Below are 56,752 nucleotides of genomic sequence, written 5' to 3'. Positions count from 1 at the left end.
AGGGGAACGTAGCAGCGCTTGCCCTCAGTGGGAAGAAGTTGCGCGGGAATCAGTCCCAACTTTCTCCACACCGAGGACAAAGCTGTTTTCGGGCATGCCTTTTGAGGCCCCTCGGGGCCTTGTGTCCCGCTTCTGCCGGTCGTCCGGATTCGGGCCGGTCAGGTCTGCGTACGGTGGTGGTACGTGTTGCGGGTGTGCTCCGTGTGGCCCTTCATGACCTCGACGGCCCGCCGCTCGTCACGCCCCGCGATCGCGGCGATCAGCTCCCGGTGCTCGATCCAGGACTGCTTGCCGCGCTGCCTGGCGACCGGGGTGTAGTACCAGCGCACCCGGCGGTCCACCTGCGCGGCCAGCTCGGCGAGGACCACATTGCCCGCCAGCTCCATGACCTTGGCGTGGAAGGCCGCGTTGGTGGCGACCGTCAGATCCACGTCGTCGTCCGCGACGGACTGTTCACCCCGGTCGCAGAGCGCCTCCAGGGCGGCGATCCCGGCCGAGCCGGAGTTGGCGGCGGCCAGCCGGGCCGCCTCCGCCTCCAGGAGCGTGCGGACCGAGAGGAGCTGGTCCGCCTCCTCCTCGGTCGGCTCGTGGACGAAGGCGCCCTGGGCCGGACGCAGATCGACCCAGCCCTCCGTGTTCAGCCGCTGGAGCGCCTCGCGCACCGGCTGCCGGGAGACTCCGAGATGGCCCGCTAGCTCACTCTCGACGAGATGCTGGCCGGGCCGGAGTGCCCTGGTCGTGATCAGTTCGAGCAGGGCTTCGTACACACGCTCGCGCAGCGGGCCGGGCCGCTCGAGCTTGGGTACGGCTCCCTGTGCCAATTTCGCGGACAACATCGCGGGTCCCCCTCATGGCCGGCGGTGTCAAGACGGTAATGACGTGACTTCAAGACATTGGCTATCGTCTACAGTCTACCGAGAACGGCCGGGGTTATGGGCACCGGATGACCTGACCCGCGTAGGAGAGGTTGCCCCCGAAGCCGAAGAGCAGTACAGGGGCACCGGATTCGATCTCGCCACGGGCCACCAGTTTGGACAGGGCCATGGGGATCGACGCGGCGGACGTATTGCCCGATTCCACGACATCGCGGGCGATCACCGCGTTGACGGCGCCGATCTTCTGGGCGACCGGCTCGATGATCCGCAGATTGGCCTGGTGGAGCACGACCGCGGCCAGCTCCTCGGGGGTGACCCCCGCCCGTTCGCAGACCTTGCGCGCGATCGGGGGCAACTGGGTGGTGGCCCAGCGGTAGACCGACTGCCCCTCCTGGGCGAACCGGGGCGGGGTGCCCTCGATCCGTACGGCATGGCCCATCTCCGGCACCGAGCCCCAGAGCACCGGGCCGATCTCCGGCTCCTCGGCGGAACCGGTCGCCACGACCACCGCCGCGCCCGCGCCGTCCCCCACCAGCACACAGGTGGAACGATCCGTCCAGTCCGCGACGGCGGCCATCTTGTCGGCGCCGATGACCAGCACCCGGGACGCGGAGCCCGCCCGTACGGCGTGGTCGGCCGTGGCGAGGGCATGGGTGAATCCCGCGCACACCACATTGAGGTCCATCACCGCGGGCGAGCCCATGGAGAGCCGGGCGGCGACCCGGGCCGCGGTGTTCGGCGAGCGGTCGATCGCGGTGGACGTGGCGACCAGGACGAGATCGACGTCCGCCGGGACGAGGCCGGCCGCGGCGAGCGCCTTGGCTCCCGCGTGCGCGGCCAGCTCGTCCACCGGCTCGTCGGGACCCGCCACATGGCGGGTCCTGATTCCGACCCGGCTGCTGATCCACTCGTCACTGGTGTCGACCATCGCCGCCAGGTCGTGATTGGTGAGCACCTTGGCGGGCTGATAGTGCCCGAGCGCGGCGATACGAGTGCCGGTCATGCCCGGGACCCCCTCTGTTGTCGACGTCAGGAGTGCTCCAGTCTCCTCAGCGACTCACCGGTAAGGGGGCAGGTGAACCAACAGGAATCGTCGGCGCCGCTTGGAGACTCCCGATCATCCGGTGAAGAGCTGCTTGGCCTTGAGAACCAGCTCGTACACACCGTACGCGAGAGGGAGGCCCACCCAAAGCCAGGCGAAGACGATCAAACCGCTCCGCCGGGGCGCCCCGGCCGGCCCGCTCTCAGGCGTGGTGCTGCTGTTGGACGGTGGGACGGTCATCTGCTGCCTCCTTCGGGACGGGGACATGGTGGCGGGGGTGGACGGGCCTGACGAGTTCATTGGCGACGAAGCCGATGACCAGCAGGCCGATCATGATGGTGAAGGAGAGTCCGTACAGTCCGGAACCGCTCCTGCCGGCCTCCTCCTGGCTGTCCGCGACCCGGTTGACGATGAGCGGGCCGAGCACGCCGGCGGTGGACCAGGCGGTGAGCAGCCGGCCGTGGATCGCGCCGACCTGATAGGTGCCGAAGAGGTCCTTGAGATAGGCGGGGATGGTGGCGAAACCGCCTCCGTAGAAGGAGAGGATCACCAGCGCGCAGATCACGAACAGCGGCTTGGAGGAGTCGCCGAACCGCGCGATCAGCAGATACATCACGGCGCCGACGCCGAGATAGACACGGTAGACGTTCTTGCGGCCGATCAGGTCCGAGGCCGACGACCAGCCGATGCGCCCGGCCATGTTGGCGGCGGAGAGCAGGGCCACGAATCCGGCCGCGGCGGAGACGGAGACCGGGGTGTCCGTCTCCGTGAAGAAGTCGGTGATCATCGGGGCGGCCTTCTCCAGGATCCCGATGCCCGCGGTGACGTTCATGCACAGCACAACCCACAGACACCAGAACTGCGGGGTGCGCACGGCGGAGCGCGCCGACACCTGCGCGGTGGATATCAGCGTGTCGGCGGGGCGCGCCGGGGCAGGCGCCTTCCCCGGCCGGCTGTCCGGCCGGGGCACCCGGACCAGCAGCACACCGAGCGTCATGAACACCGCGTACACCAGGCCGTGCACCAGGAAGGCGAGCGCGATGCCGCCGGAGTCCGTGCCGAAGGACTCCAGCATCTGGGCGGACCAGGGCGAGGCGATGAGCGCGCCGCCGCCGAAGCCCATGATCGCGATGCCCGTGGCCATGCCGGGCCGGTCGGGGAACCACTTGATCAGGGTGGAGACCGGTGAGATGTAGCCGATGCCGAGACCGATGCCGCCGACGAAGCCGTAGCCGAAAACAATCAGCCAGTACTGCTCGGTGGCCGCGCCGAGCGCGGCGAGCAGGAAACCGGAGGAGAAGCAGCAGAGCGCGACGGTCATGGCCCAGCGGGGCCCGTTGCGCTCCACGAGGGTGCCGCCGAAGGCGGCCGAGAGGCCGAGCATCACGATGCCGAGCTGGAAGGGCAGTGCGCTCGCGGTGCCGGAGAGACCGAGCGCGGATTCGAGCGGGGGCTTGAACACGCTCCAGGCATAGGCCTGGCCGATCGACAGGTGCACCGACAGCGCGGCGGGGGGCACCAGCCAGCGGCTCCAGCCGACCGGTGCGAGTGGTGGGGTCATTTCCCGAACTCTAGAAACCGAATGCCCAGGTTGGGAAGGTCCGAGGGAGATCTGCAACCGAGTTTGCCGACTGCATACCGAACAGGAGCCTTGTCGCCCAGAACTCCATACTGTAGACAATATATCGCCCATCGGAGTACGAGCAACAGAGTGTGACCCTTCCCTCGGTCCCCCTCAAACCGAACGGAGAGCCCCACATGAAAGTCGCAGTTGTCGGCGCCGGAGCGATCGGCGCCTATGTCGGAGCCGCCCTCGACCGAGCGGGCGCCGACGTTCATCTCATCGCCCGCGGGCCGCATCTGGCGGCCATGAGAGAGCACGGAGTCCGCGTGCTCAGCCCCCGCGGCGATTTCACCGCGCGGGTGCACGCCACCGACCGGCCCGAGGACATCGGCCCGGTCGACTATGTGTTCCTCGGCCTGAAGGCGAATTCCTACGCGGCGTGCGGGCCGCTGGTGTCGCCTCTGTTCAAGGAGAGCACCGCGGTGATCGCCGCCCAGAACGGCATCCCCTGGTGGTATTTCCACGGCCACGGCGGCCCGTACGACGGCCGGCGCGTGGAGAGCGTGGATCCGCTCGGCTCGGTCAGTTCCGTACTGCCGCCCGAGCGCGCGATCGGCTGCGTGGTCTACGCCGCGACGGAACTGGAGGGACCGGGCGTCGTCCGGCATCTCGAAGGAACCCGGTTCTCCATCGGCGAGCCGGACCGCTCCGTCTCAGGAAGGTGTCTGGAATTCAGCGAGGCGATGCGGACGGGCGGTCTCAAATGCCCCGTCGAGTCCGAGTTGCGCCATGACATCTGGATCAAGCTGCTCGGCAATATCTCCTTCAATCCGATCAGCGCCCTCACCCGGGCGACCATGCGGGAGATGTGTCTGCACGGCAGTACCCGCCAGGTGATCGAACACATGATGGCCGAGACTCTGGCGGTCGCGGGGGCACTCGGCTGCCGCCCGGACATCTCGATCGAGAAGCGGCTGGCCGGCGCCGAACGCGTCGGGGACCACCGCACATCCACCCTCCAGGACCTGGAGAAGGGCAAGCCACTGGAGCTGGACGTGCTGCTCTCGGCCGTGGTGGAGCTCGCGGACATCACCGGCGTGCCGGTGCCGACGCTCCGCACGGTCGAGGCGATCTCGGACCTGCTCGCCCGCGGCGCGGCGGCCTGACCGCCGCCCGCATTACCTGATCCCCGTTCGCGATAGGCGGGTACGCGTCAATTCCCCTACCGGGGGGTTCCCACGCGTACCCGCCTACTGAATACTGTATGCAATGGGCGCGGCCAGTTGGCCCTCACTCATGAGGAGAGCGCGGCGTGAAGAAACGAGACCGAACACCGAAGACGTATGCCCGTATCACCTATCCGATGGTCCGGGACGAAAAGGGCGGCCCGCTCCGCAGGGCGAGCTGGGACGAGGCGCTGGACCGGGCCGCGGCGGGCCTGGGCGCCGCGCGCGGAGCGTTCGGGATGTTCTCGTGCGCACGCGCGACCAACGAAATGAACTATGTGGCGCAGAAGTTCGCGCGTGTGGTCATGGGCACCAACAACGTGGACTCCTGCAACAGGACTTGCCACGCGCCCAGTGTGGCCGGTCTCTCTGCGGTCTTCGGGTCCGGCGGCGGCACCTCCTCGTACGGCGAGGTCGACCACACCGATCTGATCGTGATGTGGGGCTCCAACGCCCGCTTCGCACACCCCATCTTCTTCCAGCATGTGCTGCGAGGTATCCGGAACGGCGCGCGTATGTATGCCGTCGACCCCCGCCGTACTTCCACCGCCGAATGGGCCGAGAGCTGGCTCGGTCTCAATGTCGGTACGGACATCCCCCTGGCGCACGCGGTCGGCCGCGAGATCATTCACGCGGGACTGCACAACACGTCCTTCATCGAGCGGGCCACCACCGGCTTCGAGGAGTACGCCGCCGAGGTCGAGCCCTGGACCCTCTCGGTGGCCGAGAAGGTGACGGGCGTACCGGCCCAGGCCATCCGCGATCTGGCCCATGCCTACGCCCGCGCCGAACGGGCCCAGCTCTGCTGGACGCTGGGCATCACCGAGCACCACAACGGCACCGACAACGTCCGGGCGCTGATCAATCTCGCGCTCCTCACCGGGCACGTCGGACGGTACGGCTCCGGTGTGCAGCCGCTGCGCGGCCAGAACAATGTGCAGGGCGGCGGCGACATGGGCGCCATCCCCAACCGGCTGCCCGGGTTCCAGGACATCCTGGAGCCGGACACACGGCGCAAGTTCGAGACCGCCTGGGACACCGTCATCCAGCCCCGGTACGGGATGACGCTGACGGAGATGTTCGAGGCGATGGAGACCGGCGAGCTCAAGGCCGTCTACTGCATCGGCGAGAACCCCGCGCAGTCCGAGGCGGACAGCGAGCAGGCGGTGGAGCGCATGCGGCGGCTCGACTGTCTGGTGGTCCAGGACATCTTCCTCACCAGGACCGCCGAACTCGCCGATGTGGTACTGCCCGCCACGGCCGCCTGGGCCGAGACGGAGGGCACCACCACCAACAGCGAACGCCGGGTGCAGCGCGTACGCAAGGCCGTCGAGCCGCCCGGCGAGGCGCGCGAGGACATCGACATCATCTGCGATCTGGCGGGACGGCTCGGCCACCCCTGGAAGTACGCGGACGCGGAGTCGGTCTGGACCGAGTTGCGGTCGGTATCCCCCGACCACTACGGGATGACCTACGAGCGGCTGGAGGAGCACCAGGGCATCCAGTGGCCCTGCCCCGACACGGAGCGGCTCGAACCCACCTATCTGCACGGCCGGCTGTGGGAGGCGGATCCCGCCAGGCGCGGCAGGCTCGCGCCCTTCGGCCTCGTCAAGCACGACCCCCCGGTCGATCTGACGGATGATCTGTTCCCGATCAGGCTCACCACGGGCCGGCGGCTCGACTCGTACAACACCGGTGTGCAGAGCGGGAGTTTCGCCTCCCCGATGCGGCGCGGCGAGTATGTGGAGCTGTGCCCGGAGGACGCCGCGCGGTACGGGGTGACGGTCGGCGAGGAGGTGCGGATCAGCTCGCGGCGCGGCACCGTCCAGGCGCCGGTCTGGATCGATCCGGGGCTGCGGCCCGGCCTGGCCTTCATGACCATGCACTTCCCGGACGAGGTGGACACCAACCAGCTCACCATCGAGGCCAACTGCCCGATCGCCGGTACCGCCGAGTTCAAGGCGTCGGCCATCCGTATCGAGAAGCTGTCCGTGACGACCGCGTCCGTATCGGCGTGAGGAGCTGATCATCAGTGGATCTGCACTTCGGTGACAGCAAGCCGACCGACGAGGAACGGGCGGCGGTCGACGCGCTGCTCGGGCCCCCGACGTCGGCCTGGGAAGGCGCGGACGACCGTACGGACACGGATCTGCGCTGGGCACGGGGCGGCCGTGAGGCGCGCGAGCGCCGGGACCTGCTGTTGCCGGGGCTGCACGCGGTCAACGACCGGATCGGCTGGATCAGCGAGGGCGCGCTGGACTACCTCTGCCGGCGGCTCACCGTGCCGCCGGCCGAGGCGTACGGCGTCGCCACGTTCTACGCGATGTTCGCGGTCAAGCCGCGCCCCGCGAAGGTGCTGCACGTCTGCACCGACGTGGCCTGCGCGGCCCATGGCTCCACGGCGCTGTGCGCCGCGCTGGAGGAGCGCCTCGGCGCGGCCGGCTCCGCCGCGGGCGGGGTCGTCTGGCAGCCGAGCCCCTGTCTCGGCCTCTGTGAACGGGCCCCGGCCGCACTGGTCATCCAGGCCGGCGCCCCGTCCGAGGCCACCACGACCATCCTGAACGCCGGCTCCGCGCGGGACGGCGCGGAGCCGGCACCCCCCTCCGCCGGTGCCCGGCCCGCCTGGCCGGCCGGGGCCGACCCGGCCGGGCCGGGATACCGCGCCGGCTCCACCGCGACGGTGGACGGGCGCCGGCCCGACGGCGCGGACCCGGCACCGCGGGAGCCGGCGGACCGGCGGTACGCCACGGCCGTCATCGCGCCCGCGACCGCCGAGGCGCTCGTCCTCGCGGCGGCCGAGCCCGGGGCGGCGCCCGCCGAACCGGCCGCCGCCATGGCCGTACCGCAGGCCGGACAGCCCGGACTGACCCTGCTCGGACGGGTCGGGGTGGTCGATCCGTACAGCCTCGACGACTACCGCGCGCACGGCGGCTACACGGCGCTGCGGCGGGCCTTCGCACTCGGGCCCGCCGGGGTCATCCGGGAGGTGACGGACGCGGGGCTGGTGGGCCGGGGCGGCGCCGCCTTCCCCACCGGGCGCAAGTGGCAGGCCACCGCCTCCCAGCCCGCCCACCCGCACTATCTGGTCTGCAACGCCGACGAGTCCGAGCCCGGCACCTTCAAGGACCGGGTGGTCATGGAGGGCGATCCGTACTCCCTGATCGAGGCGATGACCGTCGCCGGGTACGCCGTCGGCGCGCGGCGCGGCTTCCTCTATCTGCGCGGCGAGTACCCGCGCGCCCTGCGTCTGCTCCAGCACGCGATCGACCAGGCGCGCGCCCGCGGACTGCTCGGGGACGACGTCCTCGGCCAGGGGTACGCGTTCGACATCGAGATCCGGCGCGGCGCCGGCGCGTACATCTGCGGTGAGGAGACCGCGCTGTTCAACTCGATCGAGGGCTACCGGGGCGAGCCGCGCTCCAAGCCCCCGTTCCCGGTGGAGAAGGGCCTGTTCGGCAAGCCCACCGCCGAGAACAACGTCGAGACCCTGATCAATGTGCTGCCCATCCTGACCGGGGGCGCGCAGGCCTACGCGGCGATCGGTACCGGCCAGTCAACCGGCCCCAAGCTCTTCTGTGTCTCGGGCAATGTGGAGCGGCCCGGCATCTACGAGCTGCCGTTCGGCGCCACGCTCGGCGAACTGCTCGACCTGGCGGGCCCCTCGCCCACCATGCGGGCGATCCTGCTGGGCGGCGCCGCGGGCGGATTCGTACGCCCCGACGAGCTGGACATCCCGCTCACCTTCGAGGGCACCCGGGCCGCCGGGACCACCCTGGGATCCGGGGTGGTGCTGGTGCTGGACGACACGGTCGAACTGCCCCGGATCCTGCTCCGTATCGCCGAGTTCTTCCGTGACGAGTCCTGCGGCCAGTGCGTCCCCTGCCGGGTCGGCACGGTCCGCCAGGAGGAGGCGCTGCACCGGATCGTGGACCGCACCGGCGCCGCCGCGGCCGACGACATCGCGCTGCTGCGCGAGGTCGGACAGGCCATGAAGGACGCCTCCATCTGCGGTCTGGGACAGACCGCGTGGAGTGCCATCGAGTCCGCCATCGACCGTCTGGGGGCCTACAAGTGACCGCGATTCCGCTTCAGCTTCCGCGCCGTCTCATCGAGTTCACTCTCGACGGCCAGGAGACCCGGGTGCCGGAAGGCTCCACGATCCTCGACGCCTGCCGGGCGGCGGGCAAGGACATCCCGACGCTCTGCGAGGGCGACACCCTGGCCCCGAAGAACGCCTGCCGGGTGTGTGTCGTCGAGGTCGAGGGCGCGCGCGTGCTCGCCCCGGCGTGCTCACGCAAGGCCGAGGCCGGGATGACGGTCAGCACGGACAGCGCGCGGGCCCGGCACAGCCGCAAGGTCGTCCTGGAACTCCTCGCCTCCTCGACGGACCTCTCGACCACCCCGAGGGCCGCCGAATGGATCAAGGAGTACGACGCCAAGCCGGCCCGCTTCGGTCCGGACGCGGCCCGGCTCAACGAGGAACCGAAGATCGACAACGATCTCTACGTCCGTGACTACGACAAGTGCATCCAGTGCTATAAGTGTGTGGACGCGTGCGGCGAACAGTGGCAGAACTCCTTCGCGATCTCGGTGGCGGGCCGCGGCTTCGACGCCCGTATCTCCACCGAGCACGACACTCCGCTCACCGATTCCGCGTGTGTCTACTGCGGCAACTGCATCGAGGTGTGTCCGACCGGGGCGCTCAGCTTCAAGTCGGAGTTCGACATGCGGGAAGCCGGTACCTGGGACGAGTCGGCACAGACGGAGACCACCACGATCTGCGCGTACTGCGGCGTCGGCTGCAACCTGACACTGCATGTGCAGGAGAATGAGATCGTGAAGGTCACCTCTCCGCACGACAACCCCGTGACACACGGGAATCTCTGTATCAAGGGCCGCTTCGGCTTCCAGCACGTACAGCAGCGCTGAACGCCTGACGAGTAGGACGGATCACCATGGGACGGGTCACCGAGCGCCGTCGCACCATCCGTATCCGGGACGGAGCCGTCTCGGCACGCCCCGACACCCTGGTGGCCGAAGAGCCACTGGAAATCCGGCTGAACGGCAAGCCACTGGCCATCACGATGCGCACCCCGGGCGACGACTTCGCGCTCGCGGCGGGCTTCCTGGTGAGCGAGGGTGTGCTCGCGAGGGGCGCGGACGTGCGCTCCATCGTGTACTGCGCCGGAGCCAAGGACGACGGTTCCAACACCTACAACGTGGTCGATGTCCAACTCGCCCCCGGTGTGCCGGTCCCGGACATCACACTGGAGCGCAACGTCTACACGACCTCGTCGTGCGGACTGTGCGGCAAGGCGAGCCTGGACGCGGTACGGACCACGGCCCGGTTCCCGATCGAGGACGCTCCCCGGCTCCAGGTGGAGCCCGCCCTCCTCAGCGGTCTGCCCGACCGGCTGCGGGCGGCACAGCAGGTCTTCGACCGGACCGGGGGTCTGCACGCGGCGGCCCTGTTCTCCGAGACCGGCGAGATGCTGGACATCCGGGAGGACGTGGGCCGGCACAACGCGGTCGACAAGCTGGTCGGCCGGGCACTGCGGCAGGATCTGCTGCCGCTGTCCCGGGCGATCCTGCTGGTGTCCGGCCGTGCCTCCTTCGAGCTGGCGCAGAAAGCCGTGATGGCGGGTATTCCGGTGCTGGCGGCGGTCTCCGCGCCGTCGTCCCTCGCCGTCGATCTCGCGGCCGAGACCGGGCTGACCCTGGTCGGCTTTCTGCGCGGCTCGTCCATGAACGTGTACGCGGGCGATGAGCGAATCGCCTTGCACACCGGGGTGTGACTCTCCCCGCTGCACGGGACAAGGACCTGGCCGGCGGGGAGCGCCCCCTGCGCCGGCCGGGTCCGTTCCGGCAGTAGTTTTTTGAGGGCTCGGTTCGCCTCCGGGGCGCCTCATGTCGATGCCGACAGTCGACCGTGCTCGGTCCGCTCGTACCTCACGAACCTCCGCGCGCTCTCCTTTTCGGCACCGACGCGCCCCTTCGGCTCACTCGCCGGCGGCCGACAGCAGCCAGAACGTCAACGCACCCCGGGCGGCCGAGGTGACCCGGCACCCGAACGGGGCCCACCGGCGGGAGGCCACCACGGCCGGCGTAAGCCCACCCACCCGCAGTGGGCGACGGGCGGGAGGGGGTCGGGGTCGTAGGAGGTGCGTGTCCGGACACTAAAGCGTGATTTGTGCCGCACACGGGCCCGCACCCGACAACCGGCCCGCACGCGGCGTAAATCATGCCGTCCGGACATGTACCTCCGGAGGCCCCGGCACCCGGCACCACCCACCCACCGCACCTCCCGCCGGGAGGCGACCCGCACCGCACCCGCACCCACCACGGCCCCCCGCCGGGAGGCGCACCGCACCACCCACCCACCGCACCCCCCGCCGGACGGCGCACCGCGTCAGCGGCGTTCCCTCCCGGCCACCGAGACGGTCCGCGGCGCGACACCGGTCGGCGCGGAAGCCTCCACGCCCGCGCCCGCAGGCAGGGCCGCCGAGACCGTGCCACCGGGGGCGGCCACACCCACCGGGCCGTCGTACCGCGCGGCGCGGCGCTTCGCGATGACCGCGCACACCATGAGCTGCATCTGGTGGAAGAGCATCAGGGGCAGCACGGCGAGGCTCGCCCCGGGCCCGAACAGCACGCTCGCCATGGGCAGTCCCGCGGCCAGGCTCTTCTTCGAGCCCGCGAACTGGATCGCGATACGGTCCGCCCTCGCGAAGCCGAGCCGCTTGGCGCCGTACCAGCTCAGCGTCAGCATCGCCGCGAGGAGCACCGCCTCGACGGCCAGCAGCGCCGCCAGCGCGGCCGGCGTCACCCGGTGCCAGACACCGGCGACCATGCCCTGGCCGAACGCGGTGTAGACGACCAGCAGGATGGACCCGCGGTCGACGAGCCCCAGCAGCTTCCTGTGCCGGGTCAGGAGAGCGCCGACCCAGCGGCGCAGTGCCTGGCCCGCCAGGAAGGGCAGCAGGAGCTGCACCACGATCCCCGTCAGCGAGCCCGCGGAGAACCCGGCCGCGCCGCCGCCGATGAGCAGTGCCGCCAGCAGCGGTGTGAGGACGAGGCCCGCGAGGCTGGAGAACGATCCGGCGCAGATCGCCGCGGGCACATTGCCGCGCGCCAGGGAGGTGAAGGCGATGGACGACTGGATCGTCGACGGGACCAGACAGAGGAAGAGCAGCCCGTGGTAGAGCTGCGGGGTCAGAACGGCCGGGACGAGTCCCCCCATGGCCAGTCCCAGCAGCGGGAAGACCACGAAGGTGCAGGCGAGGACGGTCGCGTGGAGCCGCCAGTGCCGTAGCCCGTCGACCACCTCACGGGTGGAGAGCCGCGCCCCGTACAGGAAGAAGAGCAGTGCCACCGCGCCGGTCGACGCACCGTCCGCGACCTCGGCGGCCGGGCCGGAGGCCGGCAGCAGGGCCGCGAGCACGACGGTCGCGAGGAGCGACAGGACGAACGGATCGGCGGGCAGCCAGGACGGTATGCGCGGGCGTGGGAACGGCGGGTGCGGGCGCGGGGTACGGCGGCGGTTCATGTGCTCCACTACAGGCGGTCGGTACGCGTCGTGCCTCCCCATGATCCGCCAGGCGCCCATGATCGGGAATCCCGTATACCACTCTGACTGTGATCGGTTTTCGCGATAACCCCATAACCTGGCCGTATGTACGACCCCGGGCAGCTCCGTACCTTTCTCGCCGTCGCCCAGACCCTCAGCTTCACCCGGGCGGCCCGTCGGCTGGGGCTGCGCCAGTCGACGGTGAGCCAGCACATCCGGCGTCTTGAGGACGCCACGGGACGGCCGCTGTTCACCCGCGACACCCACCGGGTGGAGCTGACGGAGGACGGCGAGGCCATGCTCGGTTTCGCCGGGACGATCCTCAGCGCCCATGAGCGCGCGGCGGCCTTCTTCACCGGGACCCGGCTGCGCGGCCGGCTGCGCTTCGGGGTCTCGGAGGACTTCGTCCTGACCCGGCTCCCGGAGATCCTGGAGTCCTTCCGGCGCGACCATCCCGAGGTGGATCTGGAGCTGACGGTCGGGCTGTCCGGCACCCTGCACGCCCAGCTCGCGGCCGGCCGGCTCGATCTCGTACTGGCCAAACGGCGCCCCGGCGACCCCCATGGCGAACCGGTCTGGCAGTCCACCCTCGACTGGATCGGGGCGCCCCGGCTGCGGCTCGACCCGGACCGCCCGCTCCCGCTGATCCTCTTCCCGCCGCCGGGCATCACCCGCGCCCGTGCGCTGGAGGTGCTGGAGGCACACGGCAGGAGCTGGCGCGTCGCGTGTACGAGCGCCAGTCTGAGCGGGCTGATCGCGGCGGCCCGCGCGGGGCTCGGCGTCATGGCCCACACCCGCGGGCTGGTCCCGCCGGGCCTGGCCCCCGTACCGGCCGGGGCGGATCTGCCCGAGCTGGGCGAGGTGCACTTCGTCCTGCTGCACGGAAGGGGCCGCGGGCACGCGGCGGCCCTGGCGGCGGCGGACGCCCTGGCCGCGGCGATCCTGGCGGCCGGTGACCGGCTGCACCGCCTGTCCTCGGCTGACGGCTGACGGCTGACGGCTGACGGCTGACGGGCAGCGTACGGCGCGTCCGGCCACGCATGGCACACGCGTCCCCTACCGCACAGAGGTACAGACCAAGGCCCCTGGCGGTAGAGCGCACGTGTCAGTGGCGTACGGATTCGGTGGAGAATCCCGGCCCGCGCGTATCCACTCCGAGGCCGGATGACAGCCCCCGTCCGGTCGATCCGGGCGGGATCCGGGCGCTGACCTGGAGCGATACGGTCCCGCTGCGGTTCCGCACGGGCTCTCCCCGCCCGTTTCGCGGTGGGGTACCGTCACCGGCGCTGCGCGAAGCGCCACAAGGAGCAAGTCATTGCGCGAGTTCACCGTCCCCCCTCTGCCGGCCGCCCCCCACGTCGGTGGGCTCGCGGACGCCGTCTTCGAGCACGCGCTCGACGATCCCGGTCATGTCGCGCTCGGCCGCAAGGACGCGGAGGGCCGCTGGCGGGACATGACCTCCGCCGCGTTCCGTGACGAGGTGCTCGGTCTGGCCAAAGGGCTGCTCGCGCACGGGGTGCGGTTCGGGGACCGGGTCGCGATCATGTCCCGTACCCGCTACGAGTGGACGCTCTTCGACTTCGCGCTCTGGGCCGTCGGCGCCCAGTCCGTCCCCGTCTATCCCACCTCCTCCGCCGAGCAGGTCCACTGGATGCTCCATGACGCCGAGGTCTCGGCCTGTCTGGTGGAGCACGAGGACCACGCCATGACCGTCGGTTCGGTGATCGACCGGCTGCCCCGGCTGAAACGGCTCTGGCAGCTCGACGCCGACGCGGTGGCGGAGCTGTGCGCGGCCGGCGCCGGTATCGACGACGAGATGGTGCACCGGCAGCGCAGGGCGGTGACCCCCGACACCGTGGCCACGGTGATCTACACCTCCGGCACCACCGGCCGTCCCAAGGGCTGTGTGATCACCCACGCCAACTTCATGTGCGAGGCCGACACCGTCCTGACCCGCTGGGAGCCGGTCTTCCACACCAGATCGGGCGACGAGGCGTCGACACTGCTCTTCCTGCCGCTCTCGCACGTCTTCGGGCGGATGATCGAGATCGCGGCGATCCGCGGCGGGGTGAAGCTGGGCCATCAGCCCGCGCTCCAGGCGAGCGCGCTGCTGCCCGATCTGGCCGCGTTCCGGCCGTCCTTCATCCTGGCCGTGCCCTATGTCTTCGAGAAGGTCTACCACGCGGCGCGGCGCACGGCGCAGACCGAGGGCAGGACGGGCCCCTTCGACAAGGCCGTGGAGGTCGCGGTCCGTTACGCGGAGGCGCTGGAACAGCGGGCCTTCGGCACCGGCCCCGGGCCCTCCGCCGCCCTGCGCGTCCAGCACCAGTTCTTCGACAGGGCCGTCTACGGCAAGGTGCGCGCGGCGATGGGCGGCCGTGTACGGCACGCCATGTCCGGCGGTTCCGCGATGGACCGGCGGCTCGGGCTCTTCTTCGCGGGCGCGGGCATCACCGTCTACGAGGGGTACGGCCTCACGGAGTCCAGCGCGGCGGCCACGGCCAATCCGCCCGAGCGCACCCGTTACGGCACGGTGGGGCAGCCGGTCCCGGGCACCTCCGTCCGTATCGCGCGGGACGGCGAGGTGTGGCTGCGCGGCGGCCAGATCTTCTCCGGCTATCTCAACGACCGGGAGGCCACCGACGCCGCACTGCGGGACGGCTGGCTGGCCACCGGTGATCTGGGCTCGCTCGACGAGGACGGCTATCTCACCATCACCGGGCGGAAGAAGGAGATCCTGGTGACCTCGGGCGGCAAGAGCGTGTCGCCGGGGGCTCTGGAGGAGCGGGTACGGGCGCATCCCCTGGTGGCCCAGTGCCTCGTGGTCGGCAACGACCGTCCGTATGTCGCCGCGCTGGTCACCGTGGACCGGGAGGCCGTGGACCACTGGCTGTCCCTCCGGGGCAAAGCGCCGCTGACCCCCTCCGCGCTGGTCCGGGACCCCGAGCTGGAGACGGAGGTCAGACGCGCGGTGGTGGCCGCGAACACGGCGGTGTCCCAGGCCGAGTCGATCCGTACGTTCCGGATCCTGGCGCATCCGTTCAGCGAGGAGCACGGGCTGCTCACGCCCTCGCTGAAGCTCAAACGCAAGGCGATCGAGGCCGCGTACGCCGCCGAGGTGGACGCGCTCTACCGCTGACACCGGGAATCCGCCCGACCCCGTGATCGTTGCAACGGGGAGAAGCAACCGACCACCACGTTAGGATCGACCGCTCGTGAGCAAGGTCCCCACCCTCACCCTCAACAACGGCATCGAGATGCCCCAGCTCGGCTTCGGGGTCTGGCAGGTACCGGACGCCGAGGCGGTGAAGGCTGTCGCCGTCGCCCTGGAGTCCGGCTACCGGAGCATCGACACGGCCGCCGCCTACGGCAACGAAGAGGGCACGGGCCAGGCCATCGCCGCCTCCGGGATCGCCCGGGAGGAACTCTTCGTCACCACCAAGCTGAGGAACGGCGACCAGGGGTACGACTCGACCCTGCGCGCCTTCGACGCCTCGCTGGAGAAGCTCGGCCTGGACTACGTCGACCTCTATCTCATCCACTGGCCGCGGCCGGGGGCCGACGCCTATGTCGACACGTACAGGGCGTTCGAGAAGATCCACGCGGACGGGCGCGCCCGGTCCATCGGTGTCTCGAACTTCCTTCCCGCACACCTGGAGCGGCTGATCGGCGAGACCTCCGTGGTCCCCGCCGTCAATCAGATCGAGCTGCACCCCCAGCTCCCCCAGGCCGAGTCCCGCGCCTTCCACACCGAGCACTCCATCACCACCGAGGCCTGGTCGCCGCTGGGCCAGGGCAAGGGGCTGCTGGAGGTCCCGACGGTGGTGGCGGTCGCGCGCAAGCACGACAGGACCCCGGCGCAGGTGGTGCTGCGCTGGCACCTCCAGCTCGGGCATGTGGTCATCCCCAAGTCCGTGACCCCGTCCCGGATCCAGGAGAACATCGACGTCTTCGGCTTCGAGCTGGACGCGGACGACCTCGCGGCGTTCGCCGCGCTGGACGAGGGCAGGCGTCTGGGCCCGGACCCGGCCACGTTCAACGCCTGACGGTCTGACGCGGGTCACGTCCCGCGTACGGAGACACCTCCACGGCGCCGCCCGCCCGCTCGGGCCGGCGGCGCCCCCCGCTGTACGGCGTCACCCTCGCTGCACGGCGTCACCCTCGCTGCGCACCGGCGGCGGCGGCGCCCGGGGCGCCCGCGCGGTACTCCTGGGGGCTGACGCCGCGTACCCGCTTGAAGGCGGCGCTCAGCGCGAACGAGCCGCTGTAGCCGACCTTCCTGGCCACCGACTCGACCGTCGCGTCCGTCCCTCGCAGCAGATCGGCGGCGAGGGCGAGCCGCCAGCCGGTGAGATACGCCATCGGGGGCTCCCCGACGAGTTCGGTGAACCGGCGCGCGAGTCCGGCCCGGGAGACACCCACCGCGGCGGCGAGAGTGGCGACGGTCCAGGGGCGGGCCGGTTCGTTCTGGAGCAGGCGCAGGGCGTTGCCGACCGCCGGGTCGGCCATGGCGCGGTACCAGCCGGGAGCCTCCGCGTCGGGGCGCGAGAACCACGCCCGGAGCACGGCTATCAGCATCAGGTCCAGCACCCGGTCGAGCACCACTCCCTGGCCGGGTTCGTCGCGGGAGATCTCGTCGTCGAGGACCGGCATCAGGGGACCGTTCCACGCGTCGGTGGAGAGGTGGAGCAGCGAGGGCAGGGCGTCGAGCAGCCGTCTGCTGACCTCGCCGTCCATCTGGTACGTACCGATCAGCACGGTGGTGCCGCCGTCGGGGGCGTTCCCCCAGGTCCGCACGCCGAGGTGCATCGACTGGGCGAGCGGCTCGCCCTCCAGCGTGTGGCAGACGCCCCCGGGACCGATCAGGGCGCGGGGCGCGGTCCCCGGGCTGTCCGCGGTGATGTACGGCTCGGGGCCGCGGGCGACCGCGACATCCCCCGGGCGCAGCAGCACCGGCTCCCCGCCGCCGTCGGGGACGATCCACGCCTCGCCGCGGGTGACGCACATCAGACAGAGCGGGGCGTGGTCCTCGATCCGGACGGACCACGGCGGCTCCATCACCATGCGCAGCAGAAAAGCCCCCCGGGCCCGCGGTCCGTCGAGGAGTCCGGCGAGTACGTCCATGGTCACCAGCGTAAATGCACCGGAGGGGCGGTCTGTCGCCGCACCGATCAGTTCGCGCCGTGTGCCGGGGCAATCTCCTCGACGCGCCGTGCGAGGGCGAAGTCCTTCGCGGTGACCGCGCCGCCCGCGTCATGGGTGTGCACGGCGAGCACGACGCTGTGGTAACCCAGGGTCAGATCGGAGTGATGGTTCAACTCCTCCTGGATCCCCGCGATATGGACGACCAGGGCGGCCGCCGCGAAATGGCTGTCGAGGCGGAAGGTGCGGGTGAGCCGGCGGTCCGTCAGGGACCAGCCGGGGAGATCGCGCAGCCGTGCCTCGGTCTCCTGCTGTGAGAGCGGTCGGGTGGCCATGGGCGGGGGCTCCTTACGGGACGGGCGGCGACGCGCCGACGATACGTCGTGTGCCGCGCCTGCCCCGGTCGCCGTGCCGTACCGCGCGGGGCCGCGCTGCGACCCCCCGCCGCGGCCGCCGATTGTCAGACCCATGGACAAGACTTGATGGTCCGACAGATCCATGGGGAGGAAGCCGGTATGACCACCACCACGTCCAGCGCGTCCGGCGCGGCGAGCGAGTGCACCGCGGCCCAGGCCTATCTGCGGCTCATGGCGGCCGTCCGGGCGGTCCTGGACGATCCCTCGCGGGCCTCGCCGGCGGCCGCCCCGCTGCTGGCGGCTCCCCTCGCCGAGGCGGACGAGGCGCTGAGCGCGGCCGGCCTGGCGGGGAACGAACGGGACTTCCTGCATCTCGTCGCCGCCCAGGCCCTGGGCCCGGCCCCCGACGCCCGCGAGCCAGAGGCCCGATGAGCGGCCCCGGCGGCCCGGGGCCGCGGGAGGCGGGACCGCTCGGGGGCCCGGGGGCGCGTTGGGGCGGGCGCCGTGTGGTCGTGGCGCCCGCCCCCGTGTTCGCCCGGTCCGCTCGGCCGACGCGGGTCAGTCGCGGGTCAGCCGCGGGTCAGTCGCAGGGTGACCAGTTCGAACGGGCGGAGCGACAGCCGTACGGCGCCGTCCGTCAGCTCGGGCCGCTCCCCGTGCTCCGGCCTTCCGGCGTCCGGCAACGGGCGTTCCAGCAGATCGGTCACGTCGAGCCCGGTGGCCTCGAAGCCCAGCCCGACGCGCGCCCTGGCCCGGCCGCCGGTCGACTCGTAGAGCCGTACGACCAGATCGCCGCTCCCGTCGTCCGCCAGCTTCACCGCGCTCACGACGACGGCGTCGTTGTCGACGGTCACCAGCGGTGCCACCTCGGTGTCCCCGGCGACCCTGCGCTCCGGCAGATTGATCCGGTAGCCCTCGCGGACCGCGTCGCCGATGGACGCGCCGGGGGCCAGGGCGTGCCGGAAGCGGTGCACGCCCTGGTCGGTCTCCGGGTCGGGGAAGCGCGGCGCGCGCAGCAACGAGACGCGCACCGTGGTGGTCGTACCGGCGTCCGACGCGCGGACCGTACGGGTCACGTCGTGTCCGTACGTCGAGTCGTTCACGAGCGCGACGCCCCAGCCCGGCTCCTCCAGATGGACGAAGCGGTGGTTGCAGGCCTCGAACTTGGCCGCCTCCCAGCTCGTGTTGGTGTGGGTGGCCCGGTAGACATGGCCGAACTGGGTCTCCGAGGCGTACCGCTCGGCGTGCACATCCAGCGGGAACGCGGCCTTCAGGAACTTCTCGGTCTCGTGCCAGTCGACCTCGGTCTCGATGTCCAGCCGCTTGACCCCCGGCGCGAGGGTCAGAAGCTGGGTGACCTTCGAGGTGCCGAAGGTGCGCACGAGACGCACGGTGGCGGCCCCGGTGCCCTCGACCGGCGTGAGTTCGTCGAGGTCGGTGAGATCGGTGACGGTGTTCCGGTAGAACGCGTCCACGTCCCAGGCGTCCCACTGGTTCGGGAAGTCGGGGTGTATCTGGAGGAGGTTGGCCGCCTCACCGGGGGCGACGGCCTCCCGCTCCGCGCTGATGTCGTACACCGACACCACCAGTCCGCGGCTGTCCAGCTCGACCTCCAGCAGGCCGTTGCTGAGGACATGGCCGCCGCCCTCGCGCGGCAGCACCTCGGCGCCGCCGCCACCGGTAGCCGGTCCCGCCGCGCCCGCCGCGACTCCGCCGCGCGCGTGCGGCGCGGAGTTGAAGAGCAGGGCCGTGGGGCTCCCGGGGTCACCCGCCAGGGCGCGCTGCGCCGAGTCGATGATCCCGTTCAGCTCCTCGGCGACGTGCGCGTAGGTGCGCGCGGCCTCGCGGTGCACCCAGGCGATGGACGAGCCGGGCAGGATGTCGTGGAACTGGTGCAGCAGCACCGTCTTCCAGATCCGGTCGAGCCGCTCGTACGGGTACGCGGCACCGGTCCTGACCGCCGCCGTGGCGGCCCACAGCTCGGCCTCGCGCAGCAGGTGCTCGCTGCGCCGGTTGCCCTGCTTGGTCCTGGCCTGGCTGGTGAGGGTGGCGCGGTGGAGCTCCAGATACAGCTCACCGACCCAGACCGGCGGACTGGGGTGCTCCGCCTCGGCCTTGGCGAAGAAGGCGCCGGGGGTCTCCCACTCGACCGTCGCGGAGCCTTCGAGGCTGCGCAGACGGGTGGCCTTGGCGATCATCTCGCGGGTGGTGCCGCCGCCTCCGTCGCCCCAGCCGGTCGGCGCGAGGGAGTGCCTGGCGACCCCCTTCTCCTTGAAGTTCCGGGCGGCATGGGCGATCTGCTCGCCCGTCATCGAGCAGTTGTAGGTGTCGACGGGCGGGAAGTGGGTGAAGATCCGGGTCCCGTCGATGCCCTCCCAGTGGAAGGTGTGGTGCGGGAATTTGTTGATCTTGCTCCAGGAGATCTTCTGGGTCAGCAGCCACTTGGACCCGGCGGCCTTGATGATCTGCGGCAGTCCCGCGGCGAAGCCGAAGGTGTCGGGCAGCCACGCCTCGTCGTTCTCGATGCCGAACTCGTCGAGGAAGAAGCGCTTTCCATGGACGAACTGCCTGGCCATCGCCTCGGAGCCGGGCATATTGGTGTCGGACTCCACCCACATGCCGCCGGCCGGTACGAACCGGCCCTCCGCCACGGCCTTCTTGACCTTGGCGTAGACCTCGGGGCGGTGCTCCTTGATCCAGGCGAACTGCTGCGCCTGCGACATCGCGAAGACGAACTCGGGCTCGTCCTCCAGCAGGGCGGTCATATTGGCCGTCGTGCGGGCGACCTTGCGGACCGTCTCGCGCAGCGGCCAGAGCCAGGCCGAGTCGATGTGCGCGTGGCCGACCGCGCTGATGCGGTGCGCCGTCGACGGCGCGGGGGTGGCCAGCACCCCGGCGAGCCGCTCGCGGGCGGCGGCCGCGGTGCCGTTGACGTCCTGGAGATCGACCGCGTCGAGCGCGCGGCTCATGGCGCGCAGGATCTCCCAGCGGCGGGCGCCGTCCACGGGCAGCTCGGTCATCAGCTCCCCGAGCACCTCCAGGTCCTGGACGAGCTGCCACACGGTCTCGTCGAAGACGGCGAGATCCATCCGGGCGAGGGTGTACTGCGGTTCGGTGCCCGCGGTCTCCTTGTCGCCGAGCGTGGTCGGCAGGAAGGGGTGGTAGTCGAGGATCACGGGGTTGGACGCGGCCTCGATGTGCAGCAGCACCTCCTCGCCGCCCGCCACGGGCGCACCGATCCGCACCCACTGGTTGCGGGGGTTGAGGCCCTTCACCGGGGAGCCGTCGGGCCGGTAGACGAGGCCCTCGCACTGGAATCCCGGCATGTTCTCGTCGAACCCGAGGTCGAGCAGCGCCTCCACGGTGCGGCCGGCCCAGTGCTCGGGGACGGTTCCGGAGACCCGGAACCAGCTCGTGCCCCAGGGGGCGCCCCAGCGGTCGCCGACCGCGATCGGTTCGGTGAGGCCCGCGAGGCCCTCCTCGACGGGTACGGGTTCCCCCGGCGCGGTCCAGACGGCGATGTCGAGCGGTACGGATTCGGGGTATACGGCGGGCCGGATGCGCTCGTCGAGGACCCGCTTGAGGCGGCCTTCGACCAGGCTGCGGTCGTCGTGCATGTGAGAACGCTCCTGATGTGCGTGAGAGTGCGGTGGGTGCGGGGCCGGCGGTGACGGGGGACGGGGACAGGGTCGTGGGCTACGGGCTACGGGCTACGGGCTGCGCGAGGGTGTCCCGGGGTCATGCCACCTGGTCCGGGTGGACGACCTCGGTGATACCTCGCACCGCCAGATGCTCCTTGTCCTCGGCCCGGCCCGCAAGAACCACGGTGGGACGGACCCCGTCCGCGGTGAGCCGGGCGAAGGCCTCGAAGAACGCTCCGCCGGGGCCGCAGGCGGCACGGGCGGGCGCGCTCCAGCCGTCCCCGGTGCCCTCCCCCGTACCGTCCTGTCCCGTACCGTCCTGTCCCGTACCGTCCTGTCCCGTACCGTCCCCGGCCACGACCAGCGCGGTGGTGCGGACCGCGGGCGCGTACGGCCTGCCGCGCCACTCCTCGACGATCCGCGCGAGGGCCTGTCCGGCCGGCTTGACCCGCCGGTCGTTGGTGAGCAGACCGAGGCCGTACTCCAGCTCGGGGAAGTCGGCGAGCGAGCGCGACACGTCGTGCGAGCACCACCAGGTGATGCCCCAGACATCGGCGCAGTCCAGCGCGTTGGCCACGGTCGCCTCGGTGAACGCGGCGGCGTGCTCGGCCGGGATCACCGGCGCGGGGGCGCCGACCTCCTGGAGCCAGACCGGCCGGTGGGGTTCGAGCGCCCAGGCCTTGGACAGTTCGATCAGATACGCGGCGTGGTGCTCGGTGGCGGTGCCGGTACGGCCGTACCGCTGGGCGGTGCCGTTGAACACCCAGGAGTGCACGGCGGTGACGGCGCCGATCCTGGCGGCGTGCGCCGGGGTGAAGGCGTGCCCGTCCTGGTACCAGGCGGCGTCGTACTCGGCGTGCAGATGGAGCTTGCCGGGCGCCCCCTCCTCGCAGGCGTCCAGCAGCCGGCGGAGCCAGCCGGCCGCCTGTTCCGGGGTGAGGGGGTCGGGATCGGGGTGCGGCGGCCCGGAGAACTGGTTGATCTCGTTGCCGATCGTCATCCCGATGAAGTTGGGGCGGTCGGCGAGCGCGGCGGCGAGCGTGCGCAGGTACTCGGCCTGTCCGGCGACGACATCGTTGTCGGTGAAGATGTTCCTGCGGTGCCAGGTCCGCGTCCAGGCGGGCAGGAAGTCGAAGCTCGACAGATGGCCCTGGAGTCCGTCGACATTGACGTCCAGTCCTCGTTCGGCCGCCGCGTCGACAAGCTGGACGAGCTGCTCGACGGCGCGGGGCCTGATCAGCGTGCGGTTGGGCTGGAAGAGCGGCCAGAGCGGAAAGACCCGGATGTGGTCGAGGCCGAGTGCGGCGACGGAGTCCAGATCCGCGCGCACGGCGTCGGGATCGAAGTCCAGCCAGTGGTGGAACCAGCCCTGGCTGGGTGTGTAGTTGACGCCGAAGCGCGGCGCGGAAGTGCTCATACTGGCAACGTTGTCCTGGTTCTGTGGTGCGGATGTCCGCCGGTCCCCCGGCCGGGGCCGTGGCGGTGTCGGCCGTCGCGGTGTCGGCCGTCGCGGTGTCGGCCGTCGCGGTCGTCAGCCCTTGACGGCGCCCTCGCCGACGCCCCGGAAGAAGTAGCGCTGGAGACAGGCGAAGAGCGTGATGAGCGGGAGGACGGCGATGACCGTGCCCGCCGCGACCAGCCGCTCGTCGTTCGCGAACGTGCCGTGCAGATAGTTCAGTCCGATGGTCAGGGTGAAGTTCTCCGGGTCGCTGAGCACGATCAGCGGCCAGAGGAAGTCGTCCCAGGCGCCCATGAAGGCGAAGATCGCCACCACGGCGAGCGTGCCCTTGACCGAGGGAAGCGCGATCCGGAGGAACCGCTGCCAGACATTGGCTCCGTCGACATAGGCCGCCTCCTCCACCTCCTGCGGGAGATTGAGAAAGGCGTTGCGCATCAGCAGCACGTTGAGCGCGCCGATGGATCCGGGCAGCACGACCCCGAGCAGGGTGTTGTTGAGACCGAGTTCCCGCATGGTGGTGAACTGGGCGATGATGATGCCCTCGACGGGGACCAGCATGGCGAGGATGAACGCCAGGGTCGCCGCCCGGCGTCCGCGGTAGCGCATCCGGGCCAGCGCGTAGCCGGCCAGCGCGGCACCGACGCAGTTGGTGACCACATTGGCCGAGGCGACCTTGAGCGAGTTGAACGCGTACTCCCAGACGGGGATGGTGTGGGCGACCCGGCTGTAGTTGTCCAGCGTCGGATCGCTCGGGAAGAACGTCGGCGGGGAGCTGAAGATGTTCTCGTGCGGGCCCTTGAGCGAGGTGGACAACTGCCACAGGAACGGCCCGACCATCAGGGCCAGTACGGCGAGCAGCAGGACATAGCGCAGCACGAGCTGCCAGGGCGCGATACGCCGCCCGTCGGCGTCGGTGAAGCGGCCGGGGGGCCTGTTCGGCCGCGCGGCCGCGGCCGGGCGGGTGCCGGTGGCCGTGCGGGTGTCCGTGTCCGTCGTCGTGCTCGTGTTCGTGGTCGTGTTCGTGGTCGTGGTCGTGGTCGTGGTCGTGTTCGTCGGGAAGCTCACGCGTCCTCCTTGCGGTCGGCGCGCAGCACCAGCAGCATCAGGGCCACCGTGACGGCGAAGACCACCACGGAGATGGCGGAGGCGTAGCCGACCCGGCCGGTCAGTCCGGTTCCGACGCGCTGGACGAGCATCACCAGGGTGGTGTCCTCGCCCGCGGGGCCGCCGCTGGGTCCCGCCATCAGATAGACCTCGGAGAACACCTTGAAGGCCGCGACCGAGGAGAGCGCCCCGACGAGGACCATGGTGGAACGGACGGCGGGGACGGTCACGGTGACGAAGCGGCGTACGGCTCCCGCCCCGTCCACGGCGGCGGCCTCGTGCAGCTCGCGCGGTACGTTGGCCAGCGCGGCCAGATAGATGATCATGTAGTAGCCGAGGCCCTTCCAGACCGTGACGGCCATCGCGCTGAACAGCAGCAGCCACTGATCGCTGAGAAAGCCGATCGTGCCGATTCCCACGGCCTCCAGTACGGAGTTGACCAGCCCCCGGTCGTCCAGCATCCACACCCAGATCAGCCCGACCACGACGATCGAGGCGACGACGGGGGTGTAGAAGGCGGAGCGGAAGAAGGTGATGCCGGGGATGTGCCGCTGGACGAGCAGGGCCAGCAGCAGCGGCAGGACGACCAGGGCGGGCACGACGCCGACGACGTACAGCGTGCTGTTGCGCAGACCGATCCAGAACATCTCGTCGTGGACCAGCTCACGGAAGTTGGCGAGTCCCACATAACGGCCGGGGATCAGGGTCCGCCGGTCGGTGAAGGAGTTCACCAGGGTGCTGAGGAACGGATAGAGGCTGAACGCGCCGACGATCAGCAGCCCCGGCGCGGCGAACAGCCACGGAATGAAGGGGAGTTGACGGCGGACGGCGCGGCCCGGCCCGCGGTGGGGCCCACGGCCGGAGCCGGGGCTCCGGGGTGCGGGCCCCGCCGCGGCGGAGTCCGGGGCATACGCCCCGGGGGCGGTGGTGCTCTTCATGGTGCTCGACTCAGCTCTGCTTGAGCAGCTTGTCGCAGGCCTCGACGGCGCGGTCCAGCGCCTCCTGGGGGCTCTGCTTTCCTTGCAGCGCCTTCGCCACCTGGTTGCGCAGTTCGGTCTTCATCTGCTCGCTGAACAGGACCGGCGTGTAGTTGACCGCGTTCTTGAGGGACTTGGCGGCGGCGACCCGGACCCGGGTCTCGTCGGTGCCGTCCTCCTCGGTGAAGTACGGGTCGTCCAGGGATCCCTTGGTGCTGGGGAAGATGGCGACCTGCTTGGCGAACGACATCTGGCGGGTCGCGTCGGTCACGAAGTGGGCGAACGCCACGGCGGCCGGCTTCTCCTTGGTCCGGGAGTTGACCATCACGCCCATGACATACATGTTGACCTTGCCGGTGCTGGTGACCTGGTCGGTGATGCCGATGTTCTTGTAGAGCGTCGGGGCCTGCTTCTTGAAGTTCTCCAGGTCCAGCGCGCTGCCGGGGTTCATGGCCACGGACTCGGTGAGGAACTTGGCGCCCGAGGTCTCGGGGGTCGCGGTGAGCGCCTGCGGGTCGAGCGCCTTGGCGTCGAACAGCTCCTTGTAGCGGGTGAGCAGCTCCACCCCCTTGGCGTCGTTGAACGCGAAGGCGGTGCCCGCCTTGTTCATGAGCTGGACGCCGTAGCGGCCGAAGTCCTCGATGGTGGGCACCTGGGCGAGGGTGGCGATCTTGCCGCCGCTCTGCTTCGCCAGCTTCAGTCCGTCCTCGAAGACCTGGTCGTAGGTGGTCGGCGGCTTCGCGGGGTCGAGCCCGGCCTCCTCGAAGAGGCGCTTGTTGTAGAACATCGGGCCGGTGTTGAGATACCAGGGGAAGCCGTACGTCCCCTCCATGCCCGGTATCTGGTGGCTCTGCCAGGCGCCCGGCAGATACTCGCCGCGGTAACCGGCCGCGGTCCTGTCCTGGTCGAGGTCGAGCGCGAGCCCGGCCTTCGCCAGCGGGGCCACCAGGTCGGGGGAGATGTTGACGACATCGGGCAGGGTGCCGCCGGCGGCGTCCGCGCTGAGCTTGTCCGCGTAGCCCTCGGCCGGCCGGTCGACCCACCGCACCTTCGTGTCGGGGTACTTCTTCTCGAAGTCCCTGATGACCCCGTTGAAGTAGTCCTTGAAGTTCGCCTGGAGGTTCCAGGTCTGGAAGCTGATCTGGCCCTTGACGGCGCCCGAGGCGTCGGAGGACTCCTCGGCGTCGGTTCCTCCGCCGCAGGCGCTGAGCGGCAGGACGGTGGCGAGAACAGCGGCGACGGCGACTGCTCTGCGGGAGATGCGCACGGGTGACGGCTCCTTTGCTCGGGTGGGGGCGTGCGGACGGCGAGCCGGAGCCACGGGCCGTCGGCCGCCTATTTCCCCGCAGACCTTGGTGGGTGTCCGGGGCGAAGTCAACAGTTTCTTCCGCCGAAATCCCGCCGGTCCGGCATCATCGCAGCTCAGAGCGGTTCGACCGGTTTCCTTGTGTGACGGACTAATGCGCTTTAGGATGCTCGGACTCAAGCGCATTAGTCCAGGGTCCACATGGCTCGTCCGGTACGGCCGGAAGGTTCGGGAAAGAGAGGCACACGGGTGGCAGCGAACCGGCCGCCGGGCGGTGACCCGCCGGCGGGCAGACGTACTCCGGCACGCCGGCCGACCATGAAGGACATCGCCCAGCGCGCCGGGGTCTCGGAGAGCGCCGTCTCCTTCGCGCTGAACGGCCGCCCGGGGGTCTCCGAGGTGACACGTGCCCGGGTGCGCCGGGTCGCCGAACAGCTCGGCTGGCGGCCCAGCACCGCGGCACGGGCGCTCTCCGGCGAGGGCTCCGCCACGGTCGGACTGGTGCTCGCCAGGCCCGCGGCGACCCTCGGCGTGGACTCGTTCTTCCTCCAGCTCATCTCCGGCATCCAGGAGATCCTGTCAGAACGCCAACTCGGCCTGCTCCTCCAGGTGGTGGAGGACATGGACGCCGAGTGCGCGGTCTACCGGCGCTGGTGGGCGGAGCACCGGGTGGACGGGGTGCTGGTGGTGGACCCGAGGACCGACGATCCCCGGCCCGCCCTCCTGGACGAGCTGGGCCTGCCCGGTGTCGTCATCGGCGCGCTGCCCGACAGCGACGCGGGTCCGCATCCGGGCCTCTCGCAGGTACGGGCCGACGACGCGGGCGCGATGGCCTCCGTCGTCGACCGGCTGTACGCGCTGGGCCACCGGCGGATCGTCCATATCGCGGGGCTCCCCTTCCTCGCGCACACGGAGCGGCGCATCCGCTCGCTGCGGATCGAGGCCGACCGGCGCGGTCTGGCCGAGGCGCGCTCCGTGACGACGGACTACTCCGACACCCAGGGCGCCGCGGTGACCCGCCGGGTCCTGGAGGAGGACGGGGCGCCGACGGCCCTCATCTACGACAACGACGTGATGGCCGCGGCCGGCGCGGCGGTCGCGGCGGAGCTCGGCCTCTCCGTGCCCGGTGAGGTCTCGGTCGTCTCGTGGGAGGACTCGGCGCTGTGCCGGCTGGTGCGCCCCTGGCTGACGGCGCTCTCCCGCGACACGGTCGCGTTCGGCCGGATCGCGGCGCGGGAACTGGCCGCGCTGCTCGACGGCGGCGAGCCACGCACCGTACAGGTGCCGCTGCCGGCCCTGATCGAGCGGGAGAGCATCGCTCCGGCTCTGGCCGAAAATCATTCATGTCACGACCATTGACACCCCAAGAGATCAAGTGATCTATTCACTTCATGAGTCGCAGTGAACTGTCACTGTCCGAGCATCTCGCGGACAGTATCGTCGAGATCATCCGCACCGAACGGCTGGTTCCCGGGGACGCCTTGGCGTCCTCCCGGGACCTCGCCCGCCGGTTCGACGTCACCACGCCCACGGTCCGCGAGGCCCTGCGCAGGCTCGAGGCCACCGGCGTGGTGGAGTTCCGGCACGGCTCGGGCACCTATGTCGGCCCCGGCAGTGAGCGCCGGCTGCTCGCCAACCCGCATCTCCCGCGCGGCAGCCGCGAGTCGGTGCTCGAACTCGTCGAGGCACGGCTGGTCCTGGAACCCGCCGTGGCCGCCGCCGCGGCCCGTACCCGGGTGCCGGAGGCCGTGGCTCGGCTGGAGGCGGCGTCCGCCAACGCGCTGCGTCCGCCGCGGGAGTCACCGCGGCAGTCGGCCCACTTCCATGTGGCGCTGGCCGCCGCCAGCGGCAACGCGCTGCTGCGCGAGGCCGTCGAGGCGCTGCTCCAGGTCAGGGCGCGCGAGCAGGTCGAGATCCGGCACCGCTACAACGACCGCGCGCGGGACCACGCGGAGCATGTGGAGATCTTCGAGGCGGTACGGGACGGAGACGCCGAGGCGGCCGAGCGGCTGACCCGGGAGCACCTTGGGTCCATCCGTGAGGCGGTCCTCACCGCCGACTTCCCGGAGTCGGGCGCGGCAGGCGGCGCGGCGGGCGGCGGCCACGCGGACACCGGCCCTGCGGACACCGGCCCCGGGGACGGCGGAGCCGGGGCCGCGGGGTTCGGAGAAGCCGGGCTCGGAGAGGCCGGTACGGCGACGGGCGTGGCGCGATGAACGCCCGGACGCCGACGCGGCTGGCCGAGATGACGACCGTGGAGGCCGCCGAGGCGGTCACCGCGAGCCCTGTGGTGATCATCCCGGCGGGCGCGTTCGAACAGCATGGTCCCGGTATGCCGCTGGCCACGGACACGGTCCGGGCCGAGGGAGTGGCCGACCGGGTGGCCGCCGCACTGGCCGGACGCGCCGTGATCGGTCCCCCGGTGCCGGTCGGTGTGTCCCCGCACCATCTCGCCTTCGCGGGGACGGTCACCCTCACCACCACGACCCTGGCCGCGGTGGTCCGTGAGTACGCGGAAAGCCTCTACCGGCACGGCTGGCGGAAGATACTCGTGGTGACCGGCCATGGCGGCAACAACGCCACACTGGCCACGGTGGCGCAGGACCTGCTCACCACCCACCCCGATCTCCAGTTCGCCTGGTCGCCCGTCACCGCGCTCGCCTCGGACGTCGTGTCCGGGATGGAGGTCAGCGAGGTGCACGGCCACAGCGGCGAGGCGGAGACCGCGCAGATGCTCCATCTCGCCCCGCATCTGGTGCACACCGACCGGTTCGAGGCCGGTACGACCTCCCTCTCCCAGCTCGATCCGCTTCCCCGGCTCTCACGGCACGGCAGTCACCCCGCGCTCGCCGTCCACTACGACCGGCTCAGCGGCAACGGCGTCCTCGGCGACCCGCGCCGGGCGACCGCCGAGGACGGACAGGCGGTCGTCGACGCCGTCGTGGTCCGTCTGGTCGCCTTCGTCACGGAGTGGCTGGACGTCTGACACGGCCTCCGACGCCGCTCCACCCGCGTACGGCAGCGCGCCCCGCCCGGTCCGTCCTCCCCCCGGGGCGCGTGGTGCCGTAGGCAGCCACCACACAGCACCACACGGCACCACCCGGCACAACGCACACGACACACCACACGCACCACACACGGCACATCACACGCACAGCACATCACTCGCACAGCACACCGCATGTCCGCGTCCTGTACCGCGCGTCATGCGGCCCGCGTCGCGTACCGGCCGTCAGGCGTCCGGTACGCGATCCCGCCCCGCCGCACGGGGCACCCCTGTCCGGAAACCAGTCCAGCCGTCCGCCCCAGGCGTCCGGCAGAAGGAGCCTGCCATGAACTCCCTCCAGCGGATGGCGACAGCCGCCGTGAGCCTCGTCCTGTGCGTCGGAGCGACCGGGGCCGCGACCGCCGCCCCCGTGGCCGCCCACGCCCCCAAGGGGACCTCGAAGTCCGCCTGCCGGCTGCCCGCCCCCCAGCAGCCCGGTACGAGCGAGCTGCGGACCATCAGCAGCGGCGGCCGTGACCGTACGTACCAGCTCCACCTCCCCGACGACTACGCCAAGAAGCGCGACTGGCCGGTGGTGCTCGCCTTCCACGGCCGCGGCAACACCGGCGCGGGGACCGAGGAGTTCTCCAAGCTCTCGACCCTCCCGGCCGTGGTCGTCTATCCCGACGGTGTCATCGGCACCGGGGACGGCGACCGGCAGGCCTGGCAGGGCGCGCCGTACGCGGCGGCGGGCGTGGACGACGTCCGGTTCACCGAGGACCTCCTCGACCGGCTCGAAGCGACCCTCTGCGTCGACGAACGGCGGGTGTACGCCACGGGCAAGTCCAACGGGGCGGGCTTCGTCGGCACCCTGCTCGCCTGCCGCGCGGCGGACCGGATCGCCGCCATCGCCCCCGTCGCCGCCGCCCTGTACCCGACCGGCGAGGAGTGCGAGCCGTCGCGTCCCGTCCCCGTCATCGAGTTCCACGGCACGGGTGACGCGACCATCCCGTACACCGGTGACGCCGACCGGGGACTCCCCGCGATCCGGGACTGGGTGGCGGGCTGGGCCGGACACAACGGCTGTGCGCCGCGCTCGCGTGACCGGGTGACCGGATCCGACATCACCGTCACGCGCTGGCGCGGCTGCGACCGGGGCGCGGAGGTCCGTCATGTCGCGGTCACCGACGGCGGTCACACCTGGCCCGGCGCCGACAGCTACAGCGGCGGCGGATACACCACCCAGACCATCGAGGCGCACGAGGTCATGTGGCGGTTCCTGCGCACGTTCCGCACCCCCGCGCCGTCGTCCCCCCGTCACTGACGGCGTCCCCGTCACCGTCACCGTCCCCCTGTCACCGAGCCCCGCCGATCAGGCCCGTGCCGCCGATCGGGAACCGAGCAAGGAGCCGCTCCCATGACCACATCGACCCCCGCGCCACCCGGCAGACCCGCCCCGCCCGGCGATGAGACCCGGCTGCCGCGCGTCGTCCGCGCGATGGCCGTCATCGAGCGGGCCGGCAACGCGCTGCCGCACCCGTTCTGGCTGTTCTGGATCCTGTCCGCCGTGCTCGCGGTCGTCAGCGCCGTGCTGGCCGCGGCCGATGTCTCGGTGGTCTCGCCCAGTGACCACAAGACCGTCGCGGTACAGAATCTGCTGAGCGGCGAAGGCCTGGCCATGGCCGTCTCGACGATGATCGAGAACTTCGCGGCCTTCCCGCCGATGGCCACCATCGTCGTGGTCATCATGGGCGTCGCCGTGGCCGAACGCACCGGTTTCCTGGCGGCGCTGATGCGGGTCAGCGTCTCGCGGGTGCCGGCCTCCTGGGTGGTGTTCGCCGTCGCCTTCGCGGGCACCGTGGCCCATGTCGCCTCGGCCGCCGCGTACATCATCCTCGTACCGCTGGGCGGGCTGGCCTTCCGCGCGGTGGGACGCTCCCCGATCCTCGGTATCGTCGTCGCCTACACGGCCATCGCCTCCGGCTACGACGCGAGCCCGATACCCACACCCAACGACGCCATCTTCGCGGGCATCACCACCGCGGCGGCGCGGATCGTCGGCGGTGACGCGGCCTATGTCTCGCCGCTGAGCAACTGGTTCTTCAACATCGCCTCGTCGGTGCTGCTCGCGGCCGTCATCACCCTGGTCACGAGGTTCGTGCTGAGCAAGCGGCCCGATCTCGACCCCGACCCCGACGCCGATCTCGAAGACCTCGGCGCGCTCACCCTCAGCGCGCGCGAACGCTCGGCGCTGCGCGCCTCGGTGCTCACCCTGCTGGCGACGCTCGTGGTGCTGGTCGCGGTCATGGTGCCGCAGGCGTCACCGCTGCGGGGCGAGGGCGGCAGCATCGTGGACTCGCCGTTCCTGGACGGGATCGCGGCGGTCGTCGCGGTGGTCTTCGGACTGGTCGGCACCGTGTACGGCTACCGCTCGGGCTCGATCGGCTCGCCGGGGGACGTGCCGAAGCTGATGGGCGAGGGCGTCAAGCAGATGGCGCCGGTGCTGGTGCTGTTCTTCGCGATCGCCCAGTTCCTGGCGTACTTCGACTGGACACACATCGGTGATGTGCTGGCCGTCAGGGCCGCCGAGGCGCTGGAACAGAGCGGGATGCCGATCGTCCTGGTGTTCCTGCTGATCCTGGTGCTGCTGACACTGGTCAATGTGATGGTCACCAGCGGATCCGCGATGTGGGCACTGGCCGCGCCCGTTCTGGTGCCGATGCTGATGCTCGTCAGTGTGCCCGCCGAGACGACCCAGGCGCTGTTCCGGATCGCGGACTCCGGGTCGACGGCGATCACTCCGATGAGCCCGTACTTCATCATGGCGCTGGGCTTCCTCCAGCGGTACCGCAAGAACGCGGGCATCGGCACCCTGGCCTCGTACACACTTCCGCTGGCGGTCACCATGACGCTCGCGTGGACGGCGCTGTTCCTCGTCTGGTGGGCCACGGGCATCCCGCTCGGCCCCGGCGCTCCGGTGCGCTGACGCGTACGGCGGGCGGTGCGGGGGAGGGAGCCGGTCACGGCCCCTCCCCCCCACCGCTGTGCGGCGGCTCCGTGCTCCGGCCCTGTATTGCGGCCGGATGAAATCACCCGCGCGTCCCGAGCCGCCGCCGGAGTCCCGCGAACACACCGGCTCCGCTCGCTCCACCGCAGGTCGGAGCCGGTGTGCACGACGGCGCGGCGCGCGTACGAGCGAGCCGTGCGGGGCAACACCGGGGGCGCCGAGGGCGGTTGACGTGCCAGGGAGCCGCTGCCACGCTGCCGACGCCGCACGGACCCCTCCCCCCCTCATGGAGCGCCTGATGTCCCCCGTCCCGCCCTCCGAGTCCGCCTACGACCGGATCAGGCTGCGCCAGTGGCACCTCGGCCACGCGCGCTCCGCCGGTGTCGAACGCCGCGTCCTGCTGAAACTGCTCGCGGCGGCCTCGGCCGCGGGTCCGCTCACGGCGGTGGGGAGCACGACCGCACGGGCCGCGGCCCCGGCGGCCCGAGCCGCGACGGCCGGCGTGTCCACCGCCGGTGCGCCCACCGCCGCTGCACCCGCGGCCGCGCCGGGCATCGTGAAGCCGCTGCCGACCGAGGTCTTCACCGTCCGCGGCACCAACGCCGAGACCAACTTCGCGGCCCTGCGCTCCACCGGCGTGCTCACACCCGCCAGTCACTTCTTCGTGCGCAACCACACCGCCACACCGCGGATCGCCGCCGAGGACTGGACGTTGACGCTCTGGGGCAGCGGACTGCGCGGACCCGCCGTGGAGTTCGGCTACGACGATCTGCGCGCGCTCCCGTCGGTCACCCGCACCGCGTTCGTCGAGTGCGCGGGAAACGGCCGCAGTTACTACACCACCCAGCAGAACCAGCAGGTGAGCGGTACGGCCTGGACCCTGGGCGCCATCGGTGTGGCCCGCTGGCGCGGGGTACGGCTGGCCGACGTACTGCGCCGCGCGGGCCTCGCCCGGGGCGCCGTGGACGTCCTGCCGCGCGGCCTCGACTCCGAGGTCGTCAGCGAGGGGGTGAACCTGGGCCGGGTGCGCAGACCGCTGCCGCTGGCGAAGGCGCTGGACGACGTGCTCCTCGCGTACGAGATGAACGGCGAGCCGCTGCCCGCCGACCACGGGTATCCGGTCCGGCTGATCGTGCCGTCCTGGGTGGGTATCTCGAACATCAAGTGGGTCGGTGACATCGAGGTGAGCGACGAGCCGCTGTACAGCCCGTGGAACACCACGCTCTACCGGCTGTTCGGCCCCGGGTATCCGGCCGAGGGCAGTGCGCCGCTGGACCGGCAGACCCTCAAGAGCGCCTTCGAGCTGGCGCCCGGAGCCACCGTCACGGCCGGCCGGCGGCAGGTGCTGACGGGACGCTCCTGGTCGGGCGGGGCGCCGGTGCGGTCGGTGGAGATCAGCACCGACGGGGGCGCGCACTGGCGGCGCGCACGGCTGCGCGACACGCCCCGGCACGGAAGCTGGGTCCGCTGGAGCGCCGACTGGGTCCCGCGCGAGCGGGGCACGGCCGTGCTGCTGGCGCGCGCGACGGACCGCACGGGGCGCGTCCAGCCCGAGGTCGCGGTCCACAACACCCAGGGCTATCTCTTCGACGCCGTCGTACGGCACGAGGTGACCGTCGCCTGATCCGGCCGTGGCGTACAGCAGCCGCCGTACGGCCGGTCGCGTCTCCCCCGCGGAGGCGGGCGCGACCGGCCGCGTGGCGGCTTCGCTACGGGCGGATGCCGATCCTCCACTTCCTCGCCGGGGCCGGGCGGTCCGCGGCCGCTACGGGCTCGGCGTCCCGTCCGGCGGCGACGGGACGCGCGGCGGCCGCCGCGGGTCGTGCCGGACTTCCCGGGCCCGTGGAACCTCCCGAACTCGCCGAGCTCCCGGATCCTCCCGAGTCCGCGGAGCTTCCCGAGCCGGAGGCGCGGCGACGGGTCGCGTCGGCGCGGGCGGCCTCGGCGCGCAGCATGGCGTTCAGTGCGGCGAAGGGGTCAATGGGCATGGCTGTGTCCTCACTGTGAGATGGGGCTGAAGCAAGCGCTGACGTTCTGGGGGCACGGGGTGCGCGGAACGCACCCGGTGCCGGAACCTGTCAGCAGCGCAGCACCACACAGCGCGGGAACGCCGGTTCGCGCGGCGGTCCTGCCGGGGCGCACCGGCCGGCGTAGGGAGTGGCCTCCATGCCGTGCGGTCCGCCGTGGGCCGGGGGGTACACCCGTGGCCCGCCGGCCCGCTCCGTCCTGCCGGGAGCGGTCTGTTCGGTCTCGGCCGTGTCCTGCTGCCCCTCGCCCGCCGGTTCACGGGTGGCGGAGGCCGGGGGCGGCGGCTCGGTGCCCCGCGCCGCCGCGGCGCCCGGTGCGAGCGACGTCCCCAGGAAGGCGATCAGTACCAGCAGCGTCACCAGCCCGGCCCGCCGCGCGGCGGCAGCACGAGCGGCTGCGGTAGGGGGGACAGCGAGCGCGGCATGGTACATGGGCACGACCTCCTGGACATGCGTCCTCTGCCCAGGTACCAACGTGGCGCGTCCTGCTACCGGCGGAAACCGCTCGCATGGGGTATCGGCGCTATGCCGAGTCCAGCTCGCCCTCGGCGGTTTGTACCTCGGCGGACCACACGTTCGCCGCGCCGCCGTTCACCACGCCCAGGGGCACCTGGGGTCCGCCGCCCTCGCGCAGCCAGCGTCGGAACAGCTCGTGCAGACACTCGGCGCCGACCAGCTCACCGCCGTCCCGGGCCCCGTCGCCGCCCTTCCCGGTGCTCTCGATCGCCGCGGGAACCGGCGCGGAGAGCACCAGCGGTGACAGCAGGAAGGCCTGTGACTGTTCGCCGCCGAGCCCGCCGTGCGAGCCGATCTGCTCCTCGAAGGCGTGCACCTGCCCCGTCGCCGGGTCGTACACCGAGTTGACCATGATGTCGGCGACATGCGGGAAGGAGTCGGTGCGCCGTACGGCGTCGGCCGCGCCGGGGCCCATGGGGGCGAGCGGTCCCGTGTCGTCCAGTTCGGCGACCGGCACCTCCGCCCCGCCGGGCCCGAGCACCACCGAACCGTGCTCCTCGCTCCGTACCAGCAGGAAGCCGATGCCCGGATGGCTCGCCAGGGTGCGCAGCAGCGCCGGGTGGCGCCGGTCTATCTGCTCACGGCTCATCCGCTCCGGCACATCGGGAAAGGAGATCAGCCCGAGGTTGCCGGAGGCGAGCACGATCGGGTCGGAGCCCGGCGAACCTGTCTCCTCGGTCCCCTCCCGGTCCGGCCGGTGGAGCGCGGAGCGCACGGCGTGCCGGGCGGCGTCGCGCGCCTCGGCCCCGCTCCTCGTCCGCTGGGCCCTGCGCGGTACGGGCAGTCCGCAGCCCGCTCTGACCAGATCCCTGAGGGTGAGTCCGTAGACGCCCTCGAAGGTCGCTCCCGGGCTCTGGCCGTGGTCGGAGAGCAGCACGATCCGGTAGGTGCGGGGCGCGTGCTCGGCGGCCCTGGCGATCAGGCCGACCGAGCGGTCGAGGCGCCGGAGCACCTGGGCCGCGTCCTTGCTGTGGGGTCCCGAGTGGTGGGCCACCTCGTCGTACGCGACCAGGTCGGCGTAGACGGCGGTCCGTCCCGCCAGCATGTCCCCCAGCACCGCCGCGACCACCACATCGCGCTCCACGACGGTCGCGAAGGCGCGGATGAACGGATAGAGCCCGCCCCGGCTCACCCGCGGCCGGTCGCCGCGCAGCCGGGCGCGGATCGACTGGCCTATCTCCCGGCCCACGTCGGCGACGAAGGAGACCACCGTACGGACGGCGTTGGCCGGGTCGGAGAAGTACGCGAAGTAGCCGGCGCGGGAACGGTTCGCCCTGCCGCGGCGCGCCGCCATCGAGAGCACCAGGGCGAGCTGGTCGGCGCCGCCGCTGAAGAGATTGCCGCGGCTGGCGCCGTCGAGGGTGAGCAGCCCGCCGTCACCGGTGTGTTCGATGGCCCGGCGCTGGAGCAGGGCGGCGCTCGCGGGCCGGTTGCTGACCATGATCCGGCCGGTGTCCTTCTCGTACCAGCGGAAGGCGGGGATGTCGTGGTTGGTGCCGTGCAGGATGCCGAGCTGGCTGGCGCCGGTCTGGCTGGACCAGTCGGTGCGCCACGGGGTCAGCCGGTGGGTCGGGTTCTCCCCCAGCCAGGAGGCGACACAGGGCATCAGCCCCTGGGCGACGGCGTTCTCCAGGACCCGGTGGCCCACCCCGTCGAGCTGGAGGAAGACCGTACCGGGCTGTCCCCCGTGCCGGCCGTCCTCGCCGCTTCTGCGCCGCCGCCGGTCGGCGAGGCGCGAGAGCCTGCGCCGGTAGGCGTCGTCGTCCCCGACCGCGAGCGCGGTGGAGGTCGCGGAGGCGACGGCGGACATCACGGCGGCGACCACCACCGCCGTCTCGGCGTTGGCGGCGCCCCGGCCGACGGGAATGATGCGGAGGGCGACCAGCAGCAGCGAGCCGTTGAGGAAGAACACCAGCAGACCGAGGACCAGCGCGGGCACCAGCAGCAGCGCCCGCACCAGCAGCGGCCAGACCAGGGCGCTGAGCAGACCGAACGCGCCCGCGCCCCAGGCCGCGGTGTACGCGATCCTGGTGATGCTCTCGCCGTCGCCCGACTGGAGCTGGAAGTCCGGCAGGATCCCGGCGAGCACCAGCATCGTCAGCGAGGACACCGCCCATACGACTGTCACCCGCAGCAGGGCCCCGCCCGTCCTGCGCCACCGCCCCTGGAGCACTTCCGCCGTCACCTCACGTCCGGGCCCGTGCACCTCCACGGACTCCGGCCCAGCCTCGCACAGTGGCGGGCGGGCTCCGTGCGCCCTGTGCGGCGTACGGCGGGTGCGGGCGGCCTTCAGCGGCCGTCGTATCCGGCCGTCGGCATCGACAGTCTGCGGTGCACGCCGGCCTTCATCACGGCGTCGTAGGGCGGCTCGTCCAGGCCGACGGTCTCCAGCCGTACGCCTCTGCGCTCGCACTCGGCGGCGAAGGCCCGCGCCGAGGTGAACGCCCGGTCGAGCACGCGGTCGTTGGCGGCGACGAACAGATCGACCAGCCCGGCGTCGACGTCCACCCACAGTCCGCGGTGGTTGGGCCGCAGTCCGTAGAGGAGCAACTGCCGGGTGACGACATAGCCCTTGTCCTCGGCCCAGCGCGCGCACATCGTGTGCTGGCCCCGGGTGTCCACCAGAAAGGGGTCCCGGTCGAGTTCCTCCAGCGGGGTCAGGCTGGCGATCGCCGCCACTCGTACGTCGTCCATGGCTGTCCCCCGCTCCCCGCGCCCTGCGTCGTCCGCAGACCCTACTCCGCGGACACCCCCGCCAGGCAGGCGCGTACCCGGCGGGAAACGGCGCGCGACCGGGCGCATCCGGCCCGCCCGCGCGGCTCCCGCCGTACGCTGAGTGCGGAGATCGCGCCCGGGACGGGCGGAGGGAGCCGGTGACCGGGACCGGCGGGCACTGCCGAGGTCGGAGCTGAGGTCGGGTTGGGAACTGTCATCACCTGGTGGGGCCATGCCACCTGCACGGTCGAGGACTCGGGGATCCGCGTGCTCACGGATCCGGTCTTCGTCCGCAGGCTGGCCCATCTGCGCCGCCGGCTCGGGCCCGTGCCACCGCCGGAGGCGACGGTCGCCGACGCCGTCCTGGTCTCCCACCTCCACTCCGATCATCTTCATCCGCGTTCGCTGGCCCGGCTCGCGCCCGGCACCCGGCTGATCGTGCCGCGGGGCGCGGACCGGTCGGTCCCGGCGCTCCGCAGGCTCGACGCGCGCAGAAACCCCGCCGGGCTGCGGATCACCGAGGTCGACGCGGGCGACGAGGTCAAGATCGGGACGCTGCGGGTACGGGCCGTGCCCGCGCACCACGACGGACGGCGGCTGCCGGTCGGACCGCACCGCTCCCCCGCACTCGGCTATGTGATCAGCGGGGAGTCCCGGACCTACTTCGCGGGCGACACCGGACTCTTCGACGGGATGGCGGACGCCGTGGGCCCGGTGGATGTGGCCCTGCTGCCGGTCGGCGGCTGGGGACCCCATCTCGGACCGCACCATCTCGACGCCGGGCGCGCGGCACAGGCGCTGGCCCAACTGGCGCCGCGCGCGGCCGTACCGGTCCATTTCGGCACGTACTGGCCGATCGGTCTGGACGGGGTGCGGCCCCATGAGTTCTACGCGCCGGGCGGCGAGTTCGTACGGAAGGCGGCCCGGCTGGCCCCCGAGGTGGCCGTGCATCTGCTGCGCCACGGCGAGAGCGTGCGCACGGGGGTGGGGGTGTGATCGACGAGCTCATGTCCCGGCTCGCCGAACTGCCGCCCGAGTCGACCCAGCAGGCCGTCGGCTATCCGTCGATCTTCCTGCTGGTGACGCTGGGCGCGCTGGTGCCGGTGGTGCCGACGGGCGCGGTGGTCAGCTCGGCGGCGGTGGTGGCGTTCCACCAGACGTCACCGCTCTCCATGCTCTTCGTGTTCCTGGTCGCGGCGTCCGCGGCCTTCCTCGGCGATATGGCGCTCTACTGGCTCGGGCGGCGCGGGGTCCACTCGAAGAACGGCTCGCGCTGGCTGGCGGCGCTGCGCAGGCACGCTCCGCCGGACCGGCTGGAGCAGGCCCAGCACAAGCTGCGGGAGCACGGGGTGGCGGTGCTGGTGCTGTCCCGGCTGGTGCCCGCCGGACGGATCCCGGTGATGCTGGCCTGTCTGCTCGCGGACTGGCCGCTGCGCCGGTTCGCCCGGGGTGATGTGCCGGCCTGTCTGGCCTGGGCGGTGACGTACCAGCTCATCGGGGTGCTCGGCGGCTCGCTCTTCGCCGAGCCCTGGGAGGGGGTGCTCGCCGCGGTGGTGCTGACGGTGGTCCTCAGCGGCGCCCCCGCGCTCTGGCACCGGCTGCGGCGGCCGGCCCGCGCGGACCGGCCGGCCGTGCCGGGACAGAGGGGTGGGGCCACGGGTCCTGAGGGGCAGTGCCGCACCGAGGGGCGGCCGAGTCCGGAGGGGCAGGAGAGCTGAGACACGGACCCGCCGCGTGGTTCCGCTCCCCCGGCGCGCCCTGCCCCGCCCTGCCATGCCCCGTCGCGCCATGCCCCGTCGCGCCGCGTCGCGTTCCGTACCGGTTCAGCTCAGTTCAGCTCAGTTCAGTCCAGTTCAGCTCAGTTCGGCGAAGGCGGCCTCGAAGTCGCCGAGCGCCCGCGCGACCTGCGGGAGTTCCAGGGGATCCGGCGCCCCGAGGGACTCCAGGCGGCCTTCCGGGGTCGCCCCGAGCAGGGGTCCGGTCGGCAGACGGACGCGCAGCGCGCCCAGTTCGTCCCCGAACCGGTGGCCTCCCGGGACGGGAGTCCCCAGCCGCCCGCTGAGATGCTCCTCCAGCTCCAGGGAGTCGGTGACCCCCCGCTCCGCCAGCCGTGTCCGCAGCGGCCCGAGATCGGCGTAGAGATGACGGCCGGCCTGCGGTGGTCTGGCGAGGGCGCCGGAGACGAGCACCGCGTGGTGGGCGGCCACGGCCACCCGCCCGTACAGCTCGGCGGCGGCCCTGGTCCGTTCGATCACCGCGCCCGGCTCGTCGAGCGCGAGCGCGGCGGCCGCGGCCACGGGCCCCGCGACCATCGCGCCGAGCGCGGTCAGGATGTCCAGCGTTCTGGCCCGCAGGGCGGCCCCGGCGCCGGTGGCCGGGTAGCGCGCGACGGCCATCGGCCAGGCGGCGGGGAGAAGGGAACCCGCCGCGTCATGGACGACGACCACCTCGTCGGGCCACATCTCCGCGGGGCTGAAGAGCATGGTCTCGTGCGGCCGGAAGAGGGTGTCGCGCCAGGTCTCGTCGCTGATGATGTGCAGTCCCTCGCCGACCGCGGCCTCGCAGGCCTCGTGGACGAGTTCGGGCGGAGCGACGGTGGCGGTGGGGTCGTCGGCGGGGCAGAGCAGCAGCACCCGGGGGGTGCCGCCCTCGGCCCGTACTCTGCGGACCGTCTCCAGCAGGGCGTACGGATCGGGCACTCCGCCCGCCTGCGCCGGGGTCGGCACCTGGTAGGCGGGCCGGCCGAGGAGCCGTGTCTGCGGGATCCACCAGGCCGGACAGGGCCGTGGCATCAGCACGTCCCCGCCGTACGCGGCGAGCAGCGCGAACAGCAGCGGCTGCGCGCCGGGAGCCGCCACCACACCGTCGGGGCCGCCGTGCAGCCCGCGCCGCCACCAGTAGCCGCAGGCCGCCGCGCGCAGCACCGCGCCGCCGCCGGGCGGCTCCGGCTCGGTCCGTGGGGCGGCCCCGGCGCACGCATCGGTCAGTCCGGGCAGGGCGGGCAGCCCCGCCCCGGGGACGGGCGGGGCGAACCGTACGGGGCCGCTCTCCCCGGGAGCCGTCCGCCGCATACCGCCACCTCCCGCAGTCGTCACCCGTCGGATGCCCGGCCGCGCCCCGGCTCACGCGTGCGCCCGCACCGGACCTGAGCCCTTCGCACACCCGGGCCCTGAGCTCTTTATACGGACGTTCACGGCTCCCTGCTCCCCGGGCCCCGCACCCCCTGTGTGCTTGGCCGCGCGGTCCTCGGGGTACCCGCGTTCCATGTTCACTACCTCTGCGACCCACGGCCAGGTGACTCCGGGGACCCGCGCCCGGATCGCGGCACTGCTCAGCTCCTGGGACAAGCGGGCCTTCAGCTCCGTCGCCACCCGGCACTGGCCGGGCGCGGATCCTGTCCTGCCCCGGCTCAGCCGGAGCGCCAACCACGGGCTGCTCTGGTTCGGCGCCGCCGCCGGTATCGCCGTCCTGGGAGGTGGCGCGCGCTCGCGCCGGGCCGCTCTGCGCGGGGTGGTCTCGCTCGGGCTCGCCTCGGCGACCATCAACACGGTGGGCAAGCGGGCGGTACGCCGTCCGCGGCCCCTGGTCGACTCCGTACCGGTGATACGGCGGCTGAAGCAGCAGCCGTTCACCACCTCCTTCCCGTCCGGGCACGCGGCCTCCGCGGCGGCCTTCGCCACGGGCGTGGCACTGGAGTCGAAGGGCTGGGGCGCGGCCGTGGCGCCGGTGGCCGCGGCCGTGGCCCTCTCCCGGGTCTACACCGGGGTGCACTATCCGAGCGACGTGCTGGCGGGGGCGGCGCTCGGCGTGGGGGCGGCCTACGCCGTGCGCGGGCTCGTACCGACCCGGTCGCAGCTTCCCGCGCCCGGACGGCCGTACGCCGAGGCGCCCGCGCTGCCCGGCGGCCGGGAGCTGGTCGTCGTGGTCAACCTGGCCTCGGGCTCGTCCGACGCGGCCGCGGTGGTACGTGACGAGCTGCCGTTCGCGGAGATCGTGGAGTGCGCCCCGGAGGAGGTCAGCACCGAGCTGGAGAAGGCGGCGGGCCGCTGCCGGGCGCTCGGGGTGCTCGGCGGTGACGGGACGGTCAACCACGCGGCCAGGACCGCCCTGCGGCACGGGCTGCCGCTGGCCGTCTTCCCCGGCGGCACGCTCAACCACTTCGCGTACGACCTGGGGACGGAGACCGTGCAGGACACCTGCCGGGCGCTGACGGCGGGCGATGCGATCCGGGTCGACCTGGGACGTTTCACGCCGGGGCCCGACGGTGAGGCCACGGGCCACTTCCTCAACACCTTCAGCCTGGGCGTCTATCCGGAGCTGGTACGGGTGCGTGAGCACTGGGCGCCCAGGATCGGCGGCTGGCCCGCCGGTGTCCTGGGCGCGCTGAAGGTGCTGCGCGAGGGGCATCCGCTGGAGGCCGAGTTCGAGGGGCGGCGGCGTTCGCTGTGGCTGCTGTTCGCGGGGAACTCCCTGTACGAGCGGATGGGACCGACCCCCGGCCACCGGCGCCATCTCGCCGACGGGCTGCTGGACGTACGGGTGGTGCACGGCGGCCGCGCCCCGGGGCTGCGGCTGCTCGCCGCCGCGCTCGCGGGCCCGCTGAGCCGCTCGCCGGTCCACGCGGCGGAGCGCAGGAGCCGGCTCCACATCAAGGGCATCGCCCCGGGCACACACCTGGCGTTCGACGGCGAAGTGGCGGAGGCCCCCACGGAACTGGTCCTGGACAAGGCGGCCGAGGCCCTGACGGTCTACCGCCCGCAGGCGCTGCTCTGATCGAGCGCTACCCATATGGTGAGACACGGGTCTCATGATGCGGCATCGCGGCGTACCGTGGCCGGACCGCTTCGCGAGAGGGAGTCCGGCCATGCCGAAGGAGACCGCCGTCTACACCCACGGGCACCACGAGTCCGTGCTGCGCTCGCACCGCTGGCGCACCGCCGCCAACTCGGCCGCGTATCTCCTCCCCGAGCTGCGGGCGGGCCGGGACGTGCTCGACGTGGGCTGTGGTCCCGGCACCATCACCGCCGATCTGGCCGCGCTCGTCGCCCCGGGCACCGTGACGGCGGTCGACGCCTCCGAGTCCGTGCTCGACCAGGCGCGGGAGACGGCCGCGGCGGCCGGCGCCGGCCGGATCCGCTTCGCGGTCGCCGATGTCCACGCACTGGACTTCCCCGACGACTCCTTCGACATCGTCCACGCCCATCAGGTCCTCCAGCATGTCGGCGATCCCGTACGGGCCCTGAGCGAGATGCGCCGGGTGTGCAGGCCCGGCGGTGTCGTCGCGGCACGTGACGCGGACTACGGAGCCTTCACCTGGTTCCCCGCCGTACCGGAGCTGGACGGCTGGCTCACGCTGTACCGCGAGGTGGCGCGCGCCAACGGGGGTGAACCGGACGCCGGACGACGGCTGTTCTCCTGGGCGCGGCGCGCCGGATTCACCGACATCACGGCGACCGCCACGAGCTGGTGCTTCGCCACGCCGGACGAGCGGACCTGGTGGAGCGAGCTGTGGGCGGACCGTACGACGGCGTCGCGCTACGGCGAACTGGCGGTCGGCGGCGGACACGCGACACGCGGCCGGCTGGCGGAGATCGCCGGGGCCTGGCGGACCTGGGGCGCGGACGAGGACGGCTGGTTCATGGTCCCGCACGGCGAGATCCTCTGCCGCGTCTGAGCGCCCGGGGGCGCCAGGGCCCGCCCCGCCTCACCGTGAGCGGCCGGGGGCACCGGGGCCCGCCCCGCCTTACCGGGCGCCCCCGCCCCACTGTCCGCCCGCACCGCCGCTCCACGCCCTTCCGCTGCCTTTCCCCCACCCTTCCGCGGCCCTTCCCAGCCCTTCCGCTGCCCGAATCGATCTCCTGTCCCGGCGTCGCCAACTAACCTGATCCGTATGGAAATCCTGGGAACCACGCTGCGCATCTGCGTCGACGACCTGGACCGTTCGGTGGTGTTCTACGAACGACTCACCGGAAGCGCCGCGCTCCGCTTCGAGCGCGGCGGAGTCTCGGTCGCCGCCGTCGGCTGCTTCCTTCTGATGAGCGGCCCCGCGTCCGAGATCGATGTCCTGCGCAAGGTCACGGCGACCATCGCCGTCAAGGACGTGGACGAGGCGGTCACGGTCCTCACCGGGGTCGGCGCCCAGGTCCTCGTGGGTCCTGTGCCGACCCCGGTGGGCCGCAATCTGATCGCCGTACACCCCGACGGTTCGGTCTTCGAGTACGTCGACCGCAGAGCCGTCCAGGACTGACGACCGGCCGGCGGCTCAGCCCCCCGGCCGCATCCGGAACTCGTACGCGTCCGGCAGCGGATCGTCCGTCAGCGCCGCCCACACCTCACCCAGGGTCTCGGCGCCCTCCCGCAGGTCCGGCACCTCGAAACCGGCGTCGAAGACGGCGCGGGCCGCCCCCTTCTCCCCCTCGGCGAGCAGCAGTCGGGCCTCGGCGAGGCGGAAGGCGCCGCGCCGCCGTACCTCCGCCGGCAGCCGGTCCCAGACTCCGCGCGCCTCGGCGGTACGGTCCACCGCGAGCAGCGCCGCGATCGCCTCGCGCCCGAGTGCCGCGGTCGCGGCGGTCCATGCCGCGCGGTCGCCGCCACGCTTCTCACCCAGGGTCTCGGCGCCCTCCTCCACGCCCTCCTGAGCCCCCTCCGACCCAGGACCGGCCGCCTCCCGCAGGCCGCTCTCCTCCTGCGGACCGCTCTCCTCATGGAGGCCGCTCTCCTCATGGAGGTCGTCGAAGGCCGCCGCGTAATGGTCGGCCGCGCGGCCCGGGTGTCCGCCCTGCTGGTCGGCGACGGCCAGGCACCGCAGCAGCGGCCACCGCGAGGTCGCGCGGCGCAGCCCGCGCTCCCAGCTCCGTACGGCCTGGGCCAGATCGCCCGCGTGCCACTGCGCGACACCGAGGTGGTACTCGGTGAGCGGTTCGTCCAGGGCGGTCTCCAGCATGTCCCGCCAGTGCGGGGCCACCAGCGTGGGCCCCGGCGGCACGGCGGTGTCCGGGACCGGCAGCACGCCGCCGGTCAGCAGTTCCACCCAGGGCGCCTGCTCCTCGCCGAGCGTGGACTCCTCGAAGGGCGTGCCCGGGAGCTTGTAACCGGCGCGCAGCACTTCGAGGGCGCCCCAGCCGGACCCGACCGCGAGCCGCTCCCCCGGTTCCGCGTCGGCGTACGGCAGCCAGGCCGCGTACGCGGCGTCGACGTCCGCGCGCGGGAGCGCCGCTTCGAGCCGGTCCGTGACCTCGGCACGGGCCCGGTCCCAGTCGTCCGCGTGGACGGCCTCCGGGTCGGCCGTGAGCGGACCGTACGCCTCCAGCCAGCTCACCTCCCCCTCGGCTTCGAGGGGGACGTGTTCGAGCTGGGTACGGGCGAGCCCGGCCTGGATCTCCGCGTATCCCGGTGTCCCGGGCTCGGTCAGCCAGCGCTGCCAGGTGCGCCCGCCGCGGCCCGTGCCCCATACGAAGAGTTTGCGTCCGCGCAGGGTGTCGGTCGACGTCTGGACGAGGCCCGTGCCCCGCGCGTCGAGCGAGGCGATCCACTTCCGTGCCCCGTCCGGGACCTCGTAGAAGTAGTCGGCCGGGAACTCGCCGCGCAGGGGGTACGTGGGGTCCGCGCCGCCGGGCTCCGCCGCGGGCACCGGCACCTGGCGCAGCGCGCGCTCGTATCCGAAGTGCCAGGCCGACTCCGCGGGAGCGAGCACCCGGGTCCGCTCGCCCTCCTCGACAGCGATGTTGGACCACCAGTAGACGGGCGCGGTCCGTTCGTGGGGGTTGCGGATCCGGACGCCGACATGGAGGAAGTCGGAGCCGTCGGGCAGCCACAGATCCACCTGGAACGGCAGATCGCGCAGCCGCTCCCACTCCCAGAGCCTGAGCATCTCGCCGCCGTCGGGAGCGGGTACGAGCGCGGCGTGCACCGGAGCGCAGGAGAGGGTGGTGTGACCGGTGGCACCGATGTTCCACTCGATACCGCCGGAGAACCAGGCACCGTTGAGCGCGAAGCTCGCGGGCTGCAACACGGGGTTGCGGTAGACGAGTTCACGCCCGGTCGGCTTGTGGTGGAGCGAGTGGACCCGGCCGCCGAGCGCGGGCAGCACGACGGCTCGCAGCCGGTCGTTCTCGATCACGATCGCGTCGAGACCGGTCTCACGGCGCTCCCGTGCGTAGCCGTCCAGGATCCGGACGGGCAGCGGGGTGCGCAGCGGTTCGTAGCCGATCTGCCGTGCCATGTCGGCCGGCAGTTTCCCTCTGGCGCGTTCGTCGACCGTGTGGGCCTCGTCGAGGGGCCGCAGGGCCGGCAGGGGGTTCTCCGGCCCCAAGGGGGCGGCGGGCAGGGTCAGTACGGCACGTCGCACGGTCGTGGCCACGGCAACCTCGCTTCGTTCGCGCGGGCGTCCGGCAGCTCCTTTGGCCGGCGGCCCGACGACCATGGAACACGGAGGACGCCCCGCTGACCAGGGGACCCTGGCCGTCCTGTGGTGCGCCAGGGGCCCCGCCCCGCCTCGTGGTGCGGCGGCGGGAGGCGCCCGAGCCGCTCACCGCGCGCCACCGGTACGGGTCCGGGGCAGGGGGTCGGGGGCAGAGGGTCCGGGCCGGGGCCGGGGTCAGGGCCGGGGTCAGGGTCGGGGTCAGGGTCGGGGTCAGGGTCAGGGTCGGGGCCATGGTCCGGGGCGTCAGGGGGGCGCTCCCCCGGGCAAGCGTCAGGGGCGCTTCCCCGGGCGAGCCTCAGGGACGCTCCCCCGGACGGCCGTCGCCGTCCTCGTCGCGAAAGGCGCCCACGATCAGATCCGTGAGCAGCGCGCCCGCCGTCCCCTCCGGGTCGAGGTCCGGGTCGTAGATCGTCACATTGAGCCCCACGCAGCGCTCCGAGCGCACCAGGGTCCGCAGCAGTACGGCGAGTTCGCCGGGCAGCAGCCCGCCCGCGTCCGGGCTGTCGACCGCGGGCATGACCTCGGGGTCGAGCACATCCGCGTCCAGATGGACCCAGAACCCCTCGGTGACCGGTGCCTCCAGCGTCCGGAGCACCGCCCCGGCCGTCTCCGCCACCCCCCGTGCGCGCAGCTCGCCGACGGTCGCGGTGGGGATCCTCAGCCGGGCCAGTTCCTCGCGGTCCTCGTCGTAGTCCCTGATCCCGAAGAGCCGTACGTCCTCGTCGCGCAGATACGGCCGCAGTCCCTCCAGATCGGTCAGACCGGGCTGGCCGCGTCCGGTGCCGATCGCCAGCTCCTCACCGCCCGCCGCACCGATGCGCGCGGAGTTGCCGGGGTGGCGGAAGTCCGCGGAACCGTCGATGGCGGCCAGGCCGTACCGCCCGATCCGGCGCAGCGCGAGCGACGCGCCGAGCTGGATGGAGCAGTCGCCGCCCAGCACGAGCGGGAAGTCGCCCGCCCTGACATGGTGCTCGATCCGGTCGGCGAGCCGGGGGGTGTAGCGGGCGATGGCGGCGGCGTTGAAGACCCCGTCGCCCTCCTTCCAGTCGCCGCGGTCGTAGCGGGGCGGGACGACGACCCCGCCCTCGAACGCGCCGAGCCGCTGGACGATCCGCTGTTCCCGCAGGGCGCCGGCGAGCTTGTAGCAGCCCGGCACCACACCGGGTGCCGGGGGACGCAGCCCCAGGTTGGAGGGGGCGTCGATCACCACGATATTCCGCATGCGGGCCATCCTCACCGCCGTATTCTCGGTCTCCAAGCGATTTCGGCGAGAGCGAAAGGCGGCGAGGGGATGACCACGCGGCACACCTACCGGGTGATCGTGCGGGGGACGTTCGAGGAGCTGACGGACGGGGCGAGGTCCCGGCTGCTCACGGAGGTGGACCAGCACGGTCTGACGGGGATGCGGTTCACCCCGGAGGGTTCGCTCACCTACGACCGGACCCTGAAGCACTTCAGCTACCGGTATGCGGTCGTCTCGGACGCGGCGGACGGCGAGGAGATGGCGGCGGTGCTCGCCGAGGACCGCGCCGGGACGGCGCTGAAGGCCCTGGGGTACGGCCATGGCGAACTGCGCTCCACCGTGACCGACATGGACACCATGAAGATCAACCGCAAGGGCCGCTGATCCGCCGGCCGTGCATACCCAGGCCGTTCACCCTCCGGCCGGTCACCCTCCGTCCGCTTCCGCGCCGGCCGCGCCGGGCATCTCGGCCGTGATCGCCCAGCGTTCATGGTCACGCCAGGCGCCGTCGATCAGCAGGAAGTCCGGCGAGTAGCCCTCCAGACGGAAGCCCGCGCGCCGTACGAGCGCGATGGAGCCGGTGTTGCCGGGCTGGATGTTGGCCTCCAGCCGGTGCAGTCCGAGCGGCCCGAAGGCGCGGCGCAGCACCAGCCCGAGCCCCTCGGTCATCAGTCCCCGCCCGGCGGCGTGCGCGAACGCGCCGTATCCGAGGGCTCCGCAGTCGAACGCGCCCCGGACGATGTTGTTGATGTTGATGAAACCCGCGATCCGGCCGTCGTCGCGGGCGCAGACGAGATGGCCCGCCCTGGTGGGGTCCTCGATGAGCCGACGCGCGTACTCCGCGAACGCCTTCGCGGTCCCCGGCGGGAAGAGCCACGGGTGGTGCAGGGACGTGCTCTCGTGGACGAGCGCGGTGAACTCGTCGGTGTCCTCGTAGCGGTACGCACGCACGAGGACGCGCGGGCCCTCGGCGAGCGGGGTGTGCGTGTCGGGCATCGCGTCAGCTTAGGTCCTGCGCCTCCGGGACCCGGCCTGGGCCGGGTCCCGGACCGGGACGCCGGACGGGGTCAGCTCAGTGCGGGCACCTCCAGGGTGAGGGTGCAGCTCTCCGTGTCCAGGACCGCCGGCATCCCCAGGGGCATGGTCAGGGTCGACTCGCCGTGCCCGAAGCCGAACTCCTCCACGACCGGGACGCCCAGCCCGCCCAGCCGGTCGAGGAGCAGCGTCCGTACGGCGTCGTACGGACCGCAGTCCGTCCAGGATCCGAGCGCGATGCCCGCGACGCCGTCCAGCCAGCCGGAGCGCAGGAGCTGGGTGAGGACACGGTCGAGGCGGTACGGCTCCTCGCCCACGTCCTCGATCAGCAGCAGGCCGCCGGCCGCCGAGAGGCGTCCGTAGGGGGTACCGAGATCCGCGGCGAGCAGACTGACGCAGCCGCCCAGCGTGACACCGCGGGCCCGGCCGGGGACGAGCGCGCGGGCCGTGTCCCGGCCGAGGGTCCGTACCGCCTCGGGCTCGAAGAGCGTGGCGCGCAGGGACTCCTGGGTGGGTGCGTCCTTGAGGAAGGCCAGGGTGGCCACCATCGGACCGTGCAGGGTGGAGAGACCCAGCCGCCGGGCGAACGCCTCGTGCAGCGCGGTGATGTCGCTGTAGCCGACGAAGACCTTGGGGCCCGCGGCCCGCATCGCCGCCCAGTCGAGCAGATCGACCATGCGCTGGACCCCGTAGCCGCCGCGCGCGCAGAGCACCGCGGAGACGGACGGGTCGCACCACGCTTCCTGGAGATCGCGGGCGCGGTCCTCGTCCGTGCCCGCGAGATACCCGAGCCGCGGATGGAGATCCAGCACATGCGGGGCGACGACGGGGTCGAGGTCCCAGCCGCGCAGGATGTCGAGTCCCGCTTCGAGCCGGTCCGGCGGAACGGGGCCGCTGGGCGCCACCACGGCGACCCTGGCCCCCGGGCGCAGCCGCGGGGGCCTGGTCAGTGGCTCAGGACGCGCCGCGGGATCGGGAACCGCCGCGGGCGCGGGAAGGGAGGGAAGGACCGGTGGCGCGGGAACGGTCGCCGACATGGGCGAGGTCGGTGGTGCGGGCGGGATCGGTGGTACGGACGGGATCGGCGGTACGGAGGGGGTCGTTGGTGCGGACGGGGTCGTTGGTGCGGACGGGGTCGATGAGCTCTGAGGCGTGGCGGTCACTTCGTCAGCTCCAGCCGCGGGATGTCGGTTCGGTCGATACCGAAGGTCTGTGCGTACAGGGACAGCTCGGCCTCCAGGGCGCGGATCATGGTGTCGGCCCTGCGGAAGCCGTGGCCCTCCCCCTCGAAACCTATGTACGCGTGGGGGATACCGCGTCCGTCCATCCGGTCCAGGAACCGCTCGCACTGCGCCGGGGGGCAGATCACATCGTCGAGCCCCTGGAGGAGCAGGAAGGGAGCGGTGATCCGGTCGACGTGGTGCAGCGGCGAACGCTCGCGGTAGCGCTCGGGTACCTCGGCGAGCGGTCCGATCAGCGACTCCAGATACCGCGATTCGAAGTCATGGGTCTCGTCGGTCGCCCAGCCCAGCAGGTCGAGGATCGGATAGATGATCGTGCCGCAGGCGTAGACGCTCGTGGTGGTGAGCGAGGCCGCCGCCGTCCAGCCGCCCGCGCTGCCTCCCCGCACGGCGAGTCTGGCCGGGTCGGCGGTGCCCTCCGCGGCCAGTGCCCCGGCGACGGCGGCGCAGTCCTCGACATCGACGACGCCCCACTGCTCGCGCAGCCGGTCGCGGTAGGCCCTGCCGTAGCCGGTGGACCCGCCGTAGTTGACCTCGGCGACCCCGATCCCCCGTGAGGTGAAGTAGGCGATCTCCAGATCGAGGACCAGCGGGGCGTGCCCGGTGGGCCCGCCGTGGGCCCAGATCACATAGGGCGGCAGTTCGCCCTCGGGCGCGCGGTGGCCCGGGTGGTGCGGCGGATAGAGCTGGGCGTGGATCTCGCGGCCGCCGGGCCCGGTGAACGTACGGACCCGCGGCTCGGGGTAGTACGCGGGGTCCACCGCGTCCCGGTGCTCCGCGCCGATCACCCGGGCGCGCCCGGTGGCGGTGTCCAGCTCCACGACCTCGTACGCGCTGTGCGGACTCGCCGCGACCCCGATCACCCGGTCGCCCTGCACGGTCAGGGTGGCGGCCCACTCCGTCCAGGGTCCGACGGCGTCCACCAGTTCGCCGGTCCTCGGATCGAGGATGCCGAGCGCGGTGGTGCCCGTGCCGTGGATGACGGCGATCAGCCCGTTCTCCAGGGGGTGGAACCACTGGAGGCCGATCTTCCAGAGCGGTCCGCCGAACTCCTCCCTCCGGCCCGGACAGAGGGCGGTGCCCGCGATGACACCCGGTGCCCGGTCGGGTCCGAGCGCGTCGGGACGGATGCGCTGGAGCTCCCACCAGTCGCTGGCGTCGGAGACGAAGAGCAGCGAGCCGTCCGGCGCCCAGTCGACCTGGGCCACGGATTCGCCGGTGTCCCCGGCCGCGGCCCGGACCCCGGTGAACGGGCCCGCCTCCGTCACCTCGCCCAGCATCACCACCGTGCCGTCCCAGGGCATCGACGGGTGGTCCCAGGCGATCCAGGCGGCATGGCGTCCGTCCGGCGAGAGCCGGGGCCCGGTGAGGAAGCGGTGCCGGTCGTCGGACAGCTCCCGTACCGCCGAGCGGTCCTCGGCGGCCGAGCCGTCCAGCGGGACGGCCGCGATCACCCGCCGTACGTCGCCGGGCCCCTCGCCGGTGAACTCCTCCAGCACGCACCAGACTTCGCCCCGGTCGGGGTGGAGCCGCGGATCGGCCCAGCGCAGTCCTCCCCCGGTCTCCGACACCGGGGTGAGCGGCCGGGGCGCGGCGGAGCCGTCCGGCTCGTACCCGTAGAGCCGCTGGTCGGGGAAGTGCACGAAGACGACGAGCGGACCGCCGTCGGGCCGGGTGGCACCGGCCCAGGGCACACCGCCGTACTCGATCACCCGGCTGCGGACGTTCCACGGGGCCGGCAGCACCGACTCCTCGCGGCCGTCCGCCCGCCGTCGTACGAGCGCGCGCCGGCCCGCCTCCTCCGGACGCGGTTCCGTCCACCACACCTCGTCGCCGACCGCCCCCACATATTCGGGGCGCCCGTCGTGCGAGGCGGCCAGCGTGGCGTCGATGGGGGACGGCCATGTCCCGTAGGCGTCCACGGCCCGCGTGATCGGCATGGTGAGCGCTCCTAAGCGGTTTTCAGATAGTGGTCGAGGACGCGGACGCCGAAGTGCAACGCCGGGACGGGCACCCGCTCGTCCACCCCGTGGAAGAGCGCCTGGTAGTCGAAGCCGGGCGGCAGCTTCAGCGGCGAGAAGCCGTAGCCGGTGATCCCGAGCCGGGAGAACTGCTTGGCGTCGGTGCCGCCGGACATGCAGTACGGCACGACATGCCCGTCGGGATCGAAGCGCTCCACGGCGGCGCGCAGCTTGGCGAAGGTCGGTGAGTCGACCGGTGCCTGGAGCGCGATCCCGTGGTGGTGGAACTCCCACTCCACGTCCGGCCCGGTCAGCTCGTCCAGCGTGGCCCGGAACTCCTCCTCGCCGCCGGGCACCATCCGCCCGTCGACATAGGCGACGGCCTGGCCCGGAATCACATTGACCTTGTAGCCGGCCTCCAGGACGGTCGGATTGGTGCTGTTCCGGACGGTCGGCTCGACCAGCGCGGCGGCCGGGCCGAGCTTGCCCAGCAGCCCGTCCGGGTCGAAGTCCGGGGCATGGACGTCGACATGTATCCCGTGGAGCGCGGCGATCTCGGCGAGAGCCGCCCGGACGGTCGGGGTGAGCCTGACCGGCCAGGGGTGTTCGCCGATCCTGGTGACGGCCGCGGCGAGCCTGCTGACCGCGTTGGCGCGGTTCACCTTCGAGCCGTGACCGGCCCTGCCACGGGCGGTGAGCTTCAGCCAGCCGGTGCCGCGCTCCCCCGCCCCGATCGGATAGAGCGCCATACCGGGACCCGCGTGGAAGGTGAAGGCCCCCGACTCGCTGATGCCCTCCGTGCACCCCTCGAACAGCTCGGGGTGGCTCCGGGCGAGAAAGCCCGCCCCGTCGGCGGCGCTGGCCTCCTCGTCGGCGGTGTAGGCGATCACGATGTCCCTGCGGGGCCGCACTCCCGATCTGGCCCAGGCCCGCACGACGGACAGGACCATCGCGTCCATGTTCTTCATGTCGATCGCGCCGCGGCCCCACACGACGCCGTCCCTGACCTCCCCGGAGAAGGGATGCACGCTCCAGTCGGCGGGCTCCGCCGGCACGACGTCGAGATGGCCGTGGACAAGGAGCGCGTCGGCCGACGGATCGGTGCCCTCGATCCTGGCCACCACATTGGTGCGGCCGGGGGTCCGCTCCAGAAGGATGGGTTCGATCCCCGCGCCGGCGAGACGCTCGGCGACATACTCGGCCGCGGGCCGCTCCCGGCAGTCTCCGCCGCCCCTGTTGGTGGTGTCGATACGGATGAGTTCCGAGGTGAAGTCGACCACCTCGTCGAACGCCGCCGTATCAGGAGCCACACTCGTGTCGATGGGCGTCATGTCAGCCATACTGCTCCTCCACCGCGGCCGAAACGATCGTCGTGACCGCTTTGAACGTACGAATGGCCTCATACATCGTCCCGCTGGTGTACGTCACACGCCGCTCACCGCTGGGGGCCACACCCGGCACGACCGTGGCGACCTCGGACAGATGCGTGGCGTCGAACTCCAGCTCCATGGTGAAGGGACCGCCCGCGAGCGGTTCGTACCGCCCGGCGAGCGCTGTGGCCTCCTTGGCGGCGCCACGGATGTCGGCGGCCGTGCGCGCGGGTGTCCTGCACACCGCCGCGTACCGCGAGACATGGTCCTTCACCGCGACCTTGCGCGCGTCCGGCGCGTACCCCCCGGCGTCCGCACAGGTCAGGTCGTCACCCGTGACGAGCACCACGGGGACGCCGTACTCCGCGACCACCTGGGCGTTCAGCAGCCCCTCGCTCGCCCGCGCGCCGTTCAGCCACACCCCGGTGAGGGAGTTGGCCAGATAGGTGTGCGCCAGCACGCCCTCCGTACCCGCACCGGTGTGATAGCCGACGAAGGCGATCCCGTCCACATCGCCGTGCTGGACGCCCTCGACCATGGAGAGCGCCTTGTGCCGCCCGGTGATCATCTGGGCCCGCTCGTCCAGCCGCTCCAGCAGCAGATTGCGCATGGTCCAGTGCGCCTCGTTGATGAGCACCTCGTCGGCGCCGCCGTCGAGGAAGCCGAGCACGGCCGCGTTGACATCCGAGGTGAACAGGGAGCGGCACCTCTCCCACTGCGGCGTGCCCGGCAGCACGTCCGCCGGCCAGGTCACACCGGTGGCGCCCTCCATGTCGGCGCTGATCAAGATCTTCATGGCTGGAAACCGTACGCGTCCTCGCGGCCCCCTGCCAGCCCTGTGGATAACCGACGGCGGTCCGGACCACTGAAGCGCATCAGAGGCGCCGCAGCGCGGGCAGCAGCGTCTTCTCCGCCCAGTCCAGGAACGGCTGCTGGTGGTCGCCGCCGATCTGGACCAGCGCGATCTCCGTGAAGCCCGCGTCGACATACGGCTTCACCGCCTCCACGAACACGTTCACGTCGTCGCCGCACGGGATCGCCTCCGCGACGTCCTCGGGCCGTACGTACCGGGTCGCCCCGTCGAACGAGGCCGTGCCCGGCAGTTCGGAGTTGACCGGCCAGGGGCCCACGGCCCACCGGAACTGCTCGTGCGCCCGGATCACCGCCTTGTCCCGGTCGGTGTCGTAGCACACCGGCAACTGCCCGATCCGTGGCTTTCCCGACCCGCCGTGCTCGTCGAAGAGCCGCAGCAGTTCGCTCCTCGGCTCGGTGGCGATGACGACATCGCCCAGCCGTCCGGCGATCTCGCAGGACCGCGCTCCTGAGACCGCGATCCCGATCGGCGGCGGCGTGTCCGGGAGATCCCAGAGCTTGGCGCTCTCCACATCGAAATGGGGGCCGTGGTGGTTCACATAACCGCCTGCGAACAGCGCGCGGATGACCTCGACGGCCTCCTCCAGCATCTCCAGCCGGATATGGGCGGCGGGCCAGCCCGCGCCCACCACATGCTCGTTGAGGTTCTCGCCCGAGCCGAGCCCCAGCCGGAAACGGCCCTCGGAGAGAAGCTGCATGGTCGCGGCCTTCTGGGCGACGATCGCGGGGTGGTAGCGCGTCGTCGGACAGGTCACATAGGTCATCAGCGGGATACGCGAGGTCGCCTGGGCCGCCGCGCCCAGCACGCTCCACGCGTAGGGGGCATGGCCCTGGGCGTCCAGCCAGGGGAAGTAGTGGTCCGAGGTCACGGAGAAGTCGAATCCCGCCCGCTCCGCGCCCACCACATGCTTGACCAGCTCACGCGGCCCCGCCTGCTCCGTCATCATCGTGTATCCGATTTGCACCATGGTCAGCGCTTAGCCGCTCCCGCGCGCCAGGAAACCTCCTCCGGCCCAGGGTGGGGCGAATGGCCCTTCCGGCCCTCCCTCACCCCCTCCCTCACCCCGGCGGGGCCCGGTTCCCGCCCGGACGAGGGACGGAAGCCGGGCCCCGGCCTGCGACGGAACCTCTCGCGACGGCCTCTCGCGACCGTCCCCGGCGGCGGCCCCGATGACGGGCCCGGCGGCCCCCGGCGGCGGCTCCGGCGGCGGCTTCGCTCACACCCGCCAGGCGCCCGCCGCGGCCTCCGTACGCGCGAACTCCGCGAAGTCGCGCGGCGGCCGGCCCAGTGCGCGTACGACACCGTCGAGTACGGGGGCCTCCAGGCTCGTCCTGATCGGCTTCAGGGCGTCGGCCCAGGTGGACGCCTCCTCCTCGGACACCCCCCGGGACGTCAGGCGCGCGCGGTAGGCGGCCTCGTCCAGCGGGACATAGCGGGCCCGGTGACCCGTGACCCGGGCGATCTCGGCCAGGCAGTCGTCGACGGTCAGGGCGCGCGGCCCGGACAGTTCGTAGACCTCGCCGTCGTGGCCCGGTCCGGTGAGCGCGGCGACCGCGACCTCGGCGATGTCCTCGGCGTCCACGAAGGACGCCGCGCCGTCCCCGGCGGCCAGCGAGAGTTCACCGGCGGCCACCTCGTCGCGGAACGCGCCCTCGCTGAAGTTCTGCGCGAACCAGCCGGGGCGCAGGATCGTCCACGCCACGCCCGAGGCACGCACCGCGTGCTCCCCCTCGACATGGGGGCCGCCGTCGAAGGCCGGGCCGAAGTAGCCCGGGACGTCGGCCCCCCGGGCGGAGAGCAGCACCAGCCGCGTGACGCCGCTCGCCACGGCCCGCTCCACCAGCGCGGGGGTCCGGGAGGGAGCGATGTCCAGCGGAACGATGTACACGCTCCCGGCGCCGTCCAGCGCGGCGTTCCAGGTGGAGGGGTCCTCCCAGTCGAACGGCGTCTGCCCGGAGCGCGAGGCGGCGCGCGTCGGCACGCCCCGCTCGCGCAGCCGGGCGACGACCCGGCGGCCCGTCTTGCCCGTACCGCCGATTACCACTGTCGGTTCACGTGTCATGACAAAAGTCTCACCCGTGACGCCGGGGTCCTCACTCCCGGCCCCGGTGTCGACGGGACCCGGTGGCGACGGGACCCTGTGGCGGCGGGACCCTGTGCCGACAGGGCGCTGCGGTGACCGGCCCCGGCGTCGACGCGCCGGGGAGGTCCGCGGCGCCGGCCCGGTCACTCCCTCGCGCCCTCCCTCGCGAGGACGAACCACCTGGCCGGCAGGTCGATCCGCGTCCCGTCCGGCATCGTCTCCGTCTGGGCCAGCGCCGTGTCACCGGTCGCCAGGATCGTCAGGCCCGCCGCGCGCAGTACGGACGGCACCTCCTGGTCCGTGGCACCGGCCGGCTTGAGGCCGTGGTCGAAAACCCGCCGCAGCTTCGCGGGCGGACCGTCCGGTCCCGACGCGGCCCGCTGGAACACGGCCTTCGACGCGGGGGTCAGCTCCACGACGAACGCCCTGCCGCGCTCGCCGAGCAGTTCGGCGACCGCCCCCGCGACCGCGGGACGGTCCTGGGGCTCGCTCTGGTGGATGACCGCCCGCATATACACATGGGTGTCACCGATCCGGTCCCGCAACGCGCGCACGGCGTCCCCGTCGACCAGATCGAGCTGTTCGAACGCGGCGGTCTTCGCTGTGTCCGCGCGCCGCGCGTGCTCGATCGCCGCGTGGGACAGGTCGACACCGATCGCGCGGGCGAACCGGGTGGCCAGATAGCGGGTCTGGGTGCCGTTGCCGCACCCCAGGTCGACCACGGGAAGCGAGACATCCGCGTACGGCAGCAGCAGCTCGCTGTGCGGAATCGCGGTGAGGGACGGGTCGGCGTCCCAGATCGCCTCGCCCGGTGTGTCCGAGGTCTCCCGCCAGTAGCCTTCCCACGCCTCGCGGTAACGCTGTGACACGTCCATACGGTCTCCCCACAGGTCCGGCCCGCCAGAGGCGGGTTGTACCCGTCCGGACTACCGTCCCCCGGGTCCGGGGACAAGGCGCGGGAGCGTTCTCACGTCAACCGTGGTGGCGGAAGGGCGGGTTCCGCGTCAGGGACT

Annotated in this window: 48 protein-coding genes (1 of these 48 running past the window's edge); 21 read left to right on the top strand and 27 right to left on the bottom strand. The window is 72.2% G+C overall.

From position 1 onward, the window contains the following. Nucleotides 1–158 precede the first annotated feature (158 nt). The 4 genes from ACFYYH_RS01015 to ACFYYH_RS01000 form a co-directional block, all read right to left on the bottom strand. Nucleotides 159–836: a GntR family transcriptional regulator gene (locus ACFYYH_RS01015; protein WP_388544136.1), complete on the bottom strand. Its 678-nt coding sequence runs from the start codon at nucleotides 834–836 to the stop codon at nucleotides 159–161. A gap of 94 nt (nucleotides 837–930) precedes the next feature. Beyond that, the gene (locus ACFYYH_RS01010; protein WP_388544134.1) at nucleotides 931–1,878 is read right to left on the bottom strand and encodes a beta-ketoacyl-ACP synthase III; all 948 of its coding nucleotides are present in this window, start codon (nucleotides 1,876–1,878) and stop codon (nucleotides 931–933) included. Nucleotides 1,879–1,992: 114 nt separating this feature from the next. Continuing rightward, nucleotides 1,993–2,157, bottom strand: a complete 165-nt coding sequence (locus ACFYYH_RS01005; protein ID WP_388544131.1) for a hypothetical protein — start codon at nucleotides 2,155–2,157, stop codon at nucleotides 1,993–1,995. Beyond that, a complete protein-coding gene (locus tag ACFYYH_RS01000) occupies nucleotides 2,120–3,478 on the bottom strand; it encodes an OFA family MFS transporter (protein WP_388544129.1) in 1,359 nt (452 codons plus the stop codon). Before ACFYYH_RS01000 ends, ACFYYH_RS01005 begins: the two co-directional genes overlap by 38 nt. 197 nt (nucleotides 3,479–3,675) lie before the next feature. Here ACFYYH_RS01000 and ACFYYH_RS00995 point away from each other — a divergent pair, with 197 nt between their 5' ends. The 5 genes from ACFYYH_RS00995 to fdhD all read left to right on the top strand — a co-directional run bounded on the left by ACFYYH_RS00995 (nucleotide 3,676) and on the right by fdhD (nucleotide 10,502). Then, complete coding sequence (locus ACFYYH_RS00995; RefSeq protein WP_388544127.1) at nucleotides 3,676–4,647, top strand: 2-dehydropantoate 2-reductase; 972 nt, start codon at nucleotides 3,676–3,678, stop codon at nucleotides 4,645–4,647. Between the two features lie 146 nt (nucleotides 4,648–4,793). Further along, nucleotides 4,794–6,725 carry a molybdopterin oxidoreductase family protein gene (locus ACFYYH_RS00990; RefSeq protein ID WP_388544124.1) on the top strand — a complete coding sequence of 644 codons (1,932 nt, stop codon included), beginning with the start codon at nucleotides 4,794–4,796 and terminating at the stop codon, nucleotides 6,723–6,725. Between the two features lie 14 nt (nucleotides 6,726–6,739). Continuing rightward, complete coding sequence (locus tag ACFYYH_RS00985) at nucleotides 6,740–8,782, top strand: NAD(P)H-dependent oxidoreductase subunit E (RefSeq protein WP_388544122.1); 2,043 nt, start codon at nucleotides 6,740–6,742, stop codon at nucleotides 8,780–8,782. Then, nucleotides 8,779–9,636, top strand: coding sequence for a 2Fe-2S iron-sulfur cluster-binding protein (locus ACFYYH_RS00980; protein WP_388544120.1), 858 nt, complete (start codon nucleotides 8,779–8,781; stop codon nucleotides 9,634–9,636). Before ACFYYH_RS00985 ends, ACFYYH_RS00980 begins: the two co-directional genes overlap by 4 nt. Nucleotides 9,637–9,662: 26 nt before the next feature. Beyond that, nucleotides 9,663–10,502 (top strand): formate dehydrogenase accessory sulfurtransferase FdhD, encoded by an 840-nt coding sequence (gene fdhD, locus ACFYYH_RS00975; RefSeq protein ID WP_388544117.1) that lies wholly within the window; start codon nucleotides 9,663–9,665, stop codon nucleotides 10,500–10,502. Nucleotides 10,503–11,116: 614 nt separating this feature from the next. Here fdhD and ACFYYH_RS00970 read toward each other — a convergent pair. Continuing rightward, nucleotides 11,117–12,253: a bile acid:sodium symporter family protein gene (locus tag ACFYYH_RS00970; protein ID WP_388544114.1), complete on the bottom strand. Its 1,137-nt coding sequence runs from the start codon at nucleotides 12,251–12,253 to the stop codon at nucleotides 11,117–11,119. A 126-nt stretch (nucleotides 12,254–12,379) separates the two neighbouring features. Here ACFYYH_RS00970 and ACFYYH_RS00965 point away from each other — a divergent pair, with 126 nt between their 5' ends. The 3 genes from ACFYYH_RS00965 (at nucleotide 12,380) to ACFYYH_RS00955 (ending at nucleotide 16,320) form a co-directional block, all read left to right on the top strand. Further along, nucleotides 12,380–13,264, top strand: coding sequence for a LysR family transcriptional regulator (locus ACFYYH_RS00965; RefSeq protein WP_388544111.1), 885 nt, complete (start codon nucleotides 12,380–12,382; stop codon nucleotides 13,262–13,264). Nucleotides 13,265–13,613: 349 nt separating this feature from the next. Continuing rightward, nucleotides 13,614–15,413, top strand: coding sequence for an AMP-dependent synthetase/ligase (locus ACFYYH_RS00960; RefSeq protein WP_388545255.1), 1,800 nt, complete (start codon nucleotides 13,614–13,616; stop codon nucleotides 15,411–15,413). Nucleotides 15,414–15,489: 76 nt separating this feature from the next. Further along, nucleotides 15,490–16,320, top strand: coding sequence for an aldo/keto reductase (locus ACFYYH_RS00955; RefSeq protein ID WP_388544108.1), 831 nt, complete (start codon nucleotides 15,490–15,492; stop codon nucleotides 16,318–16,320). Nucleotides 16,321–16,429: 109 nt separating this feature from the next. On the opposite strand, the gene ACFYYH_RS00950 is transcribed toward ACFYYH_RS00955, so the two are convergent. Together ACFYYH_RS00950 and ACFYYH_RS00945 are read right to left on the bottom strand one after the other, a co-directional pair. Next, on the bottom strand, nucleotides 16,430–17,398 hold the full coding sequence (locus ACFYYH_RS00950) for an AraC family transcriptional regulator (protein WP_388544105.1): 969 nt from the start codon (nucleotides 17,396–17,398) through the stop codon (nucleotides 16,430–16,432). A gap of 47 nt (nucleotides 17,399–17,445) precedes the next feature. Further along, the gene (locus tag ACFYYH_RS00945; protein ID WP_388544102.1) at nucleotides 17,446–17,751 is read right to left on the bottom strand and encodes a 4a-hydroxytetrahydrobiopterin dehydratase; all 306 of its coding nucleotides are present in this window, start codon (nucleotides 17,749–17,751) and stop codon (nucleotides 17,446–17,448) included. A 180-nt stretch (nucleotides 17,752–17,931) separates the two neighbouring features. On the opposite strand from ACFYYH_RS00945, the gene ACFYYH_RS00940 reads away from it, so the two are divergent. Further along, nucleotides 17,932–18,204: a hypothetical protein gene (locus ACFYYH_RS00940; RefSeq protein ID WP_388544099.1), complete on the top strand. Its 273-nt coding sequence runs from the start codon at nucleotides 17,932–17,934 to the stop codon at nucleotides 18,202–18,204. Between the two features lie 137 nt (nucleotides 18,205–18,341). Here ACFYYH_RS00940 and ACFYYH_RS00935 read toward each other — a convergent pair whose 3' ends face one another. The 5 genes from ACFYYH_RS00935 to ACFYYH_RS00915 form a co-directional block, all read right to left on the bottom strand. Continuing rightward, on the bottom strand, nucleotides 18,342–21,389 hold the full coding sequence (locus ACFYYH_RS00935; protein WP_388544097.1) for an alpha-mannosidase: 3,048 nt from the start codon (nucleotides 21,387–21,389) through the stop codon (nucleotides 18,342–18,344). Nucleotides 21,390–21,510: 121 nt separating this feature from the next. Continuing rightward, nucleotides 21,511–22,830, bottom strand: coding sequence for a glycosyl hydrolase (locus ACFYYH_RS00930; protein WP_388544094.1), 1,320 nt, complete (start codon nucleotides 22,828–22,830; stop codon nucleotides 21,511–21,513). A gap of 114 nt (nucleotides 22,831–22,944) precedes the next feature. Beyond that, nucleotides 22,945–23,766 carry a carbohydrate ABC transporter permease gene (locus tag ACFYYH_RS00925; protein WP_388545253.1) on the bottom strand — a complete coding sequence of 274 codons (822 nt, stop codon included), beginning with the start codon at nucleotides 23,764–23,766 and terminating at the stop codon, nucleotides 22,945–22,947. A gap of 167 nt (nucleotides 23,767–23,933) precedes the next feature. Then, the gene (locus ACFYYH_RS00920; protein ID WP_388544090.1) at nucleotides 23,934–24,914 is read right to left on the bottom strand and encodes a carbohydrate ABC transporter permease; all 981 of its coding nucleotides are present in this window, start codon (nucleotides 24,912–24,914) and stop codon (nucleotides 23,934–23,936) included. A gap of 10 nt (nucleotides 24,915–24,924) precedes the next feature. Beyond that, a complete protein-coding gene (locus tag ACFYYH_RS00915) occupies nucleotides 24,925–26,220 on the bottom strand; it encodes an ABC transporter substrate-binding protein (protein WP_388544088.1) in 1,296 nt (431 codons plus the stop codon). Nucleotides 26,221–26,577: 357 nt separating this feature from the next. On the opposite strand from ACFYYH_RS00915, the gene ACFYYH_RS00910 reads away from it, so the two are divergent. From ACFYYH_RS00910 to ACFYYH_RS00885, 6 genes are all read left to right on the top strand, one after another. After that, nucleotides 26,578–27,618, top strand: a complete 1,041-nt coding sequence (locus ACFYYH_RS00910; RefSeq protein WP_388544085.1) for a LacI family DNA-binding transcriptional regulator — start codon at nucleotides 26,578–26,580, stop codon at nucleotides 27,616–27,618. Nucleotides 27,619–27,650: 32 nt separating this feature from the next. Next, nucleotides 27,651–28,475, top strand: coding sequence for a FadR/GntR family transcriptional regulator (locus ACFYYH_RS00905; protein WP_388544082.1), 825 nt, complete (start codon nucleotides 27,651–27,653; stop codon nucleotides 28,473–28,475). After that, entirely contained in the window at nucleotides 28,472–29,245 is a 774-nt protein-coding gene (locus tag ACFYYH_RS00900) for a creatininase family protein (RefSeq protein WP_388544079.1), read from the top strand. The genes ACFYYH_RS00905 and ACFYYH_RS00900 overlap by 4 nt, the downstream gene beginning before the upstream one ends. 346 nt (nucleotides 29,246–29,591) lie before the next feature. Beyond that, nucleotides 29,592–30,569 (top strand): alpha/beta hydrolase family esterase, encoded by a 978-nt coding sequence (locus tag ACFYYH_RS00895; RefSeq protein ID WP_388544076.1) that lies wholly within the window; start codon nucleotides 29,592–29,594, stop codon nucleotides 30,567–30,569. A 93-nt stretch (nucleotides 30,570–30,662) separates the two neighbouring features. Then, on the top strand, nucleotides 30,663–32,231 hold the full coding sequence (locus tag ACFYYH_RS00890; protein WP_388544074.1) for an AbgT family transporter: 1,569 nt from the start codon (nucleotides 30,663–30,665) through the stop codon (nucleotides 32,229–32,231). Nucleotides 32,232–32,550: 319 nt separating this feature from the next. Then, nucleotides 32,551–33,876, top strand: a complete 1,326-nt coding sequence (locus ACFYYH_RS00885; RefSeq protein ID WP_388544071.1) for a sulfite oxidase — start codon at nucleotides 32,551–32,553, stop codon at nucleotides 33,874–33,876. A 454-nt stretch (nucleotides 33,877–34,330) separates the two neighbouring features. Here ACFYYH_RS00885 and ACFYYH_RS00880 read toward each other — a convergent pair whose 3' ends face one another. The 3 genes from ACFYYH_RS00880 to ACFYYH_RS00870 all read right to left on the bottom strand — a co-directional run bounded on the left by ACFYYH_RS00880 (nucleotide 34,331) and on the right by ACFYYH_RS00870 (nucleotide 37,489). After that, on the bottom strand, nucleotides 34,331–34,711 hold the full coding sequence (locus ACFYYH_RS00880; RefSeq protein ID WP_388544068.1) for a hypothetical protein: 381 nt from the start codon (nucleotides 34,709–34,711) through the stop codon (nucleotides 34,331–34,333). 91 nt (nucleotides 34,712–34,802) lie between these two features. Then, entirely contained in the window at nucleotides 34,803–36,968 is a 2,166-nt protein-coding gene (locus ACFYYH_RS00875) for an alkaline phosphatase family protein (protein WP_388545250.1), read from the bottom strand. Between the two features lie 116 nt (nucleotides 36,969–37,084). After that, complete coding sequence (locus ACFYYH_RS00870) at nucleotides 37,085–37,489, bottom strand: hypothetical protein (protein WP_388544065.1); 405 nt, start codon at nucleotides 37,487–37,489, stop codon at nucleotides 37,085–37,087. Between the two features lie 225 nt (nucleotides 37,490–37,714). On the opposite strand from ACFYYH_RS00870, the gene ACFYYH_RS00865 reads away from it, so the two are divergent. After that, entirely contained in the window at nucleotides 37,715–38,506 is a 792-nt protein-coding gene (locus ACFYYH_RS00865) for an MBL fold metallo-hydrolase (protein WP_388544062.1), read from the top strand. An 11-nt stretch (nucleotides 38,507–38,517) separates the two neighbouring features. Beyond that, entirely contained in the window at nucleotides 38,518–39,228 is a 711-nt protein-coding gene (locus tag ACFYYH_RS00860) for a DedA family protein (protein WP_388545248.1), read from the top strand. Between the two features lie 135 nt (nucleotides 39,229–39,363). On the opposite strand, the gene ACFYYH_RS00855 is transcribed toward ACFYYH_RS00860, so the two are convergent. Then, on the bottom strand, nucleotides 39,364–40,581 hold the full coding sequence (locus tag ACFYYH_RS00855; protein WP_388544059.1) for an aminotransferase class I/II-fold pyridoxal phosphate-dependent enzyme: 1,218 nt from the start codon (nucleotides 40,579–40,581) through the stop codon (nucleotides 39,364–39,366). A gap of 193 nt (nucleotides 40,582–40,774) precedes the next feature. Here ACFYYH_RS00855 and ACFYYH_RS00850 point away from each other — a divergent pair, with 193 nt between their 5' ends. The 3 genes from ACFYYH_RS00850 to ACFYYH_RS00840 all read left to right on the top strand — a co-directional run bounded on the left by ACFYYH_RS00850 (nucleotide 40,775) and on the right by ACFYYH_RS00840 (nucleotide 43,757). Then, nucleotides 40,775–42,283, top strand: a complete 1,509-nt coding sequence (locus tag ACFYYH_RS00850; protein WP_388544056.1) for a bifunctional phosphatase PAP2/diacylglycerol kinase family protein — start codon at nucleotides 40,775–40,777, stop codon at nucleotides 42,281–42,283. 91 nt (nucleotides 42,284–42,374) lie between these two features. Then, on the top strand, nucleotides 42,375–43,184 hold the full coding sequence (locus ACFYYH_RS00845) for a methyltransferase domain-containing protein (RefSeq protein ID WP_388544053.1): 810 nt from the start codon (nucleotides 42,375–42,377) through the stop codon (nucleotides 43,182–43,184). Between the two features lie 216 nt (nucleotides 43,185–43,400). Beyond that, nucleotides 43,401–43,757, top strand: coding sequence for a VOC family protein (locus ACFYYH_RS00840; RefSeq protein ID WP_388544050.1), 357 nt, complete (start codon nucleotides 43,401–43,403; stop codon nucleotides 43,755–43,757). A gap of 15 nt (nucleotides 43,758–43,772) precedes the next feature. Here ACFYYH_RS00840 and ACFYYH_RS00835 read toward each other — a convergent pair whose 3' ends face one another. Further along, nucleotides 43,773–45,869, bottom strand: a complete 2,097-nt coding sequence (locus ACFYYH_RS00835; RefSeq protein ID WP_388544047.1) for a DUF5107 domain-containing protein — start codon at nucleotides 45,867–45,869, stop codon at nucleotides 43,773–43,775. Between the two features lie 358 nt (nucleotides 45,870–46,227). Further along, a complete protein-coding gene (locus tag ACFYYH_RS00830) occupies nucleotides 46,228–47,154 on the bottom strand; it encodes an arginase family protein (RefSeq protein ID WP_388544044.1) in 927 nt (308 codons plus the stop codon). Between the two features lie 69 nt (nucleotides 47,155–47,223). Here ACFYYH_RS00830 and ACFYYH_RS00825 point away from each other — a divergent pair, with 69 nt between their 5' ends. Beyond that, nucleotides 47,224–47,559, top strand: coding sequence for a DUF6204 family protein (locus ACFYYH_RS00825; RefSeq protein WP_388544041.1), 336 nt, complete (start codon nucleotides 47,224–47,226; stop codon nucleotides 47,557–47,559). A gap of 42 nt (nucleotides 47,560–47,601) precedes the next feature. Here ACFYYH_RS00825 and ACFYYH_RS00820 read toward each other — a convergent pair whose 3' ends face one another. From ACFYYH_RS00820 to ACFYYH_RS00780, 9 genes are all read right to left on the bottom strand, one after another. After that, nucleotides 47,602–48,171: a GNAT family N-acetyltransferase gene (locus ACFYYH_RS00820; RefSeq protein ID WP_388544038.1), complete on the bottom strand. Its 570-nt coding sequence runs from the start codon at nucleotides 48,169–48,171 to the stop codon at nucleotides 47,602–47,604. A gap of 71 nt (nucleotides 48,172–48,242) precedes the next feature. Beyond that, a complete protein-coding gene (locus tag ACFYYH_RS00815; RefSeq protein WP_388544035.1) occupies nucleotides 48,243–49,115 on the bottom strand; it encodes an LD-carboxypeptidase in 873 nt (290 codons plus the stop codon). Between the two features lie 254 nt (nucleotides 49,116–49,369). After that, entirely contained in the window at nucleotides 49,370–51,391 is a 2,022-nt protein-coding gene (locus ACFYYH_RS00810; protein ID WP_388544033.1) for a prolyl oligopeptidase family serine peptidase, read from the bottom strand. Nucleotides 51,392–51,402: 11 nt separating this feature from the next. After that, complete coding sequence (locus tag ACFYYH_RS00805) at nucleotides 51,403–52,743, bottom strand: M20/M25/M40 family metallo-hydrolase (RefSeq protein ID WP_388545245.1); 1,341 nt, start codon at nucleotides 52,741–52,743, stop codon at nucleotides 51,403–51,405. Between the two features lies 1 nt (nucleotide 52,744). After that, a complete protein-coding gene (locus ACFYYH_RS00800) occupies nucleotides 52,745–53,578 on the bottom strand; it encodes a M55 family metallopeptidase (RefSeq protein ID WP_388544031.1) in 834 nt (277 codons plus the stop codon). Nucleotides 53,579–53,657: 79 nt separating this feature from the next. Beyond that, entirely contained in the window at nucleotides 53,658–54,623 is a 966-nt protein-coding gene (locus ACFYYH_RS00795; RefSeq protein ID WP_388544027.1) for an LLM class F420-dependent oxidoreductase, read from the bottom strand. A gap of 249 nt (nucleotides 54,624–54,872) precedes the next feature. Next, on the bottom strand, nucleotides 54,873–55,718 hold the full coding sequence (locus ACFYYH_RS00790; protein ID WP_388544024.1) for an NAD(P)H-binding protein: 846 nt from the start codon (nucleotides 55,716–55,718) through the stop codon (nucleotides 54,873–54,875). A 164-nt stretch (nucleotides 55,719–55,882) separates the two neighbouring features. Next, nucleotides 55,883–56,614, bottom strand: a complete 732-nt coding sequence (locus ACFYYH_RS00785) for a class I SAM-dependent methyltransferase (protein WP_388544021.1) — start codon at nucleotides 56,612–56,614, stop codon at nucleotides 55,883–55,885. Between the two features lie 97 nt (nucleotides 56,615–56,711). Then, nucleotides 56,712–56,752, bottom strand: partial view of a SpoIIE family protein phosphatase gene (locus tag ACFYYH_RS00780; protein WP_388544019.1) — the end only. 2,395 nt of this gene lie beyond the right edge of the window; 41 of the gene's 2,436 nt are visible here — the last part of the coding sequence; the start codon falls outside the window, past its right edge; it ends in the stop codon at nucleotides 56,712–56,714.

The organism is Streptomyces sp. NPDC002018 (genome assembly GCF_042890865.1).
Taxonomy (GTDB): domain Bacteria; phylum Actinomycetota; class Actinomycetes; order Streptomycetales; family Streptomycetaceae; genus Streptomyces.
The sequence above is the reverse complement of the archived record's forward strand: the minus strand, read 5'-3'. Positions and strand labels throughout refer to the sequence as shown.

Excerpts from the sequence above, each read along its gene's own strand:
- ACFYYH_RS00830 (WP_388544044.1), bottom strand. The coding sequence starts at position 47,154 with ATGCGGAATATCGTGGTGATCGACGCCCCCTCCAACCTGGGGCTGCGT.
- ACFYYH_RS00800 (WP_388544031.1), bottom strand. The coding sequence starts at position 53,578 with ATGAAGATCTTGATCAGCGCCGACATGGAGGGCGCCACCGGTGTGACC.
- ACFYYH_RS00940 (WP_388544099.1), top strand. The coding sequence starts at position 17,932 with ATGACCACCACCACGTCCAGCGCGTCCGGCGCGGCGAGCGAGTGCACC.
- ACFYYH_RS00825 (WP_388544041.1), top strand. The coding sequence starts at position 47,224 with ATGACCACGCGGCACACCTACCGGGTGATCGTGCGGGGGACGTTCGAG.
- ACFYYH_RS00820 (WP_388544038.1), bottom strand. The coding sequence starts at position 48,171 with ATGCCCGACACGCACACCCCGCTCGCCGAGGGCCCGCGCGTCCTCGTG.
- ACFYYH_RS01000 (WP_388544129.1), bottom strand. The coding sequence starts at position 3,478 with ATGACCCCACCACTCGCACCGGTCGGCTGGAGCCGCTGGCTGGTGCCC.
- ACFYYH_RS00910 (WP_388544085.1), top strand. The coding sequence starts at position 26,578 with ATGAAGGACATCGCCCAGCGCGCCGGGGTCTCGGAGAGCGCCGTCTCC.
- ACFYYH_RS00920 (WP_388544090.1), bottom strand. The coding sequence starts at position 24,914 with ATGAAGAGCACCACCGCCCCCGGGGCGTATGCCCCGGACTCCGCCGCG.
- ACFYYH_RS00880 (WP_388544068.1), bottom strand. The coding sequence starts at position 34,711 with ATGTACCATGCCGCGCTCGCTGTCCCCCCTACCGCAGCCGCTCGTGCT.
- ACFYYH_RS00995 (WP_388544127.1), top strand. The coding sequence starts at position 3,676 with ATGAAAGTCGCAGTTGTCGGCGCCGGAGCGATCGGCGCCTATGTCGGA.
- ACFYYH_RS00810 (WP_388544033.1), bottom strand. The coding sequence starts at position 51,391 with ATGCCGATCACGCGGGCCGTGGACGCCTACGGGACATGGCCGTCCCCC.
- ACFYYH_RS00845 (WP_388544053.1), top strand. The coding sequence starts at position 42,375 with ATGCCGAAGGAGACCGCCGTCTACACCCACGGGCACCACGAGTCCGTG.
- ACFYYH_RS01010 (WP_388544134.1), bottom strand. The coding sequence starts at position 1,878 with ATGACCGGCACTCGTATCGCCGCGCTCGGGCACTATCAGCCCGCCAAG.
- ACFYYH_RS00950 (WP_388544105.1), bottom strand. The coding sequence starts at position 17,398 with ATGGACGTACTCGCCGGACTCCTCGACGGACCGCGGGCCCGGGGGGCT.
- ACFYYH_RS00900 (WP_388544079.1), top strand. The coding sequence starts at position 28,472 with ATGAACGCCCGGACGCCGACGCGGCTGGCCGAGATGACGACCGTGGAG.
- ACFYYH_RS00795 (WP_388544027.1), bottom strand. The coding sequence starts at position 54,623 with ATGGTGCAAATCGGATACACGATGATGACGGAGCAGGCGGGGCCGCGT.
- ACFYYH_RS00785 (WP_388544021.1), bottom strand. The coding sequence starts at position 56,614 with ATGGACGTGTCACAGCGTTACCGCGAGGCGTGGGAAGGCTACTGGCGG.
- ACFYYH_RS00970 (WP_388544114.1), bottom strand. The coding sequence starts at position 12,253 with ATGAACCGCCGCCGTACCCCGCGCCCGCACCCGCCGTTCCCACGCCCG.
- ACFYYH_RS00855 (WP_388544059.1), bottom strand. The coding sequence starts at position 40,581 with ATGCGGCGGACGGCTCCCGGGGAGAGCGGCCCCGTACGGTTCGCCCCG.
- fdhD (WP_388544117.1), top strand. The coding sequence starts at position 9,663 with ATGGGACGGGTCACCGAGCGCCGTCGCACCATCCGTATCCGGGACGGA.
- ACFYYH_RS00895 (WP_388544076.1), top strand. The coding sequence starts at position 29,592 with ATGAACTCCCTCCAGCGGATGGCGACAGCCGCCGTGAGCCTCGTCCTG.
- ACFYYH_RS00945 (WP_388544102.1), bottom strand. The coding sequence starts at position 17,751 with ATGGCCACCCGACCGCTCTCACAGCAGGAGACCGAGGCACGGCTGCGC.
- ACFYYH_RS01015 (WP_388544136.1), bottom strand. The coding sequence starts at position 836 with ATGTTGTCCGCGAAATTGGCACAGGGAGCCGTACCCAAGCTCGAGCGG.
- ACFYYH_RS01005 (WP_388544131.1), bottom strand. The coding sequence starts at position 2,157 with ATGACCGTCCCACCGTCCAACAGCAGCACCACGCCTGAGAGCGGGCCG.
- ACFYYH_RS00850 (WP_388544056.1), top strand. The coding sequence starts at position 40,775 with ATGTTCACTACCTCTGCGACCCACGGCCAGGTGACTCCGGGGACCCGC.
- ACFYYH_RS00890 (WP_388544074.1), top strand. The coding sequence starts at position 30,663 with ATGACCACATCGACCCCCGCGCCACCCGGCAGACCCGCCCCGCCCGGC.
- ACFYYH_RS00870 (WP_388544065.1), bottom strand. The coding sequence starts at position 37,489 with ATGGACGACGTACGAGTGGCGGCGATCGCCAGCCTGACCCCGCTGGAG.
- ACFYYH_RS00935 (WP_388544097.1), bottom strand. The coding sequence starts at position 21,389 with ATGCACGACGACCGCAGCCTGGTCGAAGGCCGCCTCAAGCGGGTCCTC.
- ACFYYH_RS00805 (WP_388545245.1), bottom strand. The coding sequence starts at position 52,743 with ATGACGCCCATCGACACGAGTGTGGCTCCTGATACGGCGGCGTTCGAC.
- ACFYYH_RS00905 (WP_388544082.1), top strand. The coding sequence starts at position 27,651 with ATGAGTCGCAGTGAACTGTCACTGTCCGAGCATCTCGCGGACAGTATC.
- ACFYYH_RS00860 (WP_388545248.1), top strand. The coding sequence starts at position 38,518 with ATGTCCCGGCTCGCCGAACTGCCGCCCGAGTCGACCCAGCAGGCCGTC.
- ACFYYH_RS00885 (WP_388544071.1), top strand. The coding sequence starts at position 32,551 with ATGTCCCCCGTCCCGCCCTCCGAGTCCGCCTACGACCGGATCAGGCTG.
- ACFYYH_RS00790 (WP_388544024.1), bottom strand. The coding sequence starts at position 55,718 with ATGACACGTGAACCGACAGTGGTAATCGGCGGTACGGGCAAGACGGGC.
- ACFYYH_RS00930 (WP_388544094.1), bottom strand. The coding sequence starts at position 22,830 with ATGAGCACTTCCGCGCCGCGCTTCGGCGTCAACTACACACCCAGCCAG.
- ACFYYH_RS00965 (WP_388544111.1), top strand. The coding sequence starts at position 12,380 with ATGTACGACCCCGGGCAGCTCCGTACCTTTCTCGCCGTCGCCCAGACC.
- ACFYYH_RS00840 (WP_388544050.1), top strand. The coding sequence starts at position 43,401 with ATGGAAATCCTGGGAACCACGCTGCGCATCTGCGTCGACGACCTGGAC.